Annotated in this window: 54 protein-coding genes (1 of these 54 only partly in view); 26 read left to right on the top strand and 28 right to left on the bottom strand. The window is 61.0% G+C overall.

Features of this window, described 5'->3' with window-relative positions; all coding sequences use genetic code 11:
• Window positions 1-97, top strand: partial view of an NAD(P)H:quinone oxidoreductase gene (gene wrbA, locus ACE3SE_RS10260; protein WP_045847760.1) — the final stretch only. The gene continues 506 nt to the left of window position 1, outside the view; 97 of the gene's 603 nt are visible here — the last part of the coding sequence; its start codon lies beyond the left edge, outside the window; the stop codon is at window positions 95-97.
• A gap of 134 nt (window positions 98-231) precedes the next feature.
• On the top strand, window positions 232-2,088 hold the full coding sequence (gene asnB / locus ACE3SE_RS10255; RefSeq protein WP_374555056.1) for an asparagine synthase (glutamine-hydrolyzing): 1,857 nt from the start codon (window positions 232-234) through the stop codon (window positions 2,086-2,088).
• On the opposite strand, the gene ACE3SE_RS10250 is transcribed toward asnB, so the two are convergent.
• Window positions 2,085-2,888 (bottom strand): AraC family transcriptional regulator, encoded by an 804-nt coding sequence (locus tag ACE3SE_RS10250; protein ID WP_052694180.1) that lies wholly within the window; start codon window positions 2,886-2,888, stop codon window positions 2,085-2,087. The two genes, asnB and ACE3SE_RS10250, sit on opposite strands and share 4 nt — an antisense overlap.
• A gap of 66 nt (window positions 2,889-2,954) precedes the next feature.
• Here ACE3SE_RS10250 and ACE3SE_RS10245 point away from each other — a divergent pair, with 66 nt between their 5' ends.
• Window positions 2,955-4,184 (top strand): MFS transporter, encoded by a 1,230-nt coding sequence (locus ACE3SE_RS10245; protein WP_305015694.1) that lies wholly within the window; start codon window positions 2,955-2,957, stop codon window positions 4,182-4,184.
• A gap of 43 nt (window positions 4,185-4,227) precedes the next feature.
• On the opposite strand, the gene ACE3SE_RS10240 is transcribed toward ACE3SE_RS10245, so the two are convergent.
• The 4 genes from ACE3SE_RS10240 to metX form a co-directional block, all read right to left on the bottom strand.
• Entirely contained in the window at window positions 4,228-4,629 is a 402-nt protein-coding gene (locus ACE3SE_RS10240) for an MliC family protein (RefSeq protein ID WP_374555053.1), read from the bottom strand.
• On the bottom strand, window positions 4,626-5,906 hold the full coding sequence (locus ACE3SE_RS10235) for an AmpG family muropeptide MFS transporter (protein ID WP_374555051.1): 1,281 nt from the start codon (window positions 5,904-5,906) through the stop codon (window positions 4,626-4,628). Before ACE3SE_RS10235 ends, ACE3SE_RS10240 begins: the two co-directional genes overlap by 4 nt.
• A 68-nt stretch (window positions 5,907-5,974) precedes the next feature.
• Window positions 5,975-6,577, bottom strand: coding sequence for a methionine biosynthesis protein MetW (metW, locus tag ACE3SE_RS10230; RefSeq protein ID WP_374555049.1), 603 nt, complete (start codon window positions 6,575-6,577; stop codon window positions 5,975-5,977).
• Entirely contained in the window at window positions 6,574-7,716 is a 1,143-nt protein-coding gene (metX, locus tag ACE3SE_RS10225) for a homoserine O-succinyltransferase MetX (protein ID WP_131357431.1), read from the bottom strand. Before metX ends, metW begins: the two co-directional genes overlap by 4 nt.
• Window positions 7,717-7,899: 183 nt before the next feature.
• Here metX and ACE3SE_RS10220 point away from each other — a divergent pair, with 183 nt between their 5' ends.
• The 4 genes from ACE3SE_RS10220 to ACE3SE_RS10205 all read left to right on the top strand — a co-directional run bounded on the left by ACE3SE_RS10220 (window position 7,900) and on the right by ACE3SE_RS10205 (window position 10,767).
• Entirely contained in the window at window positions 7,900-8,082 is a 183-nt protein-coding gene (locus ACE3SE_RS10220; RefSeq protein ID WP_045847753.1) for a protein MIGRI, read from the top strand.
• A gap of 86 nt (window positions 8,083-8,168) precedes the next feature.
• The gene (locus tag ACE3SE_RS10215) at window positions 8,169-9,095 is read left to right on the top strand and encodes a TIGR01212 family radical SAM protein (RefSeq protein ID WP_045847752.1); all 927 of its coding nucleotides are present in this window, start codon (window positions 8,169-8,171) and stop codon (window positions 9,093-9,095) included.
• A 141-nt stretch (window positions 9,096-9,236) separates the two neighbouring features.
• Window positions 9,237-10,145, top strand: a complete 909-nt coding sequence (msrP, locus tag ACE3SE_RS10210) for a protein-methionine-sulfoxide reductase catalytic subunit MsrP (protein WP_374555046.1) — start codon at window positions 9,237-9,239, stop codon at window positions 10,143-10,145.
• 1 nt (window position 10,146) lies between these two features.
• Window positions 10,147-10,767: a sulfite oxidase heme-binding subunit YedZ gene (locus ACE3SE_RS10205; protein WP_131357424.1), complete on the top strand. Its 621-nt coding sequence runs from the start codon at window positions 10,147-10,149 to the stop codon at window positions 10,765-10,767.
• Here ACE3SE_RS10205 and ACE3SE_RS10200 read toward each other — a convergent pair.
• Window positions 10,764-11,060 carry an antibiotic biosynthesis monooxygenase family protein gene (locus ACE3SE_RS10200; protein WP_131357421.1) on the bottom strand — a complete coding sequence of 99 codons (297 nt, stop codon included), beginning with the start codon at window positions 11,058-11,060 and terminating at the stop codon, window positions 10,764-10,766. The genes ACE3SE_RS10205 and ACE3SE_RS10200 overlap by 4 nt on opposite strands.
• A gap of 104 nt (window positions 11,061-11,164) precedes the next feature.
• Between ACE3SE_RS10200 and ybaK the strand changes: the two genes are divergently transcribed.
• Window positions 11,165-11,647, top strand: a complete 483-nt coding sequence (ybaK, locus tag ACE3SE_RS10195; protein WP_199101814.1) for a Cys-tRNA(Pro) deacylase — start codon at window positions 11,165-11,167, stop codon at window positions 11,645-11,647.
• A gap of 273 nt (window positions 11,648-11,920) precedes the next feature.
• Here ybaK and ACE3SE_RS10190 read toward each other — a convergent pair whose 3' ends face one another.
• The 5 genes from ACE3SE_RS10190 to ACE3SE_RS10170 form a co-directional block, all read right to left on the bottom strand.
• On the bottom strand, window positions 11,921-13,375 hold the full coding sequence (locus ACE3SE_RS10190; RefSeq protein ID WP_374555043.1) for a 4Fe-4S binding protein: 1,455 nt from the start codon (window positions 13,373-13,375) through the stop codon (window positions 11,921-11,923).
• On the bottom strand, window positions 13,372-14,190 hold the full coding sequence (locus ACE3SE_RS10185; protein WP_374555041.1) for an FTR1 family iron permease: 819 nt from the start codon (window positions 14,188-14,190) through the stop codon (window positions 13,372-13,374). Before ACE3SE_RS10185 ends, ACE3SE_RS10190 begins: the two co-directional genes overlap by 4 nt.
• Window positions 14,191-14,217: 27 nt before the next feature.
• Window positions 14,218-14,541: a cupredoxin domain-containing protein gene (locus ACE3SE_RS10180; RefSeq protein ID WP_374555039.1), complete on the bottom strand. Its 324-nt coding sequence runs from the start codon at window positions 14,539-14,541 to the stop codon at window positions 14,218-14,220.
• 122 nt (window positions 14,542-14,663) lie between these two features.
• A complete protein-coding gene (locus ACE3SE_RS10175; RefSeq protein WP_045847747.1) occupies window positions 14,664-15,209 on the bottom strand; it encodes an iron transporter in 546 nt (181 codons plus the stop codon).
• A gap of 223 nt (window positions 15,210-15,432) precedes the next feature.
• On the bottom strand, window positions 15,433-16,638 hold the full coding sequence (locus ACE3SE_RS10170; RefSeq protein ID WP_045847746.1) for a multidrug effflux MFS transporter: 1,206 nt from the start codon (window positions 16,636-16,638) through the stop codon (window positions 15,433-15,435).
• A 240-nt stretch (window positions 16,639-16,878) separates the two neighbouring features.
• Between ACE3SE_RS10170 and arsC the strand changes: the two genes are divergently transcribed.
• The 5 genes from arsC to ACE3SE_RS10145 all read left to right on the top strand — a co-directional run bounded on the left by arsC (window position 16,879) and on the right by ACE3SE_RS10145 (window position 22,155).
• The gene (gene arsC, locus ACE3SE_RS10165) at window positions 16,879-17,229 is read left to right on the top strand and encodes an arsenate reductase (glutaredoxin) (protein WP_045847745.1); all 351 of its coding nucleotides are present in this window, start codon (window positions 16,879-16,881) and stop codon (window positions 17,227-17,229) included.
• Between the two features lie 153 nt (window positions 17,230-17,382).
• On the top strand, window positions 17,383-17,877 hold the full coding sequence (locus ACE3SE_RS10160; protein ID WP_045847744.1) for a MarR family transcriptional regulator: 495 nt from the start codon (window positions 17,383-17,385) through the stop codon (window positions 17,875-17,877).
• Window positions 17,878-17,967: 90 nt separating this feature from the next.
• On the top strand, window positions 17,968-19,398 hold the full coding sequence (locus tag ACE3SE_RS10155; protein WP_374555035.1) for an efflux transporter outer membrane subunit: 1,431 nt from the start codon (window positions 17,968-17,970) through the stop codon (window positions 19,396-19,398).
• 11 nt (window positions 19,399-19,409) lie between these two features.
• Window positions 19,410-20,555 carry an HlyD family secretion protein gene (locus tag ACE3SE_RS10150; protein WP_374555033.1) on the top strand — a complete coding sequence of 382 codons (1,146 nt, stop codon included), beginning with the start codon at window positions 19,410-19,412 and terminating at the stop codon, window positions 20,553-20,555.
• 64 nt (window positions 20,556-20,619) lie between these two features.
• Window positions 20,620-22,155: a DHA2 family efflux MFS transporter permease subunit gene (locus tag ACE3SE_RS10145; RefSeq protein ID WP_062787325.1), complete on the top strand. Its 1,536-nt coding sequence runs from the start codon at window positions 20,620-20,622 to the stop codon at window positions 22,153-22,155.
• A 63-nt stretch (window positions 22,156-22,218) separates the two neighbouring features.
• On the opposite strand, the gene ACE3SE_RS10140 is transcribed toward ACE3SE_RS10145, so the two are convergent.
• The 6 genes from ACE3SE_RS10140 to polA form a co-directional block, all read right to left on the bottom strand.
• Window positions 22,219-22,641: a type IV pilin protein gene (locus tag ACE3SE_RS10140; RefSeq protein ID WP_374555031.1), complete on the bottom strand. Its 423-nt coding sequence runs from the start codon at window positions 22,639-22,641 to the stop codon at window positions 22,219-22,221.
• Window positions 22,638-23,327, bottom strand: a complete 690-nt coding sequence (locus ACE3SE_RS10135; protein WP_374555029.1) for a pilus assembly PilX family protein — start codon at window positions 23,325-23,327, stop codon at window positions 22,638-22,640. The genes ACE3SE_RS10140 and ACE3SE_RS10135 overlap by 4 nt, the downstream gene beginning before the upstream one ends.
• On the bottom strand, window positions 23,321-24,100 hold the full coding sequence (locus tag ACE3SE_RS10130; RefSeq protein ID WP_374555027.1) for a PilW family protein: 780 nt from the start codon (window positions 24,098-24,100) through the stop codon (window positions 23,321-23,323). The genes ACE3SE_RS10135 and ACE3SE_RS10130 overlap by 7 nt, the downstream gene beginning before the upstream one ends.
• Window positions 24,101-24,105: 5 nt before the next feature.
• Window positions 24,106-24,519, bottom strand: coding sequence for a type IV pilus modification PilV family protein (locus tag ACE3SE_RS10125; RefSeq protein ID WP_374555025.1), 414 nt, complete (start codon window positions 24,517-24,519; stop codon window positions 24,106-24,108).
• Window positions 24,512-25,075: a GspH/FimT family pseudopilin gene (locus tag ACE3SE_RS10120; protein WP_062787340.1), complete on the bottom strand. Its 564-nt coding sequence runs from the start codon at window positions 25,073-25,075 to the stop codon at window positions 24,512-24,514. Before ACE3SE_RS10120 ends, ACE3SE_RS10125 begins: the two co-directional genes overlap by 8 nt.
• A gap of 194 nt (window positions 25,076-25,269) precedes the next feature.
• Complete coding sequence (gene polA, locus ACE3SE_RS10115; RefSeq protein ID WP_374555023.1) at window positions 25,270-28,059, bottom strand: DNA polymerase I; 2,790 nt, start codon at window positions 28,057-28,059, stop codon at window positions 25,270-25,272.
• Between the two features lie 17 nt (window positions 28,060-28,076).
• Between polA and ACE3SE_RS10110 the strand changes: the two genes are divergently transcribed.
• The 3 genes from ACE3SE_RS10110 to thrB are packed head-to-tail and all read left to right on the top strand — an operon-like array spanning window position 28,077 to window position 30,101.
• Window positions 28,077-28,805 carry an LOG family protein gene (locus ACE3SE_RS10110; RefSeq protein WP_045847807.1) on the top strand — a complete coding sequence of 243 codons (729 nt, stop codon included), beginning with the start codon at window positions 28,077-28,079 and terminating at the stop codon, window positions 28,803-28,805.
• 24 nt (window positions 28,806-28,829) lie between these two features.
• Complete coding sequence (locus ACE3SE_RS10105) at window positions 28,830-29,153, top strand: DUF2782 domain-containing protein (RefSeq protein WP_045847732.1); 324 nt, start codon at window positions 28,830-28,832, stop codon at window positions 29,151-29,153.
• Between the two features lie 9 nt (window positions 29,154-29,162).
• The gene (thrB, locus tag ACE3SE_RS10100; protein ID WP_374555021.1) at window positions 29,163-30,101 is read left to right on the top strand and encodes a homoserine kinase; all 939 of its coding nucleotides are present in this window, start codon (window positions 29,163-29,165) and stop codon (window positions 30,099-30,101) included.
• 51 nt (window positions 30,102-30,152) lie between these two features.
• Here thrB and ACE3SE_RS10095 read toward each other — a convergent pair whose 3' ends face one another.
• Window positions 30,153-31,019, bottom strand: coding sequence for a LysR family transcriptional regulator (locus tag ACE3SE_RS10095; protein ID WP_374555019.1), 867 nt, complete (start codon window positions 31,017-31,019; stop codon window positions 30,153-30,155).
• 156 nt (window positions 31,020-31,175) lie between these two features.
• Here ACE3SE_RS10095 and ACE3SE_RS10090 point away from each other — a divergent pair, with 156 nt between their 5' ends.
• On the top strand, window positions 31,176-32,207 hold the full coding sequence (locus ACE3SE_RS10090; RefSeq protein WP_374555017.1) for a YeiH family protein: 1,032 nt from the start codon (window positions 31,176-31,178) through the stop codon (window positions 32,205-32,207).
• Window positions 32,208-32,460: 253 nt separating this feature from the next.
• On the opposite strand, the gene ACE3SE_RS10085 is transcribed toward ACE3SE_RS10090, so the two are convergent.
• Entirely contained in the window at window positions 32,461-32,649 is a 189-nt protein-coding gene (locus ACE3SE_RS10085) for a YbdD/YjiX family protein (protein ID WP_045847728.1), read from the bottom strand.
• On the bottom strand, window positions 32,642-34,708 hold the full coding sequence (locus ACE3SE_RS10080; RefSeq protein WP_374555014.1) for a carbon starvation CstA family protein: 2,067 nt from the start codon (window positions 34,706-34,708) through the stop codon (window positions 32,642-32,644). Before ACE3SE_RS10080 ends, ACE3SE_RS10085 begins: the two co-directional genes overlap by 8 nt.
• Window positions 34,709-34,868: 160 nt before the next feature.
• On the opposite strand from ACE3SE_RS10080, the gene ACE3SE_RS10075 reads away from it, so the two are divergent.
• From ACE3SE_RS10075 to hemF, 4 genes are all read left to right on the top strand, one after another.
• The gene (locus tag ACE3SE_RS10075) at window positions 34,869-35,576 is read left to right on the top strand and encodes a winged helix-turn-helix domain-containing protein (protein ID WP_199101830.1); all 708 of its coding nucleotides are present in this window, start codon (window positions 34,869-34,871) and stop codon (window positions 35,574-35,576) included.
• Window positions 35,573-36,934 (top strand): ATP-binding protein, encoded by a 1,362-nt coding sequence (locus ACE3SE_RS10070; RefSeq protein ID WP_374555012.1) that lies wholly within the window; start codon window positions 35,573-35,575, stop codon window positions 36,932-36,934. The genes ACE3SE_RS10075 and ACE3SE_RS10070 overlap by 4 nt, the downstream gene beginning before the upstream one ends.
• Window positions 36,935-37,051: 117 nt before the next feature.
• Entirely contained in the window at window positions 37,052-37,882 is an 831-nt protein-coding gene (locus tag ACE3SE_RS10065) for an alpha/beta hydrolase (protein WP_045847724.1), read from the top strand.
• 432 nt (window positions 37,883-38,314) lie between these two features.
• On the top strand, window positions 38,315-39,223 hold the full coding sequence (hemF, locus tag ACE3SE_RS10060) for an oxygen-dependent coproporphyrinogen oxidase (protein ID WP_374555010.1): 909 nt from the start codon (window positions 38,315-38,317) through the stop codon (window positions 39,221-39,223).
• A gap of 1 nt (window position 39,224) precedes the next feature.
• Here the strand turns inward: hemF and ACE3SE_RS10055 are convergent, their stop codons facing one another.
• Window positions 39,225-40,820 (bottom strand): diguanylate cyclase, encoded by a 1,596-nt coding sequence (locus ACE3SE_RS10055; RefSeq protein WP_374555008.1) that lies wholly within the window; start codon window positions 40,818-40,820, stop codon window positions 39,225-39,227.
• 373 nt (window positions 40,821-41,193) lie between these two features.
• Window positions 41,194-41,802 carry an FMN-dependent NADH-azoreductase gene (locus ACE3SE_RS10050; protein ID WP_045847722.1) on the bottom strand — a complete coding sequence of 203 codons (609 nt, stop codon included), beginning with the start codon at window positions 41,800-41,802 and terminating at the stop codon, window positions 41,194-41,196.
• A gap of 107 nt (window positions 41,803-41,909) precedes the next feature.
• Between ACE3SE_RS10050 and ACE3SE_RS10045 the strand changes: the two genes are divergently transcribed.
• Window positions 41,910-42,836 carry a LysR family transcriptional regulator gene (locus tag ACE3SE_RS10045; protein ID WP_062787352.1) on the top strand — a complete coding sequence of 309 codons (927 nt, stop codon included), beginning with the start codon at window positions 41,910-41,912 and terminating at the stop codon, window positions 42,834-42,836.
• On the opposite strand, the gene ACE3SE_RS10040 is transcribed toward ACE3SE_RS10045, so the two are convergent.
• Window positions 42,818-45,490, bottom strand: coding sequence for a bifunctional diguanylate cyclase/phosphodiesterase (locus ACE3SE_RS10040; RefSeq protein WP_374555005.1), 2,673 nt, complete (start codon window positions 45,488-45,490; stop codon window positions 42,818-42,820). The two genes, ACE3SE_RS10045 and ACE3SE_RS10040, sit on opposite strands and share 19 nt — an antisense overlap.
• Window positions 45,491-45,773: 283 nt before the next feature.
• Here ACE3SE_RS10040 and ACE3SE_RS10035 point away from each other — a divergent pair, with 283 nt between their 5' ends.
• A complete protein-coding gene (locus tag ACE3SE_RS10035; protein ID WP_374555003.1) occupies window positions 45,774-46,472 on the top strand; it encodes a dienelactone hydrolase family protein in 699 nt (232 codons plus the stop codon).
• A 57-nt stretch (window positions 46,473-46,529) separates the two neighbouring features.
• On the opposite strand, the gene ACE3SE_RS10030 is transcribed toward ACE3SE_RS10035, so the two are convergent.
• Window positions 46,530-47,129 carry a response regulator transcription factor gene (locus ACE3SE_RS10030; RefSeq protein ID WP_062787358.1) on the bottom strand — a complete coding sequence of 200 codons (600 nt, stop codon included), beginning with the start codon at window positions 47,127-47,129 and terminating at the stop codon, window positions 46,530-46,532.
• Window positions 47,126-49,267 carry a sensor histidine kinase gene (locus ACE3SE_RS10025; protein ID WP_374555001.1) on the bottom strand — a complete coding sequence of 714 codons (2,142 nt, stop codon included), beginning with the start codon at window positions 49,265-49,267 and terminating at the stop codon, window positions 47,126-47,128. Before ACE3SE_RS10025 ends, ACE3SE_RS10030 begins: the two co-directional genes overlap by 4 nt.
• Before the next feature lie 187 nt (window positions 49,268-49,454).
• Between ACE3SE_RS10025 and ACE3SE_RS10020 the strand changes: the two genes are divergently transcribed.
• Together ACE3SE_RS10020 and ACE3SE_RS10015 are read left to right on the top strand one after the other, a co-directional pair.
• Complete coding sequence (locus tag ACE3SE_RS10020) at window positions 49,455-50,774, top strand: MFS transporter (RefSeq protein ID WP_374554999.1); 1,320 nt, start codon at window positions 49,455-49,457, stop codon at window positions 50,772-50,774.
• A gap of 236 nt (window positions 50,775-51,010) precedes the next feature.
• Complete coding sequence (locus ACE3SE_RS10015) at window positions 51,011-51,535, top strand: isochorismatase family protein (protein WP_374554997.1); 525 nt, start codon at window positions 51,011-51,013, stop codon at window positions 51,533-51,535.
• Between the two features lie 46 nt (window positions 51,536-51,581).
• On the opposite strand, the gene ACE3SE_RS10010 is transcribed toward ACE3SE_RS10015, so the two are convergent.
• Entirely contained in the window at window positions 51,582-52,412 is an 831-nt protein-coding gene (locus tag ACE3SE_RS10010; RefSeq protein WP_374554995.1) for a hypothetical protein, read from the bottom strand.
• 360 nt (window positions 52,413-52,772) lie between these two features.
• On the opposite strand from ACE3SE_RS10010, the gene ACE3SE_RS10005 reads away from it, so the two are divergent.
• Entirely contained in the window at window positions 52,773-53,516 is a 744-nt protein-coding gene (locus tag ACE3SE_RS10005) for a substrate-binding periplasmic protein (RefSeq protein ID WP_374554993.1), read from the top strand.
• Window positions 53,517-53,816: 300 nt separating this feature from the next.
• Here the strand turns inward: ACE3SE_RS10005 and ACE3SE_RS10000 are convergent, their stop codons facing one another.
• Both ACE3SE_RS10000 and ACE3SE_RS09995 read right to left on the bottom strand, forming a co-directional pair.
• Complete coding sequence (locus ACE3SE_RS10000) at window positions 53,817-55,562, bottom strand: ShlB/FhaC/HecB family hemolysin secretion/activation protein (protein WP_131357334.1); 1,746 nt, start codon at window positions 55,560-55,562, stop codon at window positions 53,817-53,819.
• 17 nt (window positions 55,563-55,579) lie between these two features.
• On the bottom strand, window positions 55,580-56,409 hold an 830-nt coding region (locus ACE3SE_RS09995; RefSeq protein WP_374554991.1), incomplete at its 5' end, for an MBG domain-containing protein.

Here is a 56,409-nt window from a genome sequence, read left to right as displayed (position 1 = left end):
CGACCGGCCGCTGTCCGAAGACGAACGCAAGCTGGCGCTGGCCCAGGGCAAACGCCTGGCCGAGGCCGCGCTGCGCTTGCACAACACGCAGCAGTAAACCACAGGCCAGACAGCAGGTTGTCTGCTTGATACCGGCGGTGCGCTGAACACGGCGCAACTAGCCGGTTTTCCATTTTTGCGACGACTGACCGCCAGCCCGGTGCCGCGGTCAGGATCAGGATCATCTTTACTATGTGCGGAATCGCAGGTTTCTTCTCCCGACAACCGGTGGCAGCGGCCACCGCCGATGCCATGCTGCTGGAGCTGGCCCGCCGCGGCCCGGATGCTGCCCATCAGTTGCGACTGGACCAGCAAGGCCAGGTCGCGGCGGATGATGCCATCCACAACGCCTTGCTGCATGCGCGGCTGTCCATCATCGACCCGCGCCCCGAGGCCGACCAGCCGATGCGCAACGACGATGGCCAGCTGTGGATCTGCTACAACGGCGAGGTGTACGACTGGGAAGACGGCAAACGCGAGCTGGAACAGGCTGGCGTGGTATTCCGCACCCATTCCGATACCGAATTCATCCTGCGGGCCTACGAAGCCTGGGGCATTGACGGCTTGCTGACGCGCCTGCGCGGCATGTTTGCCTTTGCCATTCTCGACCTGCGCCAGGGCAAGGTGCATCTGGCGCGCGACCGCATGGGCGAAAAACCGCTGCTGTATGCGCTGCTGGATGGCAATCTGGCGTTCGGCTCGCTGGTGCGCTCGGTGCTGCCCTTCCTGCCCCTTCCTGCCCGCCAGTTCAGCCCAGCCGCCATCGACGCCTATCTGGCGCACCGTTACATCCCGGCACCGGCCACCGTATTCGAAAACATCCAGCGGCTGGAAAACGGCTATTGCCTGGAGTTCGACCTTGCCAGTCGTCAATTGAAGAAACGCCGTTACTGGCAACCGCAAGCCACGGCTGGCGACTGGCTGCCGGAGCTGGACCATGCCGTAGCCATGCGTACCGTGGCCGACCGCCCGTTGGGCGTGCTGCTGTCCGGTGGCATTGACTCCACCCTGATTGCCAGCCGACTGGCCACCCAGGGCTATCAGCAGTTTTCCACCTTTACCGCGGCCTTTCCCGGCAGCACGCTGGACGAATCAATTGACGCGGCAGATTCCGCCCAGCGCATGGGGCTAAGCAATATCCGCATCGACATGCCGGAAAACCTGGCGGCGGATTTCTCGCGCATTGTGGCTGATCTGGACCAGCCCTTTGCCGACCCGTCCAGCTTCCCGACCTGGTATCTGGCACGGGAAGTCAGCAAGCACGTGAAAGTGGTGCTGGTGGGCGACGGTGGCGACGAGCTGCTGGCCGGCTACAAGCGCATGAACAAGCATCTGCGCACCCGCTGGCGTCGTCACCTGCAACTGCCGCTGGGCATCCGTCCTTCACTGGACGGCAAACAGGGCAAGCTGGGTACCGAGCTGGCAATGAGCTGGACGGAGGCCTACTCGCTGCGTTTTTCCGGCATGACACCGGGCCAGCGCCGCTACCTGCAAGGCGGACGTGAGTTGCAACAACTCAGCTACTGGCGCGCACCGGACGACATCGGCCCGGAAGCCAGTGATGCCGTCCCCGGCCTGCAAAGCCTGCTGGCCATCGACTTTGCCAATTACCTGCCCGACTACATCCTGCAAAAGTCGGACCTGTGCACCATGGCGCACGGGCTGGAAGGCCGCGCCCCGCTGCTGGACCACGGCTTGTACCAGCATCTGCTGGCGACGCCTGATGCAGAGCGCTACACCCAGCCGGCCAAGCTGATTTTCCGCCGTGCCATGCACCCGGCCCTGCCCGCCGACTTCTTCCAGCGCAAGAAACGCGGCTTCAACCCGCCGCTTTCCGGCTGGCTGAAAACCAGTCTGGCCGAGCGTTTTGCCGGCCTTGGCAGCCGGCTGAGCCGCCAGACCGACAACTTGCTGGACGCCACCGCCGTGGACGCCTTTGCCCAGGCCTACCGGGGTGGCAAGGAAGCGCTGGCCGAACAGATGCTGCAATTGCTGATTCTGGACGAAAGCCTCACCCAGCTGGACGCGCTGCGCCGCGCCCTGCCCTAGCCGCCTGTCACCGAGTAATCATCATCCGGCAGCGGCGCATAGAAGCTGCTGGGTGACACCCCCAACTCGCGCTTGAACATGGTGGCAAAGGCACTGGGGCTGGCATAACCCAGATCCAGTGCCACTTCCAGCACACTGGCCCCGCAGGCCAGCTTTTCCAGCGCGGCAATCAGCCGTGCCTGCCGCCGCCACTGCCCCAGTGACAAGCCGGTTTCCCGGCTGAAGCGCCGCTGCAAGGTGCGCGGGTCCATCGCCAGCTGTGTGGCCCACTCCTCCACCGAACGGGCATCCGCCGGCTCGGCCAGCAATACATCACACAAACCTTGCAAGGCCGGGCTTTGCGGCCGTGGCAGGGACAAGGCCAGCGTGGGCAGGCTGCGGATTTCATCCAGCAGCAGCTTCATCAGCCGCTCATCGCGTGAATCCGGCGGGTACGGCACGGCAATGCTCATCGCCGCCAGAATCAGCTCGCGCAGCAAGGGTGAGATGGCCAGCACCCGGCACTCCTGCGGCAGGCCTTCCAGACTATCCTTGCGCACATACACCGTGCGCATGCGCACTGCGCTGATCATCCGCACCTGGTGCCAGGTGTCGATTGGCAGCCAGATGCCACGGGTAGGCGGCACGATCCACTGCCCCAGCGCCGTGCTCACCACCATCACGCCTTCCACCGCATACAAGAGTTGTGCCGTGGGGTGGGCATGGCGCGGCGTGTCTTCACCCGCCGGGTAATCACGCGCCTTGGCCACGACCGGGGCGATACCGGTGTCGTACTGGTGCAGATGTTGATAATCATTCATGACTGTCATTTTCTCGCAGATGATTGCCCCGAATGCGCAAGACGGGCAGGGATAGCCCTTGATAGCATGATGAACCCACCACCACAAGACGACATCATCATGACAAGCGCCAGCCAGAGCATGGCACCGCCGCAGGACACCCGCTTCCGGGTTTTGGGTGCCATCAGTTTTACCCATTTCCTCAACGACATGTTGCAGTCGCTGATTCTGGCCATCTACCCGGTACTGAAGGGCGGCTTTCATCTGAGCTTTGCCCAGATCGGCCTGATGACGCTGGTTTACCAGTGCACCGCCTCACTATTGCAACCATTGGTCGGCATCTACACCGACAAGCGGCCACTGCCCTATTCGCTGGTTTTCGGCATGGGTTCCACCCTGTGCGGCCTGTTGCTGCTGTCGGTGGCGTCCAGCTATCCGGTGTTGCTGATGGCCGCCGCGCTGGTAGGCACCGGCTCGTCCATTTTCCATCCGGAATCCTCGCGCGTGGCACGCATGGCATCCGGTGGTCGCCACGGCCTGGCACAATCGCTGTTTCAGGTGGGCGGTAATGCCGGCACCGCCACCGGCCCCTTGCTGGCCGCGCTGGTGGTGTTTCCCTATGGTCAGCCCAGCCTGGCGTGGTTTTCGCTGGCGGCTCTTCTTGGCATGCTGGTGCTGTGGCGCATTGGTAACTGGTATGCCCACCAGCAACGCACCGCCAAAGCTCACAAGGCTATCGTAGCCACCGGGCTGTCACCGCAGCGCACAGCGTTTACGCTGGGTGTGCTGGTGCTGTTGGTGTTCTCCAAGTATTTCTATCTCACTAGCATCACCAGTTATTTCACCTTCTACCTGATGCAGCATTTCGGGCTGGGCGTGCAGGCAGCACAGCTGCATCTGTTCATCTTCCTGTTTGCCGTGGCTGCCGGTACCGTGCTGGGCGGGCCGATTGGTGATGCCATTGGCCGCAAGCGGGTGATCTGGTTCTCGATTCTGGGTGTGGCACCGTTTACCCTGGCGCTGCCGCATGTGGACCTGTTCTGGACCAGCGTGCTGTCCTTCATCATCGGCTTCATCCTGGCTTCGGCCTTCTCTGCCATCCTGGTCTATGCACAGGAGCTGGTGCCGGGCAAGGTGGGCATGGTGTCCGGGCTGTTCTTCGGCTTTGCCTTCGGTATTGGCGGCATCGGCGCTGCGGTACTGGGCAAGGTGGCCGACCACTACGGCATCGAAACCGTGTACCAGCTGTGCGCCTACCTGCCGCTGCTGGGCATCATCACCGTGCTGCTGCCCGACCTGCACCGTAAAAAAGCCTGAGTCACGCAGCACAAAGCAAAACCGGCCTTGATGGCCGGTTTTTTCATGGTGCTGCCGGGGTAAGGACCGGTGCCGTGGTAGCGGTTAGCAGCGGCTGGCAATCCCGTGCCAGCGTGCGCCCGCCGCGGGTCAGCAATACCGCCTGCTCGCCCTTGTTCCACCACACCAGCTGCTGGCTGGCATAGCGCGCGCCACTGGCACTGCTGACCCGTACCAGCCGGTAATGGCGACCATGCCAGCTGATGCGGATGGGCACCACGTCCTCTACTTCTGCCTGCGGATATTCCACGCTGACCACGCGCTGGGCCGCGCATTGGTAATCCACCTTTTGCAAAACCACGGTGTTGCCTGCGGCTGGCACGGCTGGTTCCGGCATGGCTTCCGGCCCCGGCGCAGCCAGCACTGGCAGGCTGAGCAGACTCAACAGGATAACAGTTGCCTTCATGCAGTCTCTCCGTTCTGATCATTCCCGTGCCACGGGGCCACTTTCAGCAGCAACAACATGCCTGGCAAGGCCAGCAGGGTGCACAGCAGGAAAAACCCCATCCAGCCCAGATCATTCACAATATAGCCGGTCGCCGCGTTGGCGAAGGTGCGTGGCACCGCCGACAGGCTCGTAAACAGGGCAAACTGGGTGGCGGTATAAGCCGGATGGGTGGTGCGGGCGATGAAGGCCACAAAGGCCGCTGTGCCCAGGCCCACGCCCAGCGCTTCAAAACCGATCACCAGCGCCAGCTGGCCTAACTGGACAGGTCCGATCTGCTGAAAATGGCCATAGCTGGCCAGCCAGGCGAAGCCCAGAATCGACAATACCTGCACCACGCCAAACAGCCACAGGGCGCGGTTGATGCCCAGCTTGAGCATCCACACTCCGCCAAGCAATCCACCAATCACCGCCGGCCACAGCCCGGCGTTTTTGGCCACCAGGCCGATATCCGATTTGGCAAAGCCCATGTCCAGGTAAAACGGCGTGGCCAGTGCGGTGGCCATGCTGTCGCCCAGCTTGTACAGGAAGATGAAACCCAGAATGGTGGCGGCGCTGTGCCAGCCCTGGCGGTGGATGAACTCATGAAACGGCTCCACCACGGCTTCGCGCAGGGTTTTGGGTGGTGTACCAGCCAGCCTGGGCTCGGACACCAGCAGGGTCATGAGCAGCCCCGGCAGCATGAACAGCGCAGTGATGACGAACACATTGGCCCAACTGGTGTGGTCGGCCAGAATCAGCGACAGGGCACCGGGCACCAGGCCGGCCAGTCGGTAGGCATTGATATGCACCGAGTTGCCCAGCCCCAGCTCGGCTTCGGGCAGCAGCTCGCGGCGATAAGCGTCCAGCACGATATCCTGACTGGCCGAGAAAAACGCCACCACCGCCGCCAGTGCGGCAATCTGCTGTAATTGCAGCTGTGGATTGAACAGACCGAACAGGGCCATGCTGATGAGCAAGGCCAGCTGGCTGAGCAGCATCCAGCCACGACGCCGTCCCAACAATGGCGGGACAAAGCGGTCCAGCAGCGGCGACCACAGGAATTTCCAGGTATAGGGCAGGCCGATCAGGGCAAACAGGCCGATGGCCTTGAGATTCACTCCTTCGCTGCGCAGCCAGGCCGGCAGCAGATTGATCAGCATATACAGCGGCAGGCCGGAGCTGAAGCCGGTGGCAATGCAGATCAGCATGCGGCGCGACCAGATGGCCTCGCGCCAATGTACGGAAGAATGCGTCATTTATCCTTGCGGCATGGGCCGCCAATGCAAAAAGGCGGCCAGCAGCCGCCTTTGTTAGTCATCAATCATCAGGCCGTTTGCCGGGCAACCCGGTAAAACGCCAGGCTGCCGCGCAGATTGGGCAGGAAGTGAATGCGCTTTGCCTCGTTCATCACCACCCGCTCCAGCACGCGGATGCCGTTTTTGGCGCACAGCGCTTCGAAATCCCCCAGCATGCACCAATGGATGTTCGGCGTGTTGTACCACTGGTAAGGGATGGTTTCCGACACCGGCATATGACCTTGCAGGATCTGCCAGCGGTTTTCCCAGTAGCCGAAATTGGGGAAGGTGACGATGGCCTCGCGGCCCACGCGCAGCATTTCCACCAGAATCTGCTCGGTATTGTGCATGGCCTGAATGGTTTGCGACAACACCACATGGTCGAAACGCTGGTCTTCAAACTCGGCCAGACCGGTTTCCAGGTTGCCCTGGATCGCGTTGACGCCGGCTTGCACACAGCGCACCACATTGTTGACGTCAAAGTCCACGCCATAGCCACGCACGGCCTTGTTGCGGTTCAGCCAGGACAGCAGCGCACCATCGCCGCAGCCCAGGTCCAGCACCCGGCTGGCAGGGGCCACCCAGTCGGCAATCAGTTGCAGGTCGGCCCGCAAAGTGTTGGCAGCGCTCATGCGTTCACCTCCTCGGCCACGCGGTTGAGGTAGGCGCGCATCAGGTTGACATAGGGTTCATCCAGCATCAGGAAGGCATCGTGACCGTGGACCGACTCGATTTCGCCGTACACCACCTCTTTGTCCGCCGCCACCAGCGCCTTGACGATTTCGCGCGAGCGTTCCGGCGAGAAACGCCAGTCCGAGGTAAAGCTGGCCACCATGAAACGGGCGCTGGCTTTTTTCAGCGCCGCCACCAGGTCGTCGTTCAGGTCCTTGGCCGGGTCGAAGTAATCCAGTGCCTTGGTCATCAGCAGATAGGTATTGGCGTCGAAATAATCAGAGAACTTGTCGCCCTGATAACGCAGGTAGGATTCGATTTCGAATTCCACCTCGTAACCAAACTGGTAATCACCGCTTTTGAGCATGCGGCCGAATTTCTCGCCCATGCCGTCATCGGACAGATAGGTGATATGGCCCAGCATGCGCGCCAGCCGCAGGCCGCGACGCGGAATGGCATCGTGGGCGTAGTAGTCGCCGCCGTGGAAATCCGGGTCGGTAAGGATGGCCTGACGGGCCACGTCGTTGAAAGCAATGTTCTGTGCCGACAGCTTGGGTGCAGACGCAATCACTAGCGCATGTGCCACCCGTTCCGGGTAATCGATGCTCCATTGCAGGGTCTGCATGCCGCCCAGGCTGCCACCGATGATGGCGGCCCAGCGGTCTATGCCCAGCCGGTCGGCCAGCCGCGCTTGCGAACGCACCCAGTCCGGCACCGTCACCACCGGGAAGGAAGACCCCCAGGGCTGGCCGGTGGCCGGGTTGATGGAGGACGGGCCGGTGCTGCCGTGGCAGCCGCCCAGATTGTTCAGGCCCACCACAAAGAAGCGGTCGGTATCGATGGGTTTGCCCGGCCCCACCATATTGTCCCACCAGCCTGCCGCCTTATCTTCCGGCGTGTAACGCCCCGCCACATGATGGTGGCCGGACAGCGCATGGCAGATCAGGATGGCATTGCTGCGCGCGGCATTGAGCGTGCCATAGGTTTCAAAACACAGCTGGTAATCAGGCAGTACGGCACCGCTGGCCAGCTGCAGCGGGGTATCGAATACCGCTGTCTGCGCCTGTACGATGCCGACGGACCTTGTCAGATCAGACATAACAAAAAAGGCCTCTATTGATTATTGCCCCGCCGGCGGCCTTGCTGGCCATTCTCGGTGCGGAGCCTCCTGTAGGCTACGGCTGCTATCATCGCCTGTCTGGCCGATTATATCCATAGCCTTGCTTGCTACCGTTTCGCATGCACCGCATAATCGGCCCGGTTTTCTTACCCCGTCCCTGCCATGATCGGTCGCCTGTTCCGCCTGTTGCTGCTGTTTGCCGTGCTGTACGCCATCGCACGCTGGCTGCTGGACCGGCGTCAGCGGGCCAGCCTGCGCGAATTCATCACCACGCTGGCCACCGCCCTGCTGGCGGCATCAGCCATCTTCGTGCTGCTGTACTGGCTGGGTTTTCACCAGCTCTGAGCCCAAGCCTTGATGTGGCACAGGGTCTGGCAAGGGCAAACGGCCTAGGCTATGTGCTTTTCTGCCGCACGCTGTCGTTCTGCCCCATGGACCTTACCGCTCACCTGCATACCTTCGGTCACTATCTCAAGCGCCGCCACGGCCAGGCCGTACACAAGCTGTCACTGGCCGGCGACTTTACCTGCCCCAACCGCGACGGCACGCTGGGCCGTGGTGGCTGCACCTTCTGCAATGTCAAAAGCTTTGGCCGCGATGCCGCCGAACTGTCCATCAGCGGCCAGATTGCCCGCGAAAAGGACAAAACCGACCGTGCGCGCCGTTATCTGGCCTATTTTCAGGCCTACACCAGCACCTACGCCGAAGTCAGCCGCCTGCGAGAGCTATATGACGAGGCCACGGCCAGCGCCGATGTGGTTGGCCTGTGCGTGGGCACCCGGCCGGACTGCGTGCCGGACAGCGCGCTGGAACTGCTCGCGTCCTACCAGGCCACGGGCAAGGAAGTGTGGCTGGAGCTGGGCCTACAGACCGCGCACGACCACACCCAGCGTCGCATCCTGCGCGGCCACACCCTGGCCGATTACCGCGATGCAGTGCGCCGCGCCCAGCAGCATGGGCTCAAGGTCTGTACCCACCTGATTGCCGGTCTGCCCGGTGAAGATGCCGCCGATGTGCATGCCACGCTGGAAACCGTGCTGGAAATCGGAGTACAGGGCCTGAAGCTGCATCCGCTGATGATAGTGCGTGGCAGCCGCATGGCCGCCCAGCACCAGCGTGGTGAAGTATCCGCCATGGCGCTGGACGATTACGCCCACCTGGCCGCTTCCCTGATTCGTCATACCCCGCCGGAGGTGGTGTTCCACCGCATTTCCGCCACCGCGCAGGCCCCTACCCTGATTGCGCCGGACTGGTGTGGCCCGCGCTGGACTGCCCTGCAAGCCATTGGCCAGTTGCTGGCGCGCGATGGTGGCCAGGGCAGCGCACTGGGGCGGTGCTGGTCGGCACTGGCGGCCTGAGCGCAGCTTCCTTCCCTTAAGGACCCGCGGCTTAACACAAATTAGCCATTGGCTATCAAACCAGCCAGAACAATCGTAAAGATTGCATGTCAGATTCTCCCTGTTGCTGCGACAAAGAAGCACAGCACTGGAGAAACCATCATGCTCATCAAGAAACCCGCCGACATCCAGCCTTCGGAAATTACCCCCGAAGGCGTATATTTCAACCGCCGCCAGTTCATGCTGGGTAGTGCCGGCCTGCTGCTGTCCGGTGAAACCCTGGCCGCACTGGCCAGCAAGAAAAGCCCGCTGTCCACCAGCGACAAGCCCAACAGCCTGAAAGACATCAGCAGCTACAACAACTACTACGAGTTCGGCACTGACAAGAGCGAACCGGCCATGTACGCCGGGTCCTTGAAAACCCGGCCGTGGAATGTGGTGGTGGATGGTGAAGTGGGCAGGCCGCGCAGCTTTGGCATCGAAGAACTGCTGAAGCAGCCGCTGGAAGAACGCATTTACCGCCTGCGCTGCGTGGAAGGCTGGAGCATGGTGATTCCGTGGATAGGCTTTCCGCTCTCCAGCCTGCTCAAACAAGTCGCCCCCAACTCGCGCGCCAAATACGTGGCCTTCGAAACCCTGCAACGCCCATCCGAGATGCCCGGTCAGCGCAGCCGCGTACTGGACTGGCCTTACCGCGAGGGCCTGCGCATGGATGAAGCCATGCATCCACTCACCATCCTGGCTGTCGGCCTGTACAACGATGTGCTGCCCAACCAGAACGGCGCGCCCATCCGGCTGGTGGTGCCGTGGAAATACGGTTTCAAGAGCATCAAGTCCATCGTGCGCATCCATCTGCAAGAGCAAATGCCCGCCACCAGCTGGAATATGGCCAATGCCCACGAGTACGGCTTCTATTCCAATGTAAACCCGGAAGTGGACCACCCGCGCTGGAGCCAGGCCAGCGAGCGGCGCATTGGCGAATTCCTCAAGCGCAAGACGCTGATGTTCAACGGCTATGGCGATCAGGTGGCCGGCCTGTACCGTGGCATGGACCTGCGCAAGAACTTCTGACATGACGACCCTGCGCATGAAAAACCCTGCTGCCGCCCGCCAGCCTGCCCGCTTCAACTGGCTGAAGATTGCGGTCTTTGTGCTCTGCCTGCTGCCACTGGCCCGTGCGGCGTGGATTGTGCTGTCCGGCGCTGCCGTCAATCCGGTGGAGTTCATCACCCGCTCCACCGGCACCTGGACGCTGAGCTTCCTGCTGATCACCCTGGCCATCAGCCCCTTGCGCCAGCTATCCGGCTGGGGCTGGCCGCTGCGTCTGCGCCGCATGCTGGGCCTGTATGCCTTCTTTTACGGCTGCCTGCACTTAACCACCTATGTGTGGCTGGACCAGTTTTTTGACTGGCCCGGCATGCTGCACGACATCGCCAAGCGTCCCTTCATCACCGTGGGCTTTGCCGCCATGCTGCTGATGACGCCGCTGGCCATCACCTCCACCCAGGGCTGGATGAAACGGCTGAAACGCAACTGGGGCAAGCTGCACCAGCTGGTTTACCCGGTGGCGCTGCTGGGCGTATTGCACTACTGGTGGCTGGTGAAGAAAGACCTCACCCAGCCCATGCTGTACGCCAGCGTGCTGGCCGTGCTGCTGGGCTGGCGGCTGGTACGGCGACTGCGGCAGCCTTAAGCTGGCAACACCTGCTGGAAATGCTCCACCACCGGAAACGGCTGATAAAAGTGATGCAGCAGCCGTTTCCATTCCTGATAGCCCGCAGACTGGCGGAAACCTTCCTCATGCGCGGCCACGCTGTCCCAGCCCACCAGCAGCAGGTATTTGCCTTCCACTTCCAGACAGCGTTGCAACTGGTGCCAGTGATAACCCGGCATGCTGGCGATGATGATTTGCGCCTGGGCAAAGGCGGTTTCGAACTCCTGCTGCATCCCCGCTTTCACTTGCAGCATGGCGGCTTCCAGAATCATGACAGCTCCCTGCAGAAAACCTCAGCATGCCACAAGTGAGCCGGTTTGCAGTTGACCGCCACAGCCACTAAAGTAACCGTTTTGCCGTAAACGGATAGACGGAAATGTCCAAGGAAAAAACGCCGGTCACCCAGGCCATTCGCGTACTACGCGAGCACAAGGTGGAATACAGCGAGCACCTGTACAAATACGAGGACAAGGGTGGCACCACGGTGTCGGCACGCGAACTGGGCGTGGACGAGCACTGCGTGGTGAAGACCCTGATCATGGAAGACGAACAGAAGCACCCGCTGATCGTGCTGATGCATGGCGACCGCGAAGTGGGCACCGGCATGCTGGCCAAGCAGATTGGCGTGAAGAAGATCAACCCCTGCGACCCGAAAACGGCCGACAAGCACAGCGGCTATCAGGTGGGCGGCACCAGCCCGTTTGGCACCCGCCACCCGATGCCGGTGTATATGGAAAGCAGCATTGCCCAGCTGCCCCGCATCTATATCAACGGCGGCAAGCGCGGTTTCCTGATCGGCATCGACCCGCAGGAAGTCATCCGCGTGTTGCAACCGGTGCTGGTACAGGCAGCAGCCTGAATCCGGACGCAAAACAGGGCGGTAAAACCGCCCTGTTTTGGCTGCAAACAAAGTTATTTGGCACGGTTGCATTGGACCCGGCAAAGCCGGGCCTTCCGACAAACTGCTTTATTCCGCAGCCTTCCATCTATTCCCAATCCCCCCGCCCTTGCCCTGCCAATTGAAGAAGGAAGCCTCGCTTTACTTCCAGGAAGCGAGAGGGATTTGTCAATAATCAACAAGCCGCTCACAGCGGCCTGTTGATTATTCGGGTGAATATTCGGGATTAGCGGTTTACCACCACCAGAACATGAAGCCCCAGGCGGCATCCACCAGCGCCATGCCGGCCAGCAGGCAGGCCAGTACCGGCACGCTGCGCCAGCCGGCCTGCCATTGCCGCACGATGCCGGTGGCCAGCCATAGCGACCAGACATTGGCCAGCAGCAGCAGGCCCAGACGCAAATCATTGGCCCAGCCGGTGGCAATACCCTCGGCCTTGAGCAAGGTGACGGTCAGCGCCGACAGCCCCAGGAACACACCGATACCGGCCAGCGGAATCAGGCTCTGAGCCAGATGATGCAGACGCTGGCTGCGCCATGCTCCGGCGACACGCACCGCACAGGCCAGCGCCAGCAACAGGCCGCTGCCCAGCACCAGTGCGGTACCCAGCATGTAGGCGATGATGGCCATGCCATCCAGCCAGGAAAACACGTCGTTGTGGTCCGGATAGTGGGTCAGCAGCCACCACGGCGCATTGGTGTCCAGCGGCCACATGATGTCGTGGTCCACCAGCCATTCAGCGGCGGCCTGCTTCATGTCGACAAACCAGGGGCTGGCCGTCCAGTGAAAACCGCCCATGGCAATGCCCAGCAGGCCGTAGACAATCAACAGCGTCTGCCATGCACTGGCCTCTTTGGCTGCCACCTTCACCACTTCTTCAGCAGGAGAGCGCAGGCTCAGACTGATGGCATCGCGGTGACCGCTGCAACGGCCGCACATATGACAGCCACTGCCGCCCTGCATATGGCGTAGCGGCTGCAGGGGGGCGCAGTCCACCGCCTGGATGCGGATGACGCCGGACTGGCGGGTGGATTCCTGCCAGCGTTGCTCATCCACCTTGTAATGCATGGGTGCCAGTTTGGAGAGCAAGGCAAACACCCCGTTCACCGGGCACAGATGGCGACACCAGGCGCGTTTGCCACGGGTATACACCAGACCGATGGCGATGGCGGCTACGGTGGAGCCGCCCAGCACCAGCAACGCCGCCTTGGGATACTGGTAAACGCTGACCAGCTGGCCGTACAGGGTGGTGAGGGCAAAGGCGACAAAAGGCCAGCCGTCCCAGCGCATCCAACGCGGAATCGGCCGGCCCAGGCCCTTCTTGGCCGCCCATTCGCTGAGCGCGCCTTCCGGGCAGAGCACGCCACACCACAGTCGGCCAAACAGCACCATGGACAGCAGCACGAAGGGCCACCAGATGCCCCAGAACACAAACTGGGCAAAGATGGTGAGGTTGTTGACGATGCGGGCACTGTCGTCCGGCAGCGGCAGACAGGCGGGGATGATCAGCAGCGCCGCATACACCAGCACCACCAGCCACTGCAACAGGCGCAGGGTGGCTGCGTGGTCGCGCAGCCAGTTGCCCACCACGGCCAACCGGCCATATCCCAAGGGCGCATGGCTGCCACATCCGCCAGACACGGTGCGCACCAGTTCGGGCCGGCGTCGGTGATCAGACTGCGGTTTCATGCGGGCTGACGACGCTTGCGCCAGAAGAACAGGCCGGACACTCCCGCCCAGAACGCCAGATAAGCCAGCAGGCTCATCAGTGCCGGGTGGGCACGATAGCCGGTGAGCGACGCAACCACGCCACCAGCGGGTGTCGCGTCATCCAGCAGCGCCGAGCTGTCCCACAGCGGGTCGATCAGCGCAGGCAGGATTTCCATGGAAATCAGCTTTTCCACCCCGGCCAGGAACAAGGACGCCCCCAGCAGCAGCAGCATGATTTCGGTCACGCGGAAGAACAGGCGCCAGGACAACACCTTGCCGCCCAGCTGCAATACATAAAAGGTGAGGAAAGCCAGCGCCAGGCCCATCAAGGCCGCGCCACTCATGTGCAGCAGTGTCTGGCCGTCGGCACTGCCCAGCATGCCGTACAGGAACACCACGGTTTCGCTGCCCTCGCGGGCCACGGCAATGGCCACCAGCGTAGTGACACCCCACCAGTTGGCTGTGCTGGCATTATCGGCCAGGCCGGATTCCAGCTCTTTTTTCAGCGTGCGGCCATGCTCGCGCATCCACAACACCATCTGCACGATCAGGCCGGAAGCCATGAACTCCATGACGGTCTGGAACACATCCTGCGAGCCAGCCATCAGGGTGCTGGCAGAAAACAGCGCCACCGCCAGCAATACCGCCAGCGCAATCCCCAGCGCCACACCACCCCACAAATAGGGTTTCCCGGCGCGGCCTTGCGGGTTCTGGTTCATCCAGGCATTCAGGATACCCACCACCAGCAAGGCTTCCACGCTTTCGCGCCAGACAATGAACAGCACCTGACCCATTACTTGCGTCCTCTCAAACCAGTCGGCTTACTTGGCGACAATCACGCCTTGTCCGGTAGCCGTATGGAAATCGTCAAAGAATTTGTACTCGCCAGCGCTCAGCGGCAGGATGATCACCGAGGACGTTACGCCCGGTGCCAGCACCTTTTCCTTGCGCAGCTGGGTGCTTTCGAATTCGGCCGGCGTCTTGCCGGTATTGCTTACTTCCAGACGGAACTTGGTATTGACCGGCACCTGCAGGCGGGCGGGCTTGAGCACACCGTCCTTCAGTTCCAGCTTGTAGGTGGGCATATCATCGGCCAGTGCCGTCATCGACAGCAGAGCTGCCGCCAGAAACATCGCAACTTTCATGTGCAACCTCTGAATGAAAAACAGCGCCAACTTAAAACAAGCAGCGCTGTTTCTTATGATACTCCAACAGGAATGGTTTGCGTTTAGATTCTCATTCGCGCCATGCCTGTTCAGGCAGCGGCTTAGTAGCCACCCTTCTTGCCGATGCCGGCATAGGTAAATTCGTAGTTCACCTCAAACGGCTTGTACCACGGGCCCACGCCGGTTTCCTTGTCAACATGGCGGCCAAAGTGGGCGTGCGGGTTTTCCGACGGCGGCAGGATGGTCAGCTTCAGCTTGTACTTGCCCGGGCCTTGCAGCTTCACGTTGTCGCCGTAGTGCGGGCCGTCATTGGCCACCATCGGCATCATGTCGCCCTTGATGCTGCCCTTGCCACCCACCTTGGTCAGCTCGTACTTGACCATCAGGTAAGGCATCCAGGCGCCTTCTTCAAAACCGTTGGGGTTGTTCTTCACTGCATGGATGTCGGCTTCCAGATGCACGTCGGATTCCTCCGCCTTGCGCATCATGCCTTCCGGTTCCATCTTGGTGGGTTGCAGGTAAACCGCACCGATTTCCATGCCGTTCTTGATGGCAGGCTTGCCAATCGGATATTCCTTGGCCGCAGCCACGGCGCTCAGGGTCAGGGCGGCGGAAGCCAGCAAAACGGTGCTGATGGTGGAGCGCATGAGTTACCCTTTATGCAAAGCAGCGGGCAGCGGAAGTCGCTACGGAGGGCTGCAGGAGAATGATAATTTTTCGCATTTTATATGCGAATCATTCTCTTTCGCAATCCACTAACTGGCACTCTCCGGGAAAATTATTGATAAATTCCGGAAAAACCCTACTCAGTATGCAGAATTTACAACAGGGTCGCTCCGCAACGAAGCAGGCCTGAGCCCGACGGCAGCCTCAGGCAGGCAGACGCGCCAGCCGACGGCGATACGCGGTGCGAAACAGGCAGCCCAATACCAGAAATACGGCCATGCAACAGGCCAGGCTGAGCGTGCTGCCCCATACCAGCGGCGCAATCACCCCGGCCACGATGCTGGACAGCATGGTCTGCAAAAAGCCCTGCAAGGACGACACCGTGCCACGCAGCGCCGGAAACTGGTCCATCAGGTTGAGCGTGATGGACGGTGCAGCCAGCGACATGCCGGTGGTGTACAGCGCCAGCGGCAATACCGCCCAGGGCATGGCCGCCTCTGCCACCAGCAGGTTGTAGGCCAGGTTGGCCCCCGCAGCGACAAACATCAGCACATAACCCAGCGTGACGATTTCACGCGCGCTGCGCCGCCCGGCCATCTTGCCGGACAGAAATGCGCCGAACATGATGCCGGACACCGCCGGGCCGAACATCCACAAGAATTGGTCGGGCCGCAAATGCAAATGCTGCATCAGGAATACCGGCGCCGACGGAATGTACAGGAAGAAGCCGGCAAAATTGCAGGACACCGCCGCTGCCAGCAGCTGGAAATCGCGCTTGCCCAGCACTTCCAGATAGTTGCGCAGCAAGGAGCGCCAGGCCAGCGGGGTACGCAGGTGGGCATGATGGGTTTCATCCAGCGCAAACCAGCTCATCACGAACAGCGCGAGGCCGATCAGCGCCATGAACACGAAAATGGAATGCCAGCCAAAAGCCCCGAACAGCCAGCCCCCCACCACCGGTGCAATGGCCGGGGACAGGGAAAACAGCATGGTTACCTGCGACATCAGCCGCTGCGCCGCCGCGCCGTCCAGCTTGTCGCGGATGATGGCCCGCCCCACCACCAGCCCCGCGCCACCACACAAACCCTGCAAGCCACGGCACAGCAGCAGCCAGCCCAGCGACGGTGCCAGCGCACAACCCAGCGAAGCCAGACTGAACAGCAAGGTGGTGACCAGCACCACCGGCCGACGGCCGACGGCGTCGGAAATCGAACCGTGCCACAGCATCATCACCGCATAGCACAGCAGATAAACCGTCAGCGCCTGTTGCATCTGCAAGGGCGTTGCCGACAGCGAATGGCCAATGGCCTGCATGGCCGGCAGGAAAGTATCAATCGAGAAGGGGCCGAGGGTGGACAGGGCCGCCAGCAACATGGCCAAGCCAAAATGGCTGCGCGCGGAATGCGACATGAAAATCCGATCAAGGGCGGAGGGGGCGGCACATGTTACCGCCGGGTGCCGGCAAAAGCCAAACCCTTGGCGCGGTGCGCCTGCTGAGCGAGAATGCGCCGCGCAGACAAGCGGCAACACCGGATGTCATTGCCGCTACACAAAGAAAAAGTTTTCTGTCTAAGATGGAAGTCACTGCCCGGCCAGGCCGGTGTGGCAGCCCTTCATCCCACCCCACCAGAACCAAAAGGGAGACCCACCATGATCCGTCTGTATCACAACCCGCGCTGCTCCAAATCGCGCGAGGCGCTGGCCCTGCTGCAAGAAGCCGGGGCCGAAGTGGAAGTCATCGAATACCTGAAACACCCGCCCACCGCAGCCGAGCTGGACCACATCCTCACCCTGCTGCAGCTGGAACCGCGTGACCTGCTACGCACCAAGGAAGAGGAATACGAAACCCTCTGTCTGGACGACATCACGCTGGAGCGGGACTCGCTGATTGAAACCATGGTGGATAACCCCATGCTGATCGAGCGCCCCATTGCCGTCAGCGACACCATGGCCGTGCTTGGCCGTCCGCCGGAAAAGGTATTGGCCTTGTTGCAACACTGACCGCATCAACACCGCGCATCCTGCTGCGCACCCCACGCTACGCCAGGCCCTTGCCTGGCGTTGTCATGTCTGCACGACAGTGCACGGTAGTGAAATTACTTTGATACAAATAATCACTTGAAAAATAGTAACTCATGTTACTAAAATGCCGGGATGAACAAATCATTCCATCATCTGGAACAGGCTGTGGACCGGATAGAAGCCCGCTTCCCCGGTGTGCCGCGTCAGGAAGTCATCCTTACGCGGCTGTACTACCACATCCTGCCGCGCCTGACCTGTCATCTGAATGAGGACATGAAGGAATACGGCCTGAACGAATCGCTGTGGATGTCCTTGCTGGCCATGTACTCCTGCCCGCATCAGACTTTGTTTCCGTCTGACATCAGCGACACGCTGGATTCCTCGCGCACCAACGCCACCCGCATCGTGGACGAACTGGTACGCAACGGCTGGGCCACGCGGATTCCCTGTGAGGAAGACCGCCGCAAGATAGGCCTGGAACTGACCGCGGCCGGGCTGGAGCTGGTGGAAAAACTGCTGCCGGTATCCCGCGCCAGTCATCGCGCGCTGTGGCAAGACTTTGATCAGGAAGAAATGCAGTTGATGGAACAACTGATGCGCAAGCTGTTGGCCAAACTGGGTGGATAAGCAGGGCAGACGCCCTGTTTTTTGCCCAAATAATAACGTGCGTGACTATCACTTCACTAAGCATCACGATGGAATCTGGAGACCCACAAGGTGAATAAACCCAATTGGCAGCAGACTGCCGGCGTGTTGATGCTGACCGCCATGCTGGGCGGTTGCGCCAGCTTCGGCGAGGAAAACAACCCGGCCACACCGCTGACGGCCAGCCAGCTGCAGCTGGACCCTGCCCGTGCAGGCAGCCAGGTGCACGCCGGCTGGTGGCAACAACTGGCCGACCCGCAGCTGGACCAGCTCATCAAGACGGCTTTGCAACAATCTCCCAGCCTGAAAGTGGCGGATGCCCGCCTGCGTGAGGCACGCAGTGCCATCGGCATGGCCGAAAGCAAGGACGGCCTGCAAGTGGCCGCCAATGCCAGCGTCGACCGCGAACGCTACTCGCTGTACGGCCTGCTGCCCGCCCCCATCGGCGGCAACTACTACGACGTTTACACCCTGTCGCTGGGTGCCAGCTGGGAAATCGACTTCTGGGGCAAGAACCGCGCCGCCGTGCAGGCTGCCATTGGCAATCAGCAGGCTGTGGCGCTGGAAGCCCAGCAAGCCCGGCTGACCCTGACCCAGGCGGTGATTGCGCAATACACCGAACTGCAACGCATTACGGCCCAGGCCAGGCTGCTCAAGGCCCGCCAGCAACTGGCACAAAGCCAGCTGGCGCTGACCCGTGCCCGTGTCAACGCCGGCCTGCTGCCGGGCGACAGCCTGCGTCAGGCAGAAATCCGCCTCAAGCAACTGAGCCAGCAGGACAGCGCACTGGCCGACCAGGCCGACCACGCCCGTCATGCACTGGCAGCCTTGAGCGGCCAGCCGCCGCACGCCCTGGATGGCTTGCAGCCACCGGCATTGAAACCGGCCCCAGCCATGCCCGATGCCGCACTCACCCTGGACATGCTCAGCCAGCGGCCGGACATCGTGGCCCAGCGCGCCCGCGTGGAAGCGATGAATGCGTCTGTCAAGGCAGCCAAAGCCGAGTTCTACCCCAATGTGTCGCTGTCGGCCTTCATCGGCCAGTCGGCACTGGAAACGGGTGACCTGTTCAAGGCCGGCTCCAAGGTGGTAGGCATCACCCCGGCCATTCACCTGCCCATCTTCACTGCCGGTGCCTTGCAGGCCAATCTGGCCTCCACCCGCGCCCGCTACGACATCGCGGTGGAAAACTACAACCAGACCGTACTGTTTGCCCTGCGCGATGCCGCCGACAGCCTGTCCACCTGGCAAAAAACCGCCAGCCAGCTGTCTGATGCCCACCAGGCCACCCAGTTGAGCCGCAAGGCATCCGACAGCACCGTGCTGCGCTTCAAGGCCGGGCTGGTGGACAAGCTGGCCGTACTGCAGGCCGAAGAAGCCGACCTGAACCAGCAAGCCGGCAAGGTCGACGCCACCGCCGCCAACCGCATGGCCTGGGCCAATCTGAACACTGCACTGGGCGGGGGCTTCGCCACCAGTGAAACCACCCAACAAGCCCGCTAAGGACACCCATCATGGATAAGCAGATCGAGACGGCGAAAAGCCGCAAACGCAACCTTTTTGTTGCCACCGGCCTGATTGCCGCGCTGGCCATCGGCTACGGTGTCTATTGGGGACTGGTGCTCAGCCATCAGGAAAGCACCGATGACGCCTATGTGGCCGGACACATGGTGCAGCTGACCCCGGAAGTGGCAGGTACCGTGGTGAAGATCAGCGCCGAAGACACCGACCGCGTCAACAGCGGCCAGACCGTGGTGGCGTTTGACAACAGCGATGCCAAGCTGGCGTTTGAACGCGCCCGCAATGAATTCGTGCAAACCGTGCGCGAAACCCGCCAGTTGATGACCAGCACCCAGCAGCTGGCCGCCCAGGTGGCACAGCGCGAAGCCGAGCTGGGCCGCGCCCAGTCCGACCTCAAGCGCCGCGAAACCCTGGCCGGTACCGACGCCATGTCGGCCGAAGAACTGGGCCACGCCCGTGATGCGGTGAAAACCGCTCAGGCCGCGCTGGACGCCGTCCGCGAGCAGGCCAAGGCCACCAATGCGCTGGTGGGCAAGGATGTGCTGGCCAAGCAGCCGAATGTGCAACGCGCAGCCAGCAAGCTGAAAGAAGCCTGGCTGGCCCTGCAGCGTACCGAGGTGAAGGCGCCGGTATCAGGCTATGTGGCCCGTCGCAATGTGCAGGTAGGCCAGCGCGTGGCCACCGGTACGCCGCTGATGGTGGTGGTACCGCTGGACAGCGTATGGGTGGATGCCAACTTCAAGGAAGTACAACTGGCCAAGATCCGCATCGGCCAGGACGTGGAACTGACTGCCGACGTGTACGGCAGCAAGGTGAGCTATCACGGCAAGGTGCAAGGCCTGTCCGCCGGTACTGGCAGCGCCTTCTCGCTGTTGCCGGCACAGAACGCCACCGGCAACTGGATCAAGGTGGTACAGCGTGTGCCGGTACGCATCCAGCTGGACCCGAAGCAGCTGAAGGAACACCCGCTGCGCGTCGGCCTGTCGGTGGATGCCGTGGTGGACACCAGCAAGCAGGATGGTCCGACGCTGGCGCAAAGCGCACGTGACAACCCGGTGCAGGAAACCCGCGCCCTCACCCCGGACCTGAAACAGGCAGACGATCTGGTCGCCAGCCTGCTGGCTGCCAACGCCCAGTAATTCCCGGCATGCAGCAGCGGCGTCTGTCATGCCGCTGCCGCTGCCGTCTTGAGGACTTTCCCTGATGAATCATCCACCACTGACCGGCTCGCGCCTGGTGTGGATCACGCTGGCGCTGTCGATGTCGGTGTTCATGCAAGTGCTGGACACCACCATTGCCAACGTCGCGTTGCCCACCATTTCCGGCAATCTGGGCGCGGCCACCAGCCAGGGCACCTGGGTCATTACCTCGTTCGGCGTGGCCAACGCCATTGCCGTACCGCTGACCGGCTGGCTGGCCAAGCAGATTGGCGAAGTGAAGCTGTTCACCATTTCCACCCTGCTGTTCGTGCTCACCTCCTGGATGTGCGGCATGGCCAACAGCCTGGAAATGCTCATCCTGTTCCGCGTGCTGCAAGGCGCGGTGGCCGGGCCGATGATTCCGCTGTCGCAAAGCCTGCTGATGGCCTGCTACCCACCCGCCAAAAAGGGGCTGGCGCTGGCGCTATGGGCGATGACGGTGATTGTGGCCCCGGTATTCGGCCCGATTCTGGGCGGGGTGATCAGCGACAACTGGCACTGGGGCTGGATTTTCTTCATCAACGTCCCGGTGGGACTGGCCGCCGCCTTCATCAGCTGGAAAATCCTCAAGCAGCGGGAAAGCGACATCATCAACCTGCCCATCGACAAGCTGGGCCTGGCCTTGCTGGTGGTGGGCGTGGGTGCGCTGCAGATGATGCTGGACCGCGGCAAGGAGCTGGACTGGTTCAACTCCACCGAAATCGTGGTGCTGGCCATTGTCTCGGCCGTATCGCTGATCTATCTGGTGATCTGGGAGCTGGGTGAAGAGCACCCCATTGTCGACCTTACCCTGTTTGCCAAACGCAATTTCACCGTGGGCACCGTGGCCATCAGCCTGGGCTTCATGCTGTATTTCGGCGCGGTGGTGCTACTGCCCTTGATGCTGCAAACCCAGATGGGCTACACCGCCACCTGGGCAGGCCTCGCGGCTGCGCCCATCGGCATCCTGCCGGTATTCCTGTCGCCCATCATCGGCAAGAATGCACACCGGCTGGACATGCGCTGGCTGGTCACCATCAGCTTCAGCGTCTATGCCGCCTGCTTTTTCTGGCGCAGCACTTTCAACCCGGAAATGGACTTTGCCTACGTGGTGTGGCCGCAGTTCATCCAGGGCATCGGCGTGGCCTGCTTCTTCATGCCGCTGACCACCATCACCCTGTCCGGCCTGCGTCCGAACCAGATTGCCAGCGCCTCCAGCCTGTCCAACTTCCTGCGTATTCTGGCCGGCAGTATCGGTACCTCCATCACCACCACGCTGTGGGACCGGCGCGAAGCCCTGCACCACGCCCAGCTGACCCAGCATGTGACGCTGTACGATCAGGCCAGCCTGCTGTGGTTCCGCCTGCTGGAGAGCACCGGCATGTCCACCAGCCAGCAACAGGCCTACACCGCCATGCAGATTACCCGTCAGGGCTCGCTGATTGGTGTGAACGAGGTGTTCTGGCTGTTCGGCATCATGTTTGTCGCGCTGATTGCACTGGTATGGTTTGCCCGACCACCATTCACCTCCAGCGGTGCCGCCGACAGCGGCGCGCATTAACAGCCGGAATGCAGCACCAAAGCCCGCGCCCGCGGGCTTTTTCTTGTATTCACACCTGACCGGCTAATCCACCCGGCAGCGCAATTTCCCCTCGGCATTGTTGGCGCACAGCCGGATATTGCCGTCCTGATCCAGCACCAGTATTTCCGGCCCCAGCCACAGGTAATCCGGCTTGGGGACAGCACGGAGCTGGAAGCTGTCGGCACGGGCATTGCCATCCTGCGCGCCGAATGCCAGTTGATAATGCGTGGTTTCGCTGACCGGCAATGGTGGCCAATGGCCCGAACCCTGCGTGTAACGACCATGCTGGCTGCGCCATTGCGCCATGAAATGGCTGGCCCGCAACAAGGCCACCCGGGCCTCGGCCTGCCGCACCTTCACCACATGGCCGCGCATCAGCGGAACCGCCAGCCCCAACAGCAGGGATAGCAAGGCCAGTGCCATCAATAGCTCGATCAGGCTGAAACCCCGTTTGCGCCGACTCATGGCAGTAGCCTCCATGACAGTCGCCGCCACGGACGCTCCTGCCCGCCCGCTGGCTCCAGCAGGACATGGCTTTGCAGCGTGACCACGCTGCCGGCCTGTTTTCCCCAGCCACGCGCGGTGACACGGAATAACAGCCCGCTGCCATCCGGGGCGGGGTAACGCGGGTCAAGCAACTCGATCAGATAGTGCGGGTCGGCCCAATACCATGGCCCGGGTGCCACGCCCGGGCAGTAATGGCCACTGGATTGCGGTTGCAATGTCACGCGCCGGGCAGCGCCACAGGGATGAAGTAGCTCCAGGCCGGCGGTATCGCGCTGTTGCCACGGTGCCGGATATGCCTGACCGGCCAGCGCGGCGGACAAGCACAAACCCTGCTGCCAGGGCGGAGGATTACGCGGCTGGCGGCAAGTCAGGGTAAAGGGAGAAGTCGGCCCATTCAGTTCCACCGCCGGCATTGCGCCCAGCCGTGCCAGTTGCGGCAGACCAGGCAATGCCGCCTCTCCCGCTTGCAATGCGGTTTCTGCCAGACGGAAGGCCAGCTGTGCATCATCCAGATTGCTGCCGATGCGCTGTTCATCACGCAACAAGCGCCCGACGCCGAGCGCGACAACGGTCAGCAGCATCAGCCACAACAAGGCCGTCAGTAGCACCACTCCACGCTGCTTCAGATGGTGCCGGCTCAACATGCGGCCCCCATGCGGCTGGCCAGCTGCATCTGGTATGCGGGCAAGCTGCCACCTTGCATGGCCAGTTGTACCGTCCACCACCAGCGTCGCAGCCCGTTGGAACAGTCAGTTGCTGGCCTCGCCTGCACTGTCAGGTCGGCAAGGTCATCGCTCAGGCGCTGTGGCGGGTCATTATCCAGCTGCCACCACAGGCTGCCGGGTGTCTGCCAGTCATAACGCAGCTGACGCAGGGGCTGCAGCTCCAGCGACAACAGGTGATGGCGTTTCAGGTTTTGCCACACCGGGTGATGTGGCGGTAGCCGCAGCCATACCGTTTCGCCCTCGGTTTCCAGCCAGGCTTGCTCCCCCAGCACCAGCCGGTCGATATGGTGGCAACTGCTCAATAACAGGGCCTGCCCCGGCAGCCATGGCGGAGGTGCTTGCAGCAGGCGTAACCCCGGCCCGCCCGCCTCGGCAACAACGGGCATGACAGCCACTCCCGCATCGGCATAGCGCAGCGCCAGGCTGCCATTTTCTGGCCGTGGCATGGCAGGCTCCTGCCCGACAGGCCACTGGGCCGGACCGGCACAGCCAAAACTCCCGGCCATGCGGATGTCCCTCCCCAGTTGCTGCAAGACAAAGCGGGCTTCCTGCTGGGCATCCAGCTGGTTCAGTGCAAAACGCTGGCTATGCAAGCTCTCTTGCAGCACCGGTAACAGCAAGGCGCATAACATCAGGCCCAGCGTCATGCTCAGCAGCAGTTCCAGCAAGGAGAACCCACGCATGACGCTCACAGCGGCTAATCCACGGGCAACTGCCAGCGCTGCCCGGAGGCAAGGGTCAGATGCAGCCACAACTGTGCAGGAGCAGCACAGTCCGCAGCCGCAACGGGAAGCCCGCCGGGTTCACGGCACGTGAGATCAAGCAAGGGGGATTGATCCGGCCACATGGTTTGAACCGTGTGTTGCAAGGCCTCCGTGGCGACAGTCTCCAATGGCCCGGCCTTACCCTGCCGGACGGTTTCCAGCTGTCGTGCCTCGGCCAGATTGCTGGCAGCCAGCAGCAGACGGCTGGCGGCATCGCTGCCCCTCACCTGCTGCAGGCTGTTGGCCACTATGGCAGATAGCGGCAGCAAGGCGAAGGACAGGATGAACAAGGTCAGCAGCACTTCCAGCAAGCTGAAGCCAGCAGGTTTTCCGCGCAATTCAGACACAGCAGCCCTCCTGACGGCACCATTGCGCCCGTCCGCCTGCTTGCAGTTGCAAGCGGTGGCACTGCCCCTGGCTGGTGCGCACTTCGAAATACGGCAGCTGGCCTGCCATCAGCCTGCCCGCAGGCGAGAATGCAAAGGCATGCTGGCTGGCACGTACCTGAATGCTGCTGGCGGAAAACAGCGCATGGTGTAGCCGCTCGCCGCTGTCGTAGCGGCCATTGGCCTGTTCCGGGCTATCGGCAAACACCAGCACGCCCTCGCTCCAGTCCTGCCAGCTGCTCTTGCGTTCCGGCTGGCAACCCTGGATGTCCAGGTTGACCTTGCTGTTGAGCGCACACACCCATACCGGGCGATTGGCACGAATGGCCTCGCTGCGCGCCAGTAACAGGCTGGCATGCAGTAACTGGCTGCGAGCCTGCAGTTGCAGACGGGCCATCACGCCCTGCATGGCCGGCAGTCCCTGGGTCAGCAGAATCATGCTGACCACCATCACCACCAGCATTTCAAACAGGGTAAAACCAGCATGCGGGCAATCACGCAGCTTGGCTTGCGACATGGAGCCACCTCCGGACCTTGACTGGAGTAACAGCACATGGTCGCGAGGATTGCCACGGCAGGCTGCCAGCAGGCTCTGGTATTACATTTGAATAGTCTGGCCATGCCCCTGGCTTTGCCATGACAAAGGCAAAGAAAAAGCCACCGGCATGGGTGGCTTTGGCTGAAGGATTGAAGATGATGAAGTGCTGAAGCTTAGTGGGCGGCTTCCCAGCTGCTACCGGCACCCACTTCCGCCAGCAGCGGCACCTTGAGTTGCGCTACGCCTGCCATGATTTGCGGCAGCTGCTGTTTCACCAGTTCCAGCTCGGTATCCGGCACTTCCAGCACCAGTTCATCGTGTACCTGCATGATCAGCAGGCTGGAGAGCTTTTGTGCATCCAGCCAGTGCTGCACGGCAATCATCGCCAGCTTGATCAGGTCGGCGGCGGTACCTTGCATCGGTGCATTGATGGCGGCACGTTCGGCCCCGGCGCGGCGGGCCGGGTTGGATAGCTTGATTTCCGGCAGATACAGGCGACGGCCGAATACGGTTTCCACATAGCCCTGTTCGCGCGCGGTTTCGCGGGTGCGCTGCATGTAATCGGCGACACCGGGGTAGCGCATGAAGTAGCGGTCGATGTATTGCTGGGCGGCGCTGCGTTCGATGTCCAGCTGGGCCGCGAGGCCAAAGGCGCTCATGCCGTAGATCAGGCCGAAGTTGATGGCCTTGGCTGCGCGGCGCTGATCGCTCGTCACCTGCTCCAGTGTCACGCCGAATACTTCGGCAGCCGTGGCCTTGTGAATGTCCTCGCCACTGGCAAAGGCGGCCAGCATGCCTTCGTCGTCGGACAAGTGCGCCATGATGCGCAGTTCAATCTGCGAATAGTCGGCACTGACAATGCTGTGGCCCGGCTTGGCGATGAAGGCCTCGCGCACGCGGCGGCCTTCGGCGGTACGTACCGGGATATTTTGCAGGTTCGGGTCCGAGCTGGCCAGGCGCCCGGTAATGGCTACTGCCTGTGAGTAATTGGTATGCACCCGGCCGGTGTCCGGGTTGATCAGCGTGGGCAGCTTGTCGGTATAGGTGGACTTGAGCTTGGTCAGGCTGCGGTATTGCAGGATGCACTTGGGCAACGGGTAATCCAGCGCCAGCGCTTCCAGTACCGATTCGTCGGTGGAGAAACCACCGGACGGCGTTTTCTTGATGCCCTTGGTGGGAATGCCTAGCTTGCCGAACAGGATTTCCTGCAGCTGCTTGGGCGAATTCAGATTGAAGGGCTGGCCGGCCAGTTCATAGGCCTGGCTTTCCAGTTGCAGCATCTGCGTGCCCAGCTGATGGCTCTGCGCCGCCAGCTGGTCGCGGTCGATCAGCACGCCGTTGCGCTCCATGCGGAACAGCACTTCGGCCACCGGCAGTTCGATGTCGCGGTAGATTTTGCCAAGTTTGTCGGTCAGTTGCGGGGCAAAGTACTGGTTCAGCCGCAGGGTGATGTCGGCATCTTCCGCCGCGTAATTGGCGGCAATCTCGATATCCACTTCGCCAAAGCCGATCTGCTTGGCCCCCTTGCCGCAGATGTCTTCATAGCTGACCGTGGTTTCGCCCAGATGGCGTGCGGCCAGGTCGTCCATATTGTGGCGCTGGTGGCTTTCCAGCACATAGGAGGCCAGCATGGAGTCGTCCACCACACCGGCCAGGGTAATACCGTGGTTGGCAAACACGTGGCGGTCGTATTTCAGGTTCTGACCGCATTTGGGCTTGCTGGCGTCTTCCAGCCAGGGTTTGAGCCGGGCCAGTACTTCATCCAGCGCCAGTTGCTGCGGCGCACCGGCATAGTGGTGACCCAGCGGCAGGTAGGCGGCCTCACCAGCTTGCAGGGCGAAGCTGATGCCGACAATGCGCGCCTGCATCTGGTCCAGGCTGGTGGTTTCGGTGTCCAGCGACACCAGCGCACCGCTATTTAGCTTGTCCAGCCAGCCTTGCAGCGCGGCCTCGTCCAGAATGGTGTGGTAATGGCGGGAGATGGCGCTGGCAGGCGGGGCAACCGGTGCCGGTGCGGCATCGGCCATGGCAAACAGGTCGTCAGTCTGGCCAACACTGGCCGCAGGCGCATCGACCGAGGCCGGGCTGCTGATCAGTGCATCTTCGCCTTCGGTCACTTCACGGTAGAAGGTACGGAAACCGTGGTCCTTGAACAGCTCGGCCAGGCGCGGACGGTCTTTCACACCGTGTTGCAGGCTGTTGAGACCGTAGGGCATGTCCTGCTGCAAATCGACATCGCACTTGATGGTAATGAGCTGATGGCCGCGCGGCAGCCAGTCCAGCGCAGCGCGCAGGTTTTCGCCCACCTTGCCGCCCACCTTGTCGGCATTGGCGATGATGTTGTCCAGCGTGCCGTATTCTTCCAGCCACTTGACCGCGGTTTTGGGACCGCACTTGTCCACGCCGGGGACGTTGTCCACCTTGTCGCCTATCAGGGTGAGGTAGTCGATGATGCGTTCCGGCGGCACGCCGAACTTCTCTTTCACCCCGGCCTGGTCCAGGTTTTCATTGGTCATGGTGTTCACCAGCGACACCATGGGCGTCACCAGCTGGGCCATGTCCTTGTCGCCGGTGGAGATGATCACCTTGAAGCCGGCCGCCTCGCCCATCTTTGCCAGCGTACCGATGACATCGTCCGCTTCCACCCCCTCCACCATCAGCATCGGCCAGCCCGAAGCTTGCACCACCTCGTGCACCGGCTTAATCTGTGCGGCCAGCTCTTCCGGCATGGAAGGCCGGTTGGCCTTGTATTCCGGATACAGCTCATCGCGGAAAGTCTTGCCTTTAGCGTCGAAAACGCAGGCGCTATAATCGAACTGCACCTCTTTCTCCAGGCGGCGCAGCATGTTGACCATGCCGTATACCGCACCGGTGGGCCGGCCATCCGGAGAACGCAAATCGGGCATCGCATGGAAGGCGCGATACAGGTAAGAAGAGCCGTCGATCAATAACAATGTTTTCATAGAAAAGGGGGCAAATGATGAGCTTGTCCGATAAATTGCCGCAGACCAGTGATCGTTACGACAAGATGCAGCGCTTCCGCTCGCGCGAGGCGTGGCATGTGATGAAGATCATGTCGGAGTTTGTCGACTCCGCCGAAGAACTGCAAGGTATCACCCCGGCAGTCAGCATCTTCGGCAGCGCCCGTACCCCGCGTGACCACCGCTATTATAAGCTGACCGAAGAGGTTGCCCGTCTTCTTTCTGATTCCGGCTTTTCTGTCATTTCCGGCGGTGGCCCCGGCATCATGGAAGCCGCCAACAAGGGCGCGTTTTACGGCAAAAGCCCGTCGGTGGCGCTGAATATCGTGCTGCCGCACGAACAGAAGCCCAACGAATACCAGGACCTGTCCGTCAAGTTCAACCACTTCTTCAGCCGCAAGGTGATGTTCGTCAAGCATGCCATTGCCTATGTGGTGATGCCGGGCGGCTTTGGCACGCTGGACGAGATGTTCGAGGCGCTGACGCTGATCCAGACCGGCAAGAGCCGCAAGATCCCCATCATCCTGTGCTGTAGTGATTTCTGGATAGGTCTGATCGACTGGGTGAAAAATCATCTGGTAAAAGAAGGTATGATCAACCCGGAGGACGTGGACCTGATCCAGCTGATCGACGAACCCGGCCAGATTGTGGAAACCATCTTCAAGCACTACGAAACCCGCGGCTTCGAGGCCTTGCCGGAAGAACGCGAAAAACTGCTCAACCTATAACACCTTCACCAAGGACCCATCCACATGCGCCGCTCTCTCGCCCTGCTGGCCTTGCTGCCCCTGTCCGCAGCCTGGGCCGAAACACCGCCGGCACCCGCCACGGTACCGCCCCCGCCCACCATTTCGCAGGATGCTGCCGGGGTGGCAGAGCCGGAAGTGCGCATCATCCAGCGTGGTGATGAAAAGATCGAGGAATACCGCCTCAACGGCCAGCTCTACATGGTGAAGGTGACGCCGTCCATCGGCTTCCCCTATTACCTGATGGATGAAGAGGGCAACGGCAACATGAAGCAGGTGGACCCGAATCGCCGCATCAATATCCCGCAATGGGTTCTCAAGCGCTTCTGAGGAACAGGAATGTCGGTTTACACCACCGTCAGCGATGACATGATGCAAGGCTGGCTGAGCCGCTATGCGCTCGGCCAGCTGGTCGAACTCAAAGGCATTGCCGCTGGCGTCACCAATACCAATTACTTTGTCACCACCACCCATGGCCGTTACGTTCTCACCATCTTTGAAACCCTGAAGCTGGAAGAACTGCCCTACTACCTGACCCTGATGAGCCATCTGGCCCGTCACGGCGTGGCCTGTCCGGCCCCGGTGGCAGACAATACCGACCAGTTTGCCTCGCTGCTGGCCGGCAAGCCGGCCTGTCTGGTGAGCTGCCTGTCCGGCGCCGACATCAGCCAGCCCAATGCAGCACAGTGTCACGCCGTGGGCGAAATGCTGGCGCAAATGCATGTGGCCAGTGCCACCTTCCCGCGCAAGATGCGCAACCCGCGCGGCCCGCGCTGGTGGAGCGACACCGCTGTCGCCATGTATCCCTACATGGACGAAGCCGATGCGGCCAGCCTGCGCGAAGAAGTGCAATTCCAGGACAGCCACCGCTTTGATCACCTGCCCAGCGGCGTGATTCACGCCGACCTGTTCAAGGACAATGTGCTGATGGACGGCGACAAGATCGCCGGTTTCATCGACTTCTACTACGCCTGCAACGACATCCTGCTGTACGACGTGGCGATTGCCCTGAATGACTGGACCCGTCTGGAAGACGGCAGCATAGATGCACAACTGGCAGCCGCCTTCCTGGCTGGTTACCAGTCGGTCCGCCCCCTGACGGCGGAAGAGAAAAAGGCCTGGCCGGTGATGCTGCGTGCCGCAGCACTGCGCTTCTGGACTTCGCGCCTGCTCGACCTCTATCAGCCGATGGATGGCGAACTGACCTACACCAAGGACCCCAAGGTGTTCCAGCGTCTGGTGGAAGCCCATCGCCAGCGCAGCGATTTCTGGCTGTAAACCAGCACAGCCACACCCATCACAGGCTGCCTTGTGCAGCCTGTTTTTGCTTCAGCCCTGATTGAACACCGTCATGCCGCGCGTCTGCCCCTTGTCCTTGTGGGTGATGCGGTACAGCGTGCGGTGCAAGGTGGGCAGCGGTGCCAGCACCGCGACAATCTGCCCGCTGTCCAGCAACTCCTGCACCACGTGCAAGGACAGGCAGCTCACCCCCAGCCCGGCGGCCACCGCCCGTTTGATGGCTTCCGAGTGCCCCATGTCCATTACCTCGCCAAAGCTGCCCACATGTGGCAGCAGCAAGCGCTCCACTTCTTCGCGGGTGCCGGAGCCGCGTTCGCGCAATACCCACTGTGTTTCTGCCAGTTGCGCCAGGCTGACCGCGCCTTGCGCCAGCGGGTGACTGGTGGCGGCAAACACCAGCAGGGTGTCGTCCTGCCAGGGTTCCACCACGATATCCGGGTGATGACACGGCCCTTCGATAAAACCCATGTCCACCTTGAAACCGGCCACCGCATCGACAATATCCGCAGTATTGGCCACCGTCAGCTCCACCCTGGCCTGGGGATGCTGCTGGCGGAAACGGGCGATCTGCTGCGGCAGCAGATAGTTGCCAATGGTGGTGCTGGCCCCCAGCCGCAGATGCATGGCGGCATGGTCATCAAACAGATGCTGCATGTCCTGTGCCGCATCCAGCATGGTGCGGGCGCGTGGCAGCAGCAGGCGGCCATGCTCGTTCAGCAGCAGCCTGCGGCCGATGCGGTCGAACAGGGCAACGCCCAGGCCGGCCTCCAGCGCTGCCAGCGCCTGACTGGCGGCGGATTGCGTCAGCGCAATCGCCCCGGCTGCTGCCGTGACCGTACCCGCTTCGGCAATGGCGACAAACACTTCCAGTTCACGCAGGCTCAAACGTAATGCCATAACCGCTTTCCTTGCCGGGCCAGCGGGCACAAGGTGCCGTTGGCCGTTATATATTAATAATTCTAATTATTTGTAGAAATTTTATCCGTTTTTCAACTTCATTGCTGGCGCGTATGGTGAGGACATCAGGGCAAGCGCCCTCACCGGAACACCATCATGACTTCCCTTGCACAAAAAATACCGGGTCTGCTGCTGGTACTGCTGCTGGCCGTGCTGGCACAGTTTGCCGCAGGCTTGCCGCTGTTCAGTCAACTGGGACTGTCCGCCCTCACCATCGCCATTGTCGGCGGCATGCTGCTGGGCAATACGCTGTACCCGCGTCTGGCCACACATGGCCACCATGGCGTCACGTTTGCCAAGGGGCAGATCCTGCGGCTGGGCATCATCCTGTTCGGCTTCAAGCTGACGTTTCAGGACATTGCCGCCGTCGGCATCAGCGGCATCATGATTGATGCCTGTGTGCTGAGTTCCACCTTTGCGCTGGCTTACTGGCTGGGGCGGCGCAAGCTAGGGCTGGACGAGCAAAGCGTCATCCTGATTGGCGCGGGCAGCTCGATTTGCGGTGCTGCCGCCATTCTGGCCACCGAGCCGGTGGTGAAAGCCCATGCCGAAAAAGTAGCGGTGGCGGTGGCTACCGTGGTGGTGTTCGGCACGCTGGCGATGTTTCTCTATCCGCTGCTGTTTTCGCTGACGCAAGCTTTGGGCGTGTCCGAATTTGCCTACGGTGTGTTTACCGGCTCCACAGTGCACGAGGTAGCCCAGGCGGTAGCAGCCGGGCGGGCGGTGAGCGAGCAGGCAGCCAATAGCGCAGTGATTACCAAGATGATCCGGGTGATGATGCTGGCACCGTTTCTGTTGATCCTGTCGGCCTGGCTGGGCCGTCGCCATCAGGCTGGCAGCAAGGAGGCGCGCCGCATCACCATTCCGTGGTTTGCGCTGGGTTTTCTCGCCATGGCCGGTTTCAACTCGCTGCATTGGCTGCCGCAAGCCTGGGTCGCCCAGCTGATTGCACTGGATAATCTGCTGCTGGCCATGGCAATGGGCGCACTGGGCCTCACCACCCACTTTTCCGCCATCCGCCGCGCCGGAAGCAAACCCATGCTGCTGGCCAGCGCGCTGTTTGGCTGGCTGCTGGTCGGCGGCACGCTGATCAACAGCGGCATCAGCTATCTGTTACACCAGCTGTGAAACACGGCATGCAATAAAAAACCGCCCGGAACCGGGCGGCTTTTCAGGCTGCGGACAACGTTATGTGGTGCGATTGTACTGGCCCCGGCAAAGCCGGGCCTTTCGACTAAATCATCGATTCCGCAGCCTTGCCATCTATTCCCTATCCCCTCACCCTTTCCCGGAAAGGGAGCCTCGCTGTCCTTGCAGGCAGCGAGCGGGAGAATCGGAAAACCGCCCGGAACCGGGCGGTTTTTCTATGGCTGACGGGTAATCAGCACGGGCACTTTTTCATCGACTTGCCGCCATAACGCTCGGACTGGCAGTGGGCGAAAAAGTCCTCGCGGCTCATCACCGGCGCGTTGGGGCTGAATCGGCGGCGACTGGCAACGTATTTGTCGTAGTCCTTCACCCCCACCATCAGCCGCGCCGCTTCGGTCAGCTGACGCAACCACTCAGACATTGGCTTCTCCCTGACGGTAAGCCGCCGGCACTTCCTTGGTGGTGACCCACTTCACGGCCAGCGCCTTGCGGATGACATTGACGGAGAACACCAGCATGGCCACCACCACGGCAATGAACATGGCGGTCAGCGTGGCATCCACATAATCATTGAAGATGATCTGGTGCATCTGTGCCAGGTTTTTCGCCGGAGCCAGCGACTCACCCTTGGCGGCAGCCGCGGAGAACTTGTCGGCGTGGGCGAGGAAGCTGATCTTGGGGCTGCTGTGGAACAGCTTCTGCCAGCCAGCCACCAGGGTGACAATCAGCAGCCACAGGGTAGGCACGGCAGTCACCCACACATAGCGCAGCTTCTGCATCTTGATCAGCACCACGGTGGCCAGGATCAGCGCAATGCCGGCCAGCATCTGGTTGGCAATGCCGAACAGCGGCCACAAGGTGTTGATGCCGCCCAGCGGATCCACCACGCCCTGATACAGGAAGTAGCCCCAGCCGGCCACGGCCAGGCCGGTGGCCACCAGGTTGGCCCCCCAGGATTCGGTATTGGCCATCGGCTTGATGAAGATGCCCAGCAAATCCTGGATCATGAAGCGCAGCACGCGGGTACCGGCGTCGATGGTGGTGAGGATGAACAGCGCTTCAAACAGGATGGCAAAGTGGTACCAGAAGGCCATCATGGTCTTGCCGCCGATCACGCCGGACAGGATGTGCGCCATGCCCACCGCCAGTGTCGGAGCGCCACCAGCACGCGACAGGATGGTGGCTTCGCCCACGTCCTTGGCCATTTGCGTCAGCACATCCGGGGTGATGACAAAGCCCCAGCCGGAAATCACCTGGGCCGCATCCACCGCCGTCTTGCCGATGACGGCGGCCGGGCTGTTCATGGCGAAGTACACGCCCGGGTCCAGCACGCAGGCGGCAATCAGCGCCATGATGGCGACAAAGCTTTCCATCAGCATGGCACCGTAGCCGATGGCGCGGGCGTGGGTTTCGTTCTCGATCAGCTTGGGCGTGGTGCCAGAAGATACCAGCGCATGGAAGCCGGAAACCGCACCGCAGGCGATGGTGATGAACAGGAAGGGGAACAGGTTGCCGGCGAATACCGGGCCAGTGCCGTCAATGAACTTGGTGAGCGCCGGCATGTGCAGGTTGGGTGCCACCACCAGGATGCCGATGGCCAGGCCGACGATGGTGCCGATCTTGAGGAAGGTGGACAGATAGTCACGCGGGGCCAGCAGCAGCCATACCGGCAGTACCGAGGCAATGAAGCCGTAGCCGATCAGGATCCACGCCAGCGTGGTACCCTGGAAGGTGAACAACGGTGCCAGCGTCGGGCTGTGTGCCACATCGCCACCGTAGACAATGGCCAGCATCAGCAGGATGAAGCCGATGACTGAAATCTCGCCGATCTTGCCCGGACGGATGAAGCGGGTATACACCCCCATGAACAGGGCAATCGGAATGGTGCAGGCAATGGTGAAGGTGCCCCACGGGCTGCCGGCCAGCGCCTTGACCACCACCAGCGCCAGTACCGCCAGCAGGATGATCATGATCATCAGGATGCCGATGGAGGCAATCACGCCGGGAATGGGGCCCAGCTCCAGGCGGATGATTTCGCCCAGCGACTTGCCGTCACGGCGCATGGACAGGAACAGCACCAGGAAGTCCTGTACCGCACCGGCCAGCATCACGCCAACCAGAATCCACAAAGTCCCCGGCAGATAACCCATCTGCGCTGCCAGCACCGGGCCCACCAGCGGACCGGCACCGGCAATGGCGGCAAAGTGGTGGCCGAACACCACCCATTTGTTGGTCGGCACGTAATCCAGGCCGTCATTATGCTTCTCGGCCGGGGTCAGACGGCGCGGGTCCAGCTCCAGCACCTTGTCGGCAATGAAACGGCTGTAGAAACGATAAGCGATGGAGTACACCGACACGGCAGCCACCACCAGCCAGATGGCATTGACCGGCTCTCCCCGGTTCAATGCCACCACGGCAAAGGCGATGGCGCCCGCCAGGGCGACGGCAATCCAGATTGCCCATTCCTTTAAGCGTTGCATGTGATTTTCTCTGTCCTTGAATTAATCATGGGCCGACATCAAGGCCGGCCTGAGTGCGTTGGGTAAACACGCGTTTCATTCTGTTCGCATGGATTCGGAAATACAAGCCATCTGCCAGTATGGTGATACTATTTCTCCCATTGTTTTTGGCAGATACCGCATGGCACCGCACATTCTCATCATTGAAGATGACATCCACCTGTCACAGCTCATCGCCGCCTACCTGACCAAGCACGGTTATCAGGTAAGCCAGCACGGTCGTGGCGATACCGCCGCCGATGTCATCCTGGACACCCGCCCCGACCTGGTCATTCTGGACGTGATGCTGCCCGGCAAGGAAGGCTTTGATGTCTGCCGCGAAGTGCGGCTGCGTTATCACGGCCGCATTCTCATCATGACCGCGCGCGATGAAGACGTGGACGAAATCCTGGGGCTGGAACTGGGCGCCGACGACTACCTGGCCAAGCCGGTAGAGCCGCGCCGCCTGCTGGCACGGGTACGCGCACTGCTGCGCCGCGGTGTGGCAGAAGAAGATAACGTGGAAACCGGTGACAACGATGAACTGGTATTCGGCCAGTTCAACATCAGCCAGGGCACCCGCGCCGCCTATCTGAGCGGCGAGGAAATGGAGCTGACCACGGCCGAATTCGACCTGCTGTGGCTGCTGGCCAGCCATGCCGGGCAGGTACTGTCGCGCGACGACATCATGAATGAATTGCGCGGCATCGGTTTTGACGGGCTGGACCGCTCTATCGACGCCCGCATTTCCCGGTTGCGCAAAAAGCTGGGCGACAGCCCGGATTCGCCCACCCGCATCAAGACCGTACGCGGCAAGGGCTATCTGTTCTCGCGCAGCGACTGGGAATGATCCACCTCCCCCGCCTGCGGCCCGACCGCAAGAACCGCAACGCCAAACCGTCGCTGGCCACCCTGTTTGCCCGCTATTTCATCATTGCCATGGCGGCAGAGCTGGCCATCATCATCGGTTTTGCCTTCATGCTGGGCAAGCTGTACCAGAATAGCGATAGTGAAAACGCCCGGCGCATGCTGGACGGCCCGGCATCGCTGCTGGTGCAGGAGCTGCAACGCGTGCCGGTGGCGGCGCGCGAACATGCGCTGCCGCAACTCACCCGCCACTTCAGTTATCCGGTCAAGCTGATCAGCAGCCTGCCTGCCGACCTGGACCCGGAAAGCAAACAGAACTTTGCCACCGGCAAAACCTATCTGGATTTCGACAACAACCTGCTCTACATCCCGCTGCCGGACGACAAGCGCATGTTGCTGCTAGGCCCGCTGGATGCCACCCCCAACAGCAACGACAGTGGCTGGATTACCGAGGACATCGAGGTATTGCTGCTGTGGATCGTGTTTACCGGCAGCACGCTGGGCCTGTTGATGTACTTCTACCTGCGGCCGATGTGGCGCGACCTGGTATCGGTACGCGATGCCGCCGAGCTGTTTGCCAATGGCGACTTCCACGTGCGTACCCCGCAGGCCCACAGCCGCTTGTTCGCCCCGCTGTCCACCGCCCTCAACAGCATGGCCGCCCGGCTGGAACGGCTGCTGGAAATGCATCAGGCCATGAGCCACGCCGTGGCGCATGAAATCCGCACCCCCATTGCCCGCTTGCGCTTTGGCCTGACCATGCTGGAAGAAGAGGACGACGAGGACGAACGTCGCCGCTACAGCGACGGCATGGAACGCGACATGCAGGAGCTGGAAGAGCTGATTACCGCCAGCATGGAATACGCCAAGCTCAACCGGGGCGAAGCCATCCTGCAACGCGAGCAGGTGGATCTGTACGAATGGTTTGACGACCTGATTGACCTGGTGCAGCCGCTCAAGCCGGCGGGCATCCGTCTCAGCATGGACTGCGCACGCGGCGCAGCCGCCTTTGACCGCAAGCTGATTTACGTCGCCAGCCGCAACCTGCTGCTGAACGCCTTCAAGTATGCGCAACATCAGGTTCACCTGATTGTGGAACGTCAGGGCACCATGCTGGAAATCCAGGTGGATGATGACGGCCATGGCATTCCCGAAGCCGACCGGGAACGCATTTTCGAACCCTTCCGCCGCCTGGACCGCAGCCGCGACCGCGCCACCGGCGGCTATGGCCTTGGCCTGTCTTATGTCCGCCTGATAGCCGAACACCATGGCGGCAGCGCCTTTGCCGGCACCAGCCCCCTGGGCGGTGCCCGTCTCACCCTGCGCATTGCCCTGAGCTAAATCTCACAAGTCACACAGGTCACAGCTTGTCACAAAGCAGTGACACGAAGGCGACAGACCCGCGCTCTGCCCTCCTGCATACTCCAGACTGTTAATTTTTGTGTATGTGGAATTGCCATGCGCTCTACCCGACCTGCGGCCCTGCTGATCCACGGCCTTGGTGGCACTGTTTATGATCTGGGCTCGCTGGGCCGTACCCTGGAAGACGTCGGCATCGTCACCCATGCCCCGCTGTTGCCCGGCCACGGCACCGAACCGGAAGAGCTGCTGGACATCCGCTGGACCGACTGGATAGAAAGCATGCGCGCCGAATACCGCGCGCTGAAGCAACGTCACGGCGTGGTGCATCTGGCTGGCGTATGCCTGGGTGCACTGGTGGCGCTGGAAGTGGCACGGCTGGAAAACCATCAGGACAAACTGGCACTGTATGCGCCACCGGTATTTCTGGATGGCTGGAGCCTGCCGCGCCTGACCTGGTTGCGCCCCCTGGGTTACATCCTGCCCGGCATGGCACGCCGCATGCGTATTCCGGAAGCCGAGCCCTTCGGCATCAAGAACCCGCGCATCCGCAAGCTGATCCAGCAACGCTTCGAGCGTGGCGAGCGTTTTCACTACCCCTATGTGCCGCTGGCCTGCATCCGCGAAGTGGACAAGCTGCGCCGGCAACTGCTGCCGCGCCTGGGCCAGATCACCTGCCCGACACTGATTGTGCATGCCGACGAAGACGACATCACCAGCCCGCGCTCGGCACACCATCTGCAGAAACATCTGGGCGGACCGGTCGACTTCATGCCGCTGTCCGACAGCTATCACATGATTCTGGTGGATAACGAACGCATGGCGGTACTGGCGCGCAGCGTGGACTTCTTCCAGTCCAGGCCGGCCAACCGTCCTGCTGTCAGCAGCAGCCCGCAAGAAAACTGGCAGGCCAGCCCGGTCACCGCCTGAGCGGCAAACTGCCATGCCTGAACACGGGCCGCCACGTCAATGCGTGGCGGCCCGTTTTGCATTTCCGGGTGGCAAAGTTCCCTTGCTTCATGTTTTGCAACACACTCGGCCGCATTGTCATTCACCGTCACCAAGCAGGCACAACCCGGGCACACAGCCAAGACGCTAGCCGCACAGTGCCCATGCGGGCTTCTGTCACACTGTCTTCCATGCTTCAGCCTTGCCACGGACACCCCCGAGCCCGTGACGCGCTTTTGCTTTGTATCTGTAAGGCCTGGCAACAGGCCTGTACTCCTCTGTCCTTTGTGTGACGATGTGCGACCCGCCCTTACCGGCGGGTTCTTTTTTTGTCCGCCTCCCCGCCGCATGCCGCTGCAGCAGCAGGAATCCCCCTGCTACAATGCCATCCACACCACCATCCAGGATATTGCAATGAGTCATCCCCACGCCAACGAGGTGAAAGCCTTTTTGCTGCAACTGCAAGACCGTATCTGTGCCGCGCTGGAGCAGGCCGATGGTCAGGGCCGTTTTGTCGAAGACGCCTGGCAGCGTCCGGCGGGTGGTGGCGGGCGCAGCCGGGTGCTGAGCAAAGGCGCGGTATTCGAGCAGGCCGGGGTGAATTTTTCGCATGTCAGTGGCGATGCACTGCCGGCGTCGGCAACCGCACATCGCCCGGAACTGGCTGGCCGCCGCTTTGAAGCCATGGGCGTGTCTCTGGTCATCCACCCGGAAAACCCGCACGTGCCCACCAGCCATGCCAATGTGCGCTTTTTCATTGCCGAAAAGGACGGCGCCGAACCAGTATGGTGGTTTGGTGGTGGCTTTGACCTCACGCCCTTCTATCCGGTGGAAGAAGACGTGATCCACTGGCACACCGTGGCGCGCGATCTGTGCCAGCCTTTTGGTGCCAATGTGTATGCCGATTACAAGAAATGGTGCGACGAATACTTTTTCCTCAAGCACCGCAACGAAGCCCGTGGTGTGGGCGGGCTGTTTTTTGACGACCTGAACACCTGGGGCTTCGAACGCAGCTTTGCCTTCATGCAGGCGGTAGGTCAGGGTTTTGTCGAGGCTTATGTCCCCATCGTGGACAAGCGTAAGGCCACCCCATGGACTGATGCACAGCGCCAGTTCCAGCTGTACCGCCGTGGCCGCTATGTGGAATTCAACCTGGTATGGGACCGTGGCACACTGTTTGGCCTGCAAACCGGAGGCCGCACCGAATCCATCCTGATGTCCATGCCACCGCTGGTGCGCTGGGAATACGGCTACCAGCCGGAACCCGGCAGTGCAGAAGCCGCACTGTACGAGCGTTTCCTGCCCGCCCGCGACTGGGTGTAGTTCAGTTCCCTTGCGCCGCCGGGCCTTGCCAGTGCAGGCAGACCCGGTTGCGCCCTTCCTGCTTGGCCCGGTACATGGCGTCGTCGGCGCGCTTGAGTACATCACTGGCATGGCGGTCGTCCGGCAATACCACGGCACAGCCCATGCTGGCCGTGACCGGCTCCGGCAGGCCCAGCTTGCTCCAGTGCAGCTTCTCCAGCTGCAAGCGCAAGCGCACTGCCGCCTTCATCGCGTCCGGCAGGTCTGTAGCCGGCAACACCAGCACAAACTCCTCACCGCCCAGCCGGGCCACGCGGTCTTCATTGCGCAGTAGCCGCAGCGCCAGCCTTACCAGCACCTTGAGTACCGTATCGCCCACGGCGTGGCCGTGGCTGTCGTTGACCTTCTTGAAGTGGTCCAGATCCACCATCACCAGCGAAAACACCGTGCCTTGCGTCTGGTAGTCCTGATACAGCTGCGCCAGCAAGGACTGGAATGCGCGATGGTTGAGCGCCCCGGTCAGGGCATCATGTTCGGACAGGCGGCGCAGTTCGCGGTTGAACTGCCAGGTGCGTGTCAGCAGCAACAAGGCCAGCCACAACAGCACGGCCGCCACCACACCCGGTGCGCAGCCACGGGCCACCTCCAGTGCCAGCCAGTAATTGGGCAGGTATTGCAGCACCCGCATGCCGGAGTCGCCCAGCGCATACACCCGCACATGGGCGGTCGGGCTGGCGGCGTACGTTGGCATCACCGGCAACAACTGCAGGTTTTCCTGTGGCAGGGGGTGATCATCGCTGGTGGCCACCACTTGGTTCTGGCGATTGAGCAGGTACAGGCTGCCTGCCGGGGCATCCAGCTGACGCAGCAACTGGTTGAGGGTATTGAGCCCCACATCCATGCACAGCACACCCCGGAACTGCCCCGCCACCCATACCGGCTGGCTGATGGTCAGCATCGGGCCCTTGCCGGCCTGGTCGATATACACCGGTGTGATCACCCGCTGGCCGCGTGGGTTGACTGCCGGTTCTGCCAGCCGCCAGAACTGACCCTGCGGGGTGTTGGCGCTGTAGTGATAGGACGTTGCCGGGGTGAAGGGATAGAGATAAATGAACTGGCGGGCGGAGACATAGTAAACCCAGTCCACACCGTGTTCGCCCAGATGCTGATAAGCCATCTGCATCATCGGTGTCAGGCCCAGTACCACGGCCATTTCATGCCGTGCAGCCGCATCCAGCGCAGCCGCCTGTCCCAGGCCGGTGAGGTTGCCCGGCTGCAGGCCGGACGCCAGGGTGGGCCGGGTATCCAGCGCATAAAAGCCCTGCCCCGGTGCATTGCGCAACCAGGACAGCGCAGCCAGTTGCGCCTGCCTGCCATCGTCCTGTTTCAGTTCGCTGACGGCATCGGCGTGGATGATGTCGATGAAACCTTCAATGTCGTCAAAGTGTTGCGCCAGACTGCTGACCGCCCGATGGGCATACTGATTGGCCAGACTGAGCGCGCGGCTGTAGGCAAACCAGCCATTGGATAGCAGTAACAGCACGATCAGCAGCAGCAAGCCGCTACGAAATGCTGACTGATGATCCAGTACCGTCTCGCCCAACCACATCCTGCGCATCTTGCCCACCCGCCCGCTTTGCCTCTGCCTGCATCACACCGTACTTTCGATATGTTGACAAGTAATTGCAGTTAATAAGCACATGGGCGCAACAGGGTGTGTCATATGCCAGGTTTGCACATGAAAAAACGGGTCAGCAAGGCCCGTTTCCAGGCTGCTGACAAAGTGATTTGGTGCGATGGCACCGGACCCTGCAAAGCCGGGCCTTTCGATGAAGTGGCTGATTCCGCAGCCTCCCATCGATTTCCTATCCCCCCGCCCTTTCCCGGAAAGGGCGCCTCGCTTTCTTTGCAGAACGCGAGACGGGTATGGCCAATAATCAGAAAACGGGCCAGCAAGGCCCGTTTTTTCATATCTATCTGTGCAGGGGAAATCAGATGGCCAGCTTGGCAATCGCTTCCTTGGCGGCATGGATGGCGGTAGCACGCTTGTCTTCACCCATATTCACGGCTTCAGCGCGGATGAAGGCAATGTCGGTAATGCCCAGGAAACCCAGTACGGTGCGCAGGTAGTCTTCCTGGAAGTCCATCAGCTGGCCTTGCTCGGTGGAGTACACACCACCACGGCTGGACACGATCACCACTTTCTTGCCACCAGCCAGGCCTTCCGGGCCATTGGCACCGTACTTGAAGGTACGGCCGGCTGCGGCTACACGGTCGATCCAGCTCTTCAGCTGGGACGGAATGGAGAAGTTGTACATCGGCGCGCCAATCACCAGTACGTCGGTAGCCAGGAATTCTTCAATCAGCGCATTGCTCAGCGCGCTTTCGCTACGCTGGGTTTCCGTCCAGTCGGCTTCGGCGGTGAAGTTGGCACCAATGATTTCACCCGACAGGTGTGCAATGGGCTGGGCAGCCAGGTCGCGGTAGCTGGTCTGAACATCGGCGTGCTTGGCACGGACAGCTTCTACCACGGCAGCAGTCAGCTGACGGGAAACGGAGTTCTGACCGAGGATGCTGGAATCGAGGTGCAACAGTTTCATGGCGGGTTTCCTTGTAAGCAGAGTTGGTGACGGAATAGTAGTTTTTGCTACCAATCATGACTAGACTGCTCAAATCGGAAACATTGTTCCACCCATAGGACAATCAAATGCAAGACCTGAACGACCTGCTGTACTTTGCCAAGGTGGTGGAACACGGTGGATTCATGGCTGCCAGCCGCATGCTGGGGATTCCCAAGTCGCGGCTGTCACGCCGGGTGGCGGAACTGGAAGAGCGGCTGGGCGTACGGCTTTTGCAACGCACCACACGGCGCCTGGCGCTGACCGAGGTGGGCAGCAGCTATTACCAGCACTGCCAGGCCATGCTGGCCGAGGCCGAGGCTGCCGATGAAGCCATCGCCCGCATCAGCGCCGAACCGCGCGGCCTGGTGCGGGTGAGCTGTCCGGAACTGCTGGCCAAGACCTTGCTGGCACCGTCACTGCCGCGTTTCATGCAGCGTTATCCACAGGTACGCATTGCACTGGAAGCCACCAACCGGCGGGTGGACCTGATAGAAGACAATATCGACGTGGCACTGCGCGTGCGTAACAGCATCGACAACAGCGCCAACCTGGTGGTGCGGCAACTGGCGGTCAGCCAGGTGATTCTGGTGGCCAGCCCCGACTTCATGCGCGCCCACCCCATGCCACGCACCCCGGCCGATCTGGCCGGCCTGCCCGCCCTCACCATGAGCCGTGCCGATGGCCGCGGGCAGTGGCAGTTGCTGGATCAGGCCGGTCACAGCTACAGCCTGCAAATTGATCAGCCCAGGCTGATGACCGATGATTTGCTGGTTTTGCTGGAAGCGGCGATAGCCGGGCTGGGCGTGGCCGCCTTGCCGGTGATGGTATGTGACGAGGCCATCCAGCAGGGCCGCCTGCTGCGCCTGCTGCCGGAGTTCGACAGCCCCTGGGGCATTCTGCATGCCGCATTCACTACCCGGCGCGGCCTGTCACCGGCCATCCGGGCCTTTATCGACTTTCTGGTAGCCGAACTGATTCCGCCCGGCCATCCATCCTATTTGCCGCCCGGCTGACTGGCCGCCTGCTGACGCAGGAAGTCCTGTAACTGTGCGGCGGTTTGCGGGCGGGCAAAATGGTAGCCCTGTGCCTGCTCGCAGCCCATGGCTTGCAGCATGTCGGCGATCTGGGCGGTTTCCACGCCTTCGGCCAGGGTATGCAGTTGCAGCTTGTGCGCCATGTCGATGATGGCGCACACAATATTGGCATCGTCCGGGTCGTCCGGCAGATTACGGACAAAGGATTGGTCAATCTTCAGGGTATTGACCGCCAGGCGCTTCAGATAGGCCAGGCTGGAATAGCCGGTGCCGAAATCGTCGATGGCCAGCCGCACGCCCAGTTGCCCCAGGCGATGCAAGGTGGTTACCACCGACTCGGTCTGCTGCAGCAGCGAGGTTTCGGTCAGCTCCAGCTCCAGCAAATGCGCAGGCAGGCCGCTGTCGCGCAATGCAGCGGCCACCGCCTGCTCCAGATTGCCGCGCTTGAACTGCACCGCGGACAGATTCACCGCCACGACCACCGGGTCGGGATAACACTGTTGCCATTGCACCGCTTGCCGACAGGCTTCCTGCAGCACCCACTCGCCCAAAGGCACGATCAGCCCGCTGCTTTCCGCCATGGGAATGAAGCGCCCCGGCGGAATCAGCTGCTCGCCATCCTGCCAGCGCACCAGCGCCTCCACACCAATGATGCGCCCGTCCACCAGGCTGACCTGTGGCTGGTAATGCAGCACGAACTGGCCGGTTTCCAGCGCCCGCATGAATCGGCCGCGCAGACGCAAGGCCTCTTCCGCCTCCACCTGCATGTCGGCATCAAACAAGCGACAGGTATTCCGCCCGGCATCCTTGGCGTGATACATGGCGGTGTCGGCCTTCTTCATCAGGGTGGTGAAGTCCTGTCCATCCACCGGATAGAGCGATACGCCAATCGATGCCGAGCTGGACAGCTGATGCCCGGTCAGCAGGTATGGTTCTTCCAGCGCATGCAGCAGGCGGCTGATCATGGGTAACAGGCTGTCGATGCTGTCGATGTCGGGCAGCAGCAGCAGGAATTCGTCGCCACCCAGCCGGCAGGCAGTATCGTGTTCGCGCAGCAAGGTACGCAGGCGCTGCGCCACCGCTTGCAGCATTTCATCCCCGACATCATGCCCCAGTGAATCGTTGATGGTCTTGAAGCCATCCAGGTCCATGAACAGCATGGCCAGCATGGTGCCGTGGCGTTCGGTCAGACTGAGCAGTTGCCGGAAGCGGTCCTCCGCCAGAATGCGGTTGGGCAGGCCGGTCAGCGCATCGTGATGGGCCAGAAAGGCAATCTGCTCCTGTTGCCGCTTATGGGCGCCAATATCCTGAAACAGCAAGACCGCCCCGATATCACGCCCGTCCTTGACCAGCGGATAGGCATCGTAGCGCACCGGCAGCAGGCTCTGGTCGGCCCGGGTGAAGAGTGCATCGTCGGCATGGGCGCTGCGCCCCTGACGCAAGGCCTGGTGAATGGTACTCGCCCCATCAGGCAGGGGCTGGCGGTCCGGGCCGTGGGTATGCACCCGCGGCAGCAACTGCTGCCCCAGCAAGGCAGCTTCAGTTGCATGACCCAGCAACCGGCAAGCCGCCGGGTTGGCAAACATGCAGCGCCCGTCCTGATCCAGCCCGCAAATGCCATCGCCCACTGCATTGAGCAACAACTGGAAGCGATCCTCGCTGGCCTGCAGATTGGCCGAGGTATCCTGCTCGCGCACCTCGGACTGCTGCAGGCGGTACAGCAGCACGCCCAGCACCAGCAACACCAGCAAACTGACCACTACCGTACCCAGCAAGGTGGCATGCCATTGCGCCAGAAAATCCATGCTGGCAATGCCCGCGCCCAGGTAAAAAGGAAACTCCCCCACCCGCTTGAAGGCATAGACCCGGTCCACCTCGTCGATGCTGGAGGAATAGCGCAGCAAGCCGCTTTGCTCTCCGCTGGCCACATGCTGGAACATCTGGTTGGTGCGCAGGCTCTGGTTGACGCTGTCCTTCACCGCCGGCATGCGCAGCACCAGCCGGCCATCATCGCTGCGACGGAAGGTAATCACCCCGTGCGGGCCAAGGTTGATGGCGGCAAACAGCTTCTGGAAATAGGCAATGTCCAGCGGTGCCATGGCAATGCCGGCAAATTCGCCCTGTGGATTGCGCATGGGCACGGCCATGTATAACTGGCGGGTACGATTAAGCCGTCCAATTGCCACTTCGGAAAAAAACAGCGGTATCTGGGGATTCTGGCGCAAGGCAAGGTAGTAACTGCGGTCCCGCACCGAGGCATTGGGCAAGGCATAATCGGAGGCATACAACACATTGCCCTGGGCGTCGATCAGGCGCAGCCCGACAATTTCGGGAAAGTGGCTGGCACGCAAGGCCAGCTCTCTTTGCATGGCAGTGGCGTGTTCATTGCGCACTGCCAATGACATGACGGCCGGGTTGGTAGTACGCGCCAGTTCTTCCAGCGTGGCCTGACTGCGACGCAAGGTGGCCTCCAGCCGGGCTTCCAGCGCTTCCACCACATTGCGCGCATTCACCTCGGCCTGACGCTGCTTTTCCTGGTAAGCCACCCCCAACAGGAAAGCAATCAGCGCCGCCGTGCCCAGAAACAGCAGCAGGAAGAACACAATGAACATGCGTTGCGCGCGCTGCTTCATGGGAGAAATGCTTGTTGGTAGCGACAGCTACCATGGTAGCAAAGCTGGCCTTATTGACATAATTTTCTGCCAGTCTGCTCGAAGCCAGCCACATGGTACTGCGCATTTGCTGCGCATCGCTATTGAAAAAGCCTTGCCTGCTACGACATAGCCAAGGTCATGCAGGGCATGCCTGGCCGGAACTGTCAGAAGCACTGCGCCTGACCATGCCCTGCCCCTTTCATGCCTGCGGGCTCCCTGCCCGATGGCCATTCCGATGCACTCTCGCACAAAGGAGTTTCCCGTGAACGCAAGCTGGATCGACATTCCCACCCAGGACGGCAAGCAATTTGGCGGTTATCTGTCACTCCCCCCCACCGGCAGTGGTCCGGGCATCGTGCTGGTGCAGGAAATCTGGGGCGTCAACGAACATATCCGCGCCGTGGCCGACCTGTATGCGCTGGCCGGTTACGTGGTGCTGGCCCCCGATGTGTTCTGGCGGCTGAGCCCGCGGGTGGATCTAGACTACGACGCCGCCGGTACCCAGCAGGCGTTTGGCTACTACCAGCAAGTGGACACCGCCCAGGCTGCTGCCGATGTGGCCGCTGCAGTTGGCCTGCTGCGCCAGCGCCCGGAAGTCACTGGCAAAGTGGCGACGCTGGGCTTCTGCCTGGGTGGCCAGCTGGCCTTCCGCGCCGCAGCACTCAGTCAGGCGGATGCCGCAGTGTGCTTCTACGGTGGCGGCATTGACCAGCACCTGGAACTGGCCGGCCAAATCACCCAGCCCATCCTGTTCCATTACGCCGGCAACGACGAACACATTGCACAAACCGCTGTCAGCGCGGTCAAGGCGGCCTTTGCCGGCAAGGACAATGCGGTGTTCTTTGACTACCCGGGTGTGGGCCATGGCTTCAACTGCTGGGGCCGCAGTGCCGTGTTCAACCAATCTGCCGCCGCACTGGCCACTGGCCGCAGCCTGCAATTCCTGGCCGAGAATCTGTAATTCCTTCCGCTTTGAGCAGGTCACCGTCGTGGCCTGCCCTGCCCCAAGTCGGGTAGTTCAGTCCAGCCAGGGATGGGCCGCCAGCCAGCGGCCCAATTCGTTATCGTTGGCGCATTGCAGCTTGCTGAAGATATTGGCGCGATGGGTTTCCACCGAGCGATGTCCGCAGGGCGGCACCAGCACCCGGGCAATTTCCTTGTTGGGCTGCCCCAGTCCCACCAGCCGTGCCACTTCCCGCTCACGCGGGGTCAGCTCCGCCCATTGCCGCAGTGCCTGCGCGCGGGCGCGGGCCAGGGCGATGGCGGCGGGCAGCTTGTCCAGCAATTGCTGGGTATCCGGCTTTTCCACCCAGTCAAATGCTCCACGCCGGACGGCTTCCAGTGCGGTGGGAATATCGCCATGTGCAGATAAAAACATCGTCACCAGCGGGCTGTGCGCGGCCAGCAGACTATCAAACACCGACAGGCCGCTGATACCACCCAGCCGCAAATCCAGAATCACGCAGCCTGGCTGACGCAGGTTGACGGCACTGAGAAAGGCTTCGCCGGAATCAAAAGCCTGTACCGCCAGCCCCTGCGACAGCAACAGCAGCAACAGGGAACGACGCAAGGCTTCGTCATCATCGACAACAAACAGGGTGAGCGGCATTTCTTTCATGATGCAAGCGCCAGGGTAAAGGTAAAGGCGGCCCCGCCAGTGGGGCTGTTTTCCACGCTGATGCGGCCACCGTGGGCTTCGATGATGGTACGGCAAATATTCAGGCCCAGGCCCAGGCCGTCGGGTTTGGAAGTAAAAAACGGGGCAAAAATCTGCTCGGTCTGCTCTGCCGGAATACCCGGTCCGCTATCGGCCACGGTGACGCTGACTCCTTGCTCCTGCTGCCGGCAAAGCAGCTGGATGCGACGGCTGCCCGGCGGCTGTGCCTGCATGGCGTGCAGCGCATTGTGAATCAGATTCATCAGCACCTGCTCCAGCAGCACGCTGTCCCCGCGCACCGGCGGCAAGCCGTCTTCCAGCTGCAGCTGTAATTGCACATGATGGCGCTGCAATTCGGGCTTGAGCAGGTTGACCGCATGGTGGATGACATCCGCCGGGGCGAGGTTTTCATACTGGGCGCGTTGCGGGTTGATGAACACCCGCACCCGCTTGACGATTTCACTGGCCCGTTGTGACTGGGCAATGATGTCGTTCAGCGTTTCGGCCAGCAGGCTGCTGGCACCCCGATCAGCCAGCGCCCGGGCGGCCAGGGCGAAATTGGACAGTGCCATCAGTGGCTGATTCAGCTCGTGCGCCAGCGTGGAAGCCATTTCGCCCACACTGGCCAGCCGCGCGCTGCGCTCCAGTTGCAATTCCTGATCGCGCTGGCGCGCCTCCGCCTGTTTCTGCGCGGTGATATCCACCACCGAACTCATCCAGCCCCGGTGCACGCCACGGGCATCCACCAGCGCGGCGGTGTAAATCATGGTAATCACGTCATGTCCGTCCTTGTGCCGGATGCGCGACTCATAGCCATGCGGCACCACCCGGCCCTGCAGCACGTCCTGGCTCACCCTGGCCTGTTTTTCCAGATCATCCGGATGCCAGTACGGATAGGGCGGCAGGCAGCCCAGCAATTCTTCCGCGCTATAGCCCACCATGGCGCAGAACGCCGGATTGACGTAAATGATGCGGCCTTGCGGGTCGCGCGCGCGCATGCCCACCAGCAGCGAATCTTCCATGGCCTTGCGAAAGGTATGGGCTTCTTCCAGGTCGCGGGTGCGTTCTTCCACCCGGCGTTCCAGTTCCAGCCGGGCGCTGCGCTGCTCGACAAAACGTTTTTCCCGCAAGCGCCAGTACAGGCTGGCCAGCAATAGCAGCGCCAGCAGCAAGGTACTCAAGGCAAGCGCCAGTTGCCGTGCCTGGGTGACTTCCTTCATGTCGGAGGTAACGGTCAGCGTCCAGCCCAGTTCCGGCAACGCGGTATCCAGTGCCAGCAAGGAACGATGCAGCCCCTGCACCGTGGTTTGCAGGCCGTAGGCGGCAGAATCCGGCAGGGGCTTTACCTGCCAGGGCAGCACGGCAAACTGGCTGCGGTTGCCGTACTGGCGATGGCTGCTGATCCAGGCGGTATCGGCAGCACTCAGTTGCTGCCGGGCCTGGAACAGCCATTCGGGCTGCGAGCTGAGAAACACCACGCCACGGCTGTCGCGCAGCAGGACCGGGTCGATGCCGCGTCGCCATGCCGCCTGCAAAGGCTCCAGGCTGATCTTGACCACTGCCACCCCCATGATGCCTGCCGGGCCGCGTACCGGCTCGGCAATGAACAGGCCGGACTGCCCGGTGGTCAGCCCCAGCCCGTAAAACAGGCCGCGCTGCCCCTGCAGGGCGGTTTCAAAATACGGGCGCTGGCGGTAGGACTCGCCGACAAAGCTGGAGGGCTGGTTCCAGTTGCTGGACGACAAGGTGAGGCCATTACGGTCCACCAGAAACAAGGCCGCCGCGCCGGTGGTGGACTGCAAATCGGCAAAGTAATGGTTCACCCGCAAGCGCAGTGCGCTGTCCTGCGGTGCTTGCAGCAAGGCCAGCACATCAGGGTGGCGGGCTGCGGCATAGGGCAGGAAATCGTGTTTCTCCACCAGACCGCGCAAACCCAGTACATGGGCAGCCGCGGCCTGGCGCAAGGCGGCGGTGCGGGTGGCCAGCTCGTGGCGTTCCGCCCAGTTGGCGCTCAGCACGATCAGGCCAATGGCAGCCATGGTCAGCCCCAGCCAGCGCCAATAGCGGGCGTAAGGTGTGCTGGAGCGGGGGCTGGGCATGGCATCTCCTTGGCCGGGGAAGCTCAGACCATAGCAGTCCGGCTGCCGGACGGAAACACTCCTCCGTAGTTTTACGGAGACGATGCGGGCAAAGTTGCGGATGCCGACTACCGCCCTGCTGCGCATAGTAGACGGCGACAAACGGGAAACCCATTCATAACCCGTCACACCAGAGGAGACAGTCACCATGTCCAGCGCCACAGCCACTGCGGCTACTCACGAACGGATATCCGGCAAGCGCCTGCATGCCATCATTGTCGGCTCGGCCGGCAACCTGGTGGAATGGTTCGATTTCTATTGCTATTCCGCCTTTGCCCTGTATTTTGCCAATGCCTTCTTCCCCGCCCAGGACCCCACCGCCCAGCTGATGTCCACCGCCGGCATTTTTGCCCTCGGCTTTTTCATCCGCCCCATCGGCGGCATGCTGTTCGGCCACATCGGCGACCGGCTGGGACGCAAGACCGCGCTGATGGCTTCTGTGCTGCTGATGTGCTTTGGCTCCTTGCTGATTGCCTGTGCCCCCACCTATGCCACCGCCGGCATCCTGTCGCCCTGCATCCTGCTGCTGGCGCGCCTGCTGCAAGGCCTGAGCCTGGGTGGCGAATACGGTGCCAGCGCCACCTATCTGTCGGAAATGGCTGACTCCAAGCACCGCGGCTTCTACAGCAGCTTCCAGTACGTCACCCTGATTGGCGGCCAGCTGCTGGCCCTGATCCTGCTGCTGGTCTTGCAGAAATTCCTGCTCAGCGCCGAAGAACTGCGTGCCTGGGGCTGGCGCATTCCGTTTTTTGTCGGTGCGGCACTTGCAGTACTGGCCCTGCGCATGCGCCACAATCTGCCGGAAACCCAGTCGTTTGAAGCGGCACGCAAATCCGCCAAGGCCATGGGCGGCCTCAGGCAACTGGCCCAGCACCCCAAGGAAGTATTGCTGGTGGTAGGCCTCACCATGGGCGGCACGCTGGCCTTCTATGTCTACACCACTTATATGCAGAAATTCCTGCGCCTGTCGGTAGGCCTGACCGACATGCAAACCACCGCAGTTTCCGCCGCCTCGCTGCTGTTTGCCATGTGCTTGCAGCCGCTGTATGGCGCGCTGTCCGACCGCATTGGCCGCAAGCCGCTGCTGATCGGCTTTGCCTTGCTGGGCACCCTGTTCACCGTGCCCTTGCTCACCGCCATCCGTCACGCCAGTGGTCCGTGGGAAGCGTTTGGCCTGATTGCCTGCGCCTGGATCATCGTCTCCGGTTATACCTCGATCAACGCACTGGTGAAGGCAGAACTGTTCCCGGCCAGCATCCGCGCCACCGGCGTGGGCGTGCCCTACGCCTTTGCCGTATCGGTTTTTGGTGGCACAGCGGAATACCTGGCCTTGTGGTTCAAGTCCATCCAGCTGGAAAGCGGCTTTTACTGGTACACCACGGCGGTGATTGCCTGCACCCTGCTGGTTTGCTGGTTCATGCGCGACACCCGCAAAGGTTCGCTGATTGATGCCGAGGCAAGGCACTGAGGCAGGAAATCCTGTATGAATGAAAAAAGCCGGACTGCCCCAACGCAGTACGGCTTTTTTTGATCTGGCCAAAAATCAAACCATGCCTGACAGCCAATCCTTACACTGACAGACTGCCAGTTGCTGCCATTGAGACGACGGTGCAATCACCCCTGACAAGCGTAATCGTCGGCGCATGCCAGCCATATATACAAATCAGTTATGCTGTCGGTCTATGGATCATCAAGGGGAACGCTATGCCGGATACCGCTTTACTGATTGTGGACATGCAATGCGGCGTGGTGGCCGCTGAACCAGCTGCCGTTCGGCTGGAGCAGGTGCTGGGTAGTCTGAAACTAGCCATTGCCAAAGCGCGGGAGCGTGGTTTCCCGGTGATTTTTGTCCAGCATGAAGTAGCCGGGCTGGAACGTGACAGCGCTGCCTGGCAGCTACACCCTGCCCTGCCAGCCACGGCCGCCGACCATTTCATCTACAAACGGCATGGCGACAGCTTTTGTGATACCCCGCTGGCAGCCCTGCTGGAGAATCTGGGCGTCAGCAAACTGTGGCTGGGCGGCTGCGCCACCGACTTCTGCGTGGATAGCACCTTGCGCAATGCGGTTTCGCGCGGCTTTCAGGTTACGGTGATTGCAGATGCGCATACCACGCTGAGTGCCTTTGCATTGAGCGGTGAACAGGTGATCGACCACTTCAATGCTGTGTGGCATGCCACCAACGCCACCCCGCAGCCCTTGCTGGTTCAGCCTGCTGCCGCACTATAGCCCGGCACTACCGTAGCCTTAAGCTGACAGCACTGCAAACGGACATTCAAGCCGCCTTGCTCCGTGCTGCAGTGTCAGAAGGGCCTGCGGTTTCACCAATGCGTATATGGCCATCAGCATCAATCATCAGGATGGATTTTGCCGGTAGCGGATTGGCCGAAAACAGCCGGGAATATTTGGCGACCACCTTGTCCAGCTCACCCTGGCTGCCCGCAGCGGCATATTCCTGCTGGAATGCCTGGCTGTCATCCAGCAGGTTCTTGAATTCGCCCAAGGCGTAAACCGTGCTCAGCTCGCGTCCGATACCCGGGTTATCAGTCAAGGCTTGCTTAAGCTGGGCCGCATAGGGGTAATCGGCAGGAAACTGTGGCTGGCCGTCACTATCGTACTGGATGCTGGCAGGTGCAGCCGGAATGCCGTTGGCGGAAAGAAATGCCGGGAATTTCTGATTGATATCCTGGGTCAGGGCATCGATGTTGCGCTGTGATGGCAGCATCAAAGGGGGAAGTTCGCCGTTCCCCCCTTGCGGCTTCGGCGAAAAATACGATTCCAGATTCAGAGCCACCTCCCCCTTGTCGGTATCCATTTTGACGCCGGCACCTGAAGCTGCGCTCGCCTCCGCGGCCAGACGCTCACGTGCCGCAGATGAAATACTGATGACATCGGCAAGATTTGCCGTCCGGGCGGCAGTATTGTCAGCTTGGTTCTGCGTGGCGGCAATGGACTTGTATACCCCGGAAACATTGCCAGCACGGGTCAGGCTTGGGATGAGCATGGTGTGCCCCATGGAATGAAGTGGCAACAACCATGCAAACAGCATGCCAATACAATCTGCAGGCCAAATGCCATCAACAGCTTCAGATATGGTCAGATCCACACCCGGCTTGCCTGCATGTCAATGTTTTCAAGCCTTGTTTACCCCTGCACAGACACATGTGATGTCACATGACATGCTTCGTCAGGCAACAACGCTGCAGTGCGGGATGCCACCTACCCCACGCCGCAGCCGCTACGGCTACAAGCTGCCGCTGCGCTCTGGGCCCATGAGCAGGCGCAGCAAACAGCCGGGCGAGCAAGCTGGCCTGTGCACTATTCCCAACAAAGAACAATTATCAGCCTCTTTAAACACACAGCCATTATAATTCCATGCAGAAAGGATCTATTATAAACAAATCATAAATTATGGCCGATAGTTACTCTGCCAACCCAATGTATGCGACTTCCATACTGGCTGCTGATGCTGCTGTTATTCCAGGCTTGTCATGCCACCCCGCTACGGCTGGTGACCTTCGACTATCCACCATATGTCACAGAGGGTGATCAGGGCCCCGAAGGCCTGGCCACCAGCATAGTGAGCGAAGTCTTTGCCCGGATCGGCAAACATGCACAGATCAAACTCTACCCGATGAACCGAGCATTCAACCTGGTCAGCCAGCGCCAGGTGGATGGTTTGTTCCCGCTAAAAAAGACCCCGGAGCGGGAATTGACCATGGTTTATCCCCATCAACCCCTGCTTATCCAGGACTATGTATTTTTCGTCCGCAAAAACTCGCCATGGAAGTTCAACGGCCAACTGGCATCCATTGCTGGCGCACGCATTGGCATCACCCGCAATGTGTTCTATAGCCCTCGTCTGGACCAGGCATTAAAAGCAGGGCTATTCGCTGCAGTGGATAGCACGGATAGCCATGAATTGAATTTGCGCAAATTACTGGCCGGGCGGGTGGACATCGTGCCGTGCAGCCGCACGGTTGCATTGCAGCTGCTGCAAACCATGCCCGGAGGCAATAATGCAGTACAAACCGGACCTAGCATTGAAAAGGTAGCCAGCTATCTGGTGTTTACCCCAGGCCCGGAGGCGGCAAAGCTTGCCGCCCTCTTCGATCAGACCATGACCCGCATGACCAAGGATGGAAGCCTGAACCGGCTGATGGCGAATGAACTGCGCAGACAGCAGCAAGCACCCATGCGCATTCACTAGTACGACATGCCGGGCGTTCCCGCAGATACCGATTGCACGAGTAGTCTATGGGTTCGCCCGTCGTATGCGATGTAATAGGAGAGATGCTGACGCTACCGCGAGTGAACATCAGGAGTATGTCCTTGGCGGACACCAATCTTGACGTGACGTTACCGGCTTTAGCCGGTTCACTGGAATGATTTATAAGCCGCCATTGAATCAAGAAAGGTTCAACGGCGGCTTTGTACTACCTAAGGGGTCATGCAAGGCATACTTCGGTGCCGTAGCAAAATGCTTCAGCGATCATTCAATACGTTGACGCTAGAAACCCATCGTCACCCTAACCTCCACCGCGTTATCTCCACTATGCGTTTGGCTCGCCTGCCAGAAATTGTGGGCCCACGACGCTGAAGCATTTAATGTGCGGCCCAATTGATAGTCCATACCGATACCAGCAGACAAGGCATGCTGCGAGCCGGCATTGTGATGATTGCGGCCATAACCTCCATCCACGAACAGATAGGGCATCAACAAGCTGTCTGCACCAAGCATATTGATTGTCGGCAAATGAAGCTCGTTACGGCTCACCACCAGCGAGTCGTAGGCTCCATCATCAAGCAGATAGCCACGTACAAGGCCTTCACCACCGATACCTGCCTGCTCGGTATTGGGTAGTGCATTGCTGGAAAACTGCATGATCAGTTCATTACGCAAGCTCCACGACTTGGGCAGCCTGCTCAGCTGGGTCAGACGGACATTAAGGTACTGGTAGTCAGAATTGTTTACTCTGTTACTGGTAAAGGTCCTCATGGCCTTATCCGTGTTATCTCCGTTCATGCCCCCTGGGCTGATATGCAATGTCGCATCAAGCCCGGTCTTGCTATCCGCTCCTTGCCACAGCGCATTCCAGCCGAGATAAATTTGATCGGTTTCCAGTTTGCTATCCAGTACTTCAACATTGCCAAAATATGTCTTTTGTCGCTCTCGTTTCACCTCCACCCCGTAAGCAATATCACCGGGCAAACGAGAGATATTGGATAGGCTGAAACGATGACCAAACGAAATTTCGTCGGTCAAGTTGCGTGCGAGAAACGGATTGGAGCTGGTATTGGTTTCAACATGATTGAACGTCAATTCGATTTTCTGTCGCGAAGCAAATGGCAGGTCCAGATGAAGGCCATGGCTGAGATAACGATTATGGGCATACTCGCCACCCAAATGCCCGTTGGCATTTACCCCATCGTGCGAAGTGGTGTACTGATATGAAAGTACCGAATCTGACGTCAACAATCCGCCTACCATCGCCCCTGCGAAATAGCGGTCCATCCCAGTGGCTTGAGTGCCGGAGTTGGCATAGCCAAGGAAAGCGCGCCATGGTTTGGCCTCGGTAATCTGGACATCCAGATCAGAACGCCCGAAGCTGGCCCCTGGGGTAAACACTGCCTGTGCCTGCCGGAAGGGATAGCGATTGATCCAGTCCAAATCAGCTGTAAGCTGATAGGTATCGATCGCTTCGCCAGGCTGCTGGCGGATCAAGCCACGCAGACGCGATGCAGTGGCCGCAGAGGTACCCTGAACCGATACCTTGCCATCCATGAATTCGAGTACGCGGATTTGCAATACTCCGCTACCAATGTTCTGCGGCGGCGTTGACAACGATACAAACGGGAAGCCACGTTGTCGGTAATAACGCGCAATGGACGCCTCGATTTCAGCAATCAGTTTTCTGGATAACGGACGCCCAATCCAGGGCATGAGTATGGCCTTGCCTTCCGGTGTATTGAGCCGTGCCACACGGCTGGCATCGATACCTGCTCCGCCATCTGCAACGGATACATCATCCGTCCCTAACAATACGATACCCGTCAAGTTCGCCCCCAGCGGGGTGGCATCCTCAGATCCTGGCACGACATTAGGTGGCAAAATCATTTGCCGCTGTATCTGCGGCACTGGTGCCGGATTCAGTTCTATCGGTGCTGCAGCCGCGAACTCTGACACGGTCACAGTCAACAGGCACCCTGCGGTTGCGTAGATGCTTCCCCAAACCAATGGCCTGATGGTATTCATTGTTATTATCTTTCCGCTTATTGCGCCGTGAATTGAATTGCATCCCCAACATAGCGATTATCCGGATAAGGTGATCCTGTCATCTGTTCCCCGGACTGCCGAGCCAACTGCAAGCTGCCGCTGACAGCACCAGCGGATTCAGGCTTCACCACACCAGGAGATGCTCCCCCAGTGCTGTTGCCCAAACTGCCACTACTGGTCGCCGATGAGTTGCGCGCTGTCGCAGTCTCTGCACCAGTAGTCACGCCGGTGCTGGCCTGCTCTGGCAGATTGAAGCTAGCAACACTCGGGTTGAAAGGCAGCCCCCCCAGCATTGAAAAACTGGAGGCATTGCTGTTTTGCCCGTTAGCCGGTAGCTGTTGCACACTGATCACCGGCAAGGGATTGATGGTTAATATCCCCGGCTGGTAGGCAATGCTGTAGTTGGAAAGACCGGAACCTGTGGCATTGGAGACGCTAATGACGTAACTGCCAGCAGCAGTCTGGGACGTGGTAGACGTTGCCCCGCCTGGTAAGGTTTCCGTGAGACCGGTGACACTATCGTTCCCGAACAGCCCTGTAGTCGTATAGCCGGACAGCACATAAGGCACACCGGCCGTGGAGGTTTGATTTGCCGCGGTAATCGTGAGTGCAGCCGGCACCACGGTGAGACCACCCGTACCGCCAGACACGGTGTAGTCCGAATTGCTAAGGGTCAAGCCACTCAAGGTGGTCAGTTGCTGGCTACCAACCATCATGCCGGTCATACCAGCGGTGCCGCCCACGGTCACGCTGTCACCGTTGATCAGGTTACTCACCGTCAGGTTGCTGCCTTGTGCCGTGCTCGTACCGTTATAGGTTTGACTGC

Source organism: Aquitalea pelogenes (genome assembly GCF_041914625.1).
Taxonomy (GTDB): domain Bacteria; phylum Pseudomonadota; class Gammaproteobacteria; order Burkholderiales; family Chromobacteriaceae; genus Aquitalea; species Aquitalea pelogenes.
The sequence above is the reverse complement of the archived record's forward strand: the minus strand, read 5'-3'. Positions and strand labels throughout refer to the sequence as shown.

Bases quoted from the DNA above. Each gene is read 5' to 3' on its own strand.
- ACE3SE_RS10055 (WP_374555008.1), bottom strand. From the start codon at position 40,820: ATGCGCAGGATGTGGTTGGGCGAGACGGTACTGGATCATCAGTCAGCA.
- ACE3SE_RS10205 (WP_131357424.1), top strand. From the start codon at position 10,147: ATGACGACCCTGCGCATGAAAAACCCTGCTGCCGCCCGCCAGCCTGCC.
- ACE3SE_RS10180 (WP_374555039.1), bottom strand. From the start codon at position 14,541: ATGAAAGTTGCGATGTTTCTGGCGGCAGCTCTGCTGTCGATGACGGCA.
- ACE3SE_RS10250 (WP_052694180.1), bottom strand. From the start codon at position 2,888: ATGAATGATTATCAACATCTGCACCAGTACGACACCGGTATCGCCCCG.
- ACE3SE_RS10020 (WP_374554999.1), top strand. From the start codon at position 49,455: ATGTCCAGCGCCACAGCCACTGCGGCTACTCACGAACGGATATCCGGC.
- ACE3SE_RS10190 (WP_374555043.1), bottom strand. From the start codon at position 13,375: ATGAAACCGCAGTCTGATCACCGACGCCGGCCCGAACTGGTGCGCACC.
- ACE3SE_RS10085 (WP_045847728.1), bottom strand. From the start codon at position 32,649: ATGTCTGAGTGGTTGCGTCAGCTGACCGAAGCGGCGCGGCTGATGGTG.
- ACE3SE_RS10065 (WP_045847724.1), top strand. From the start codon at position 37,052: ATGCGCTCTACCCGACCTGCGGCCCTGCTGATCCACGGCCTTGGTGGC.
- ACE3SE_RS10040 (WP_374555005.1), bottom strand. From the start codon at position 45,490: ATGAAGCAGCGCGCGCAACGCATGTTCATTGTGTTCTTCCTGCTGCTG.
- ACE3SE_RS10135 (WP_374555029.1), bottom strand. From the start codon at position 23,327: ATGTTGAGCCGGCACCATCTGAAGCAGCGTGGAGTGGTGCTACTGACG.
- ACE3SE_RS10015 (WP_374554997.1), top strand. From the start codon at position 51,011: ATGCCGGATACCGCTTTACTGATTGTGGACATGCAATGCGGCGTGGTG.
- metX (WP_131357431.1), bottom strand. From the start codon at position 7,716: ATGTCTGATCTGACAAGGTCCGTCGGCATCGTACAGGCGCAGACAGCG.
- metW (WP_374555049.1), bottom strand. From the start codon at position 6,577: ATGAGCGCTGCCAACACTTTGCGGGCCGACCTGCAACTGATTGCCGAC.
- ACE3SE_RS10185 (WP_374555041.1), bottom strand. From the start codon at position 14,190: ATGGGTCAGGTGCTGTTCATTGTCTGGCGCGAAAGCGTGGAAGCCTTG.
- msrP (WP_374555046.1), top strand. From the start codon at position 9,237: ATGCTCATCAAGAAACCCGCCGACATCCAGCCTTCGGAAATTACCCCC.
- ACE3SE_RS10045 (WP_062787352.1), top strand. From the start codon at position 41,910: ATGCAAGACCTGAACGACCTGCTGTACTTTGCCAAGGTGGTGGAACAC.
- ACE3SE_RS10105 (WP_045847732.1), top strand. From the start codon at position 28,830: ATGCGCCGCTCTCTCGCCCTGCTGGCCTTGCTGCCCCTGTCCGCAGCC.
- ybaK (WP_199101814.1), top strand. From the start codon at position 11,165: ATGTCCAAGGAAAAAACGCCGGTCACCCAGGCCATTCGCGTACTACGC.
- ACE3SE_RS10080 (WP_374555014.1), bottom strand. From the start codon at position 34,708: ATGCAACGCTTAAAGGAATGGGCAATCTGGATTGCCGTCGCCCTGGCG.
- ACE3SE_RS10200 (WP_131357421.1), bottom strand. From the start codon at position 11,060: ATGATTCTGGAAGCCGCCATGCTGCAAGTGAAAGCGGGGATGCAGCAG.
- ACE3SE_RS10245 (WP_305015694.1), top strand. From the start codon at position 2,955: ATGATGAACCCACCACCACAAGACGACATCATCATGACAAGCGCCAGC.
- ACE3SE_RS10140 (WP_374555031.1), bottom strand. From the start codon at position 22,641: ATGAGTCGGCGCAAACGGGGTTTCAGCCTGATCGAGCTATTGATGGCA.
- ACE3SE_RS10000 (WP_131357334.1), bottom strand. From the start codon at position 55,562: ATGAATACCATCAGGCCATTGGTTTGGGGAAGCATCTACGCAACCGCA.
- ACE3SE_RS10110 (WP_045847807.1), top strand. From the start codon at position 28,077: ATGAGCTTGTCCGATAAATTGCCGCAGACCAGTGATCGTTACGACAAG.
- arsC (WP_045847745.1), top strand. From the start codon at position 16,879: ATGATCCGTCTGTATCACAACCCGCGCTGCTCCAAATCGCGCGAGGCG.
- ACE3SE_RS10240 (WP_374555053.1), bottom strand. From the start codon at position 4,629: ATGAAGGCAACTGTTATCCTGTTGAGTCTGCTCAGCCTGCCAGTGCTG.
- ACE3SE_RS10070 (WP_374555012.1), top strand. From the start codon at position 35,573: ATGATCCACCTCCCCCGCCTGCGGCCCGACCGCAAGAACCGCAACGCC.
- ACE3SE_RS10025 (WP_374555001.1), bottom strand. From the start codon at position 49,267: ATGCCCAGCCCCCGCTCCAGCACACCTTACGCCCGCTATTGGCGCTGG.
- ACE3SE_RS10160 (WP_045847744.1), top strand. From the start codon at position 17,383: ATGAACAAATCATTCCATCATCTGGAACAGGCTGTGGACCGGATAGAA.
- ACE3SE_RS10090 (WP_374555017.1), top strand. From the start codon at position 31,176: ATGACTTCCCTTGCACAAAAAATACCGGGTCTGCTGCTGGTACTGCTG.
- ACE3SE_RS10120 (WP_062787340.1), bottom strand. From the start codon at position 25,075: ATGTCGCAAGCCAAGCTGCGTGATTGCCCGCATGCTGGTTTTACCCTG.
- ACE3SE_RS10215 (WP_045847752.1), top strand. From the start codon at position 8,169: ATGGACCTTACCGCTCACCTGCATACCTTCGGTCACTATCTCAAGCGC.
- ACE3SE_RS10170 (WP_045847746.1), bottom strand. From the start codon at position 16,638: ATGTCGCATTCCGCGCGCAGCCATTTTGGCTTGGCCATGTTGCTGGCG.
- ACE3SE_RS10030 (WP_062787358.1), bottom strand. From the start codon at position 47,129: ATGAAAGAAATGCCGCTCACCCTGTTTGTTGTCGATGATGACGAAGCC.
- polA (WP_374555023.1), bottom strand. From the start codon at position 28,059: ATGAAAACATTGTTATTGATCGACGGCTCTTCTTACCTGTATCGCGCC.
- hemF (WP_374555010.1), top strand. From the start codon at position 38,315: ATGAGTCATCCCCACGCCAACGAGGTGAAAGCCTTTTTGCTGCAACTG.
- ACE3SE_RS10145 (WP_062787325.1), top strand. From the start codon at position 20,620: ATGAATCATCCACCACTGACCGGCTCGCGCCTGGTGTGGATCACGCTG.
- ACE3SE_RS10075 (WP_199101830.1), top strand. From the start codon at position 34,869: ATGGCACCGCACATTCTCATCATTGAAGATGACATCCACCTGTCACAG.
- thrB (WP_374555021.1), top strand. From the start codon at position 29,163: ATGTCGGTTTACACCACCGTCAGCGATGACATGATGCAAGGCTGGCTG.
- ACE3SE_RS10050 (WP_045847722.1), bottom strand. From the start codon at position 41,802: ATGAAACTGTTGCACCTCGATTCCAGCATCCTCGGTCAGAACTCCGTT.
- ACE3SE_RS10235 (WP_374555051.1), bottom strand. From the start codon at position 5,906: ATGACGCATTCTTCCGTACATTGGCGCGAGGCCATCTGGTCGCGCCGC.
- ACE3SE_RS10095 (WP_374555019.1), bottom strand. From the start codon at position 31,019: ATGGCATTACGTTTGAGCCTGCGTGAACTGGAAGTGTTTGTCGCCATT.
- asnB (WP_374555056.1), top strand. From the start codon at position 232: ATGTGCGGAATCGCAGGTTTCTTCTCCCGACAACCGGTGGCAGCGGCC.
- ACE3SE_RS10220 (WP_045847753.1), top strand. From the start codon at position 7,900: ATGATCGGTCGCCTGTTCCGCCTGTTGCTGCTGTTTGCCGTGCTGTAC.
- ACE3SE_RS10150 (WP_374555033.1), top strand. From the start codon at position 19,410: ATGGATAAGCAGATCGAGACGGCGAAAAGCCGCAAACGCAACCTTTTT.
- ACE3SE_RS10005 (WP_374554993.1), top strand. From the start codon at position 52,773: ATGCTGCTGTTATTCCAGGCTTGTCATGCCACCCCGCTACGGCTGGTG.
- ACE3SE_RS10175 (WP_045847747.1), bottom strand. From the start codon at position 15,209: ATGCGCTCCACCATCAGCACCGTTTTGCTGGCTTCCGCCGCCCTGACC.